Source organism: Pseudomonas sp. 22085 (assembly GCF_052045815.1).
Lineage (GTDB): Bacteria > Pseudomonadota > Gammaproteobacteria > Pseudomonadales > Pseudomonadaceae > Aquipseudomonas > Aquipseudomonas glycinae.
The window spans coordinates 1-56,320 of record NZ_JBQEQA010000025.1; the positions used below are offsets into that span (position 1 = coordinate 1).

A 56,320-nucleotide genomic window follows, 5' to 3' on the forward strand; every position below is an offset into this window, starting at 1 on the left:
TCAGACGACATCAACGTATCTGACATGCCGCTTTCGCGAGCAAGCCCGCTCCCACAGGGTATGACGTGGTCTCAGACCAACTCACCACACAAATCGAGCTCGACCAGGCGTCGTACTTCAGCTGTCTCAAGGCCTGCACCGAGCAATCCGTTCAACTTGCCGAACGCTGCTTCGCGGGTCATGCCGCCCCCGGACAACACGCCGACACCGCGCAAGCGGCTGCCCGCTTCGTAGACATCCAGCTCCACACCGCCTTCATGGCATTGCGTCACGGCAACCACGACCACGCCGCTGTCCCGCGCCCGGCCGAGGCTGGCGAGGAACTCCGGATTGTCGCTCGGCCCGGTGCCGCTGCCGTAGCACTCCAGCACCAGACCCTGAATGCCGCTGTCGAGCAGGCCGTCGATGATCTCGGCGCCGATGCCCGGGAACAGCGGCAACACGGCAACTTTGGCCAGTTGCTTTGGTTGGTTGTAGTTCAGCGTGGCTGGCAGCGAGGTGGCTTTCACGCCGCCGCCCTGACGCTCCAGGCGTTTGAACGGATGACGGCCGAAGCTGCGCACTTTCGCGCAGCGGGTCGGGGTCAGCAGTTCGCCGTGGAAATACAGATGCACGCCCGGCGCCAGGCCGTGGCCGAGGGCGACCAGTGCGCCGCTGAGGTTTTCCCAGGCGTCACTGTCGGTGACGCCGGCCGGCAGCATCGAGCCGGTGAAGCACACGCGGGCATGCAGGCCGAGCAACTGGAAGCTCATGGCGGCGGCGCTGTAGGCCAGGGTGTCGGTGCCGTGCAGGATCAACACGCTGTCGCAGCCTCGCACATCGACGGCGTCGACCACCGCTTCACGCAATTGCTGCCAGTAGGCCGGGGTCATGTTGGCGCTGTCGATCAGCGGCGACATCTCGCGAAAGCGCCACTGCGGCATCACCAGCTCCGGCTGGCTGTGCAGGTAATCGCGCATCCGCGCTTCGAAACCGGAAGCGGGAGCCAGGCCATTGGCGCTGGCCTGCATGCCGATGGTGCCACCGGTGTACAGCACCATCACGTGCTGGGCGGCAGGGTAGGTCGAGGAATTCATGGGGAGTTCTCCTGAACGAGGACAGCATGCGGTCGAGCATGACGCCGACCGCTGCTTGTGTCACGCCGGGCGCAGGATCTGCGCCCGGTTTTTACCCGATCAGCGTTGCGCTGCCGGGATGCCTTGCGGCTGAGCGTTGGCCTGAGTGTCGGCCGACGGATTGGCAGGCCAGGCCTTCAGGTCCAGATCCAGGTCGCTGAACTTGCTGGAGTCGAACACCGGCTGGTCGACGCCGGCGCGGCGCTGCGCATCGTAGTCGCGCATCACGCGCATGCCGACCTTGAACAGCAGGGCCAGGGCCATCAGGTTGACGAAGGCCAGGCAGGTCATGGTGATGTCGGCGAAGGCGAATACGGTCGACAGGTCTTGCATCGAACCCCAGACCACCAGCGCCAGTACCAGGGCGCGGAAGGTCATCAGCGCAGCACGGTTGCGAGTGAGGAACTGCAGGCTGTTTTCGCCCAGGTAGTAGTTGTAGAGGATGCAAGTGAAGACGAACAGCGACAGCGCGACGCTGACGAACATGCGGCCCCAGTCACCCACCACGGCGGCCAGCGAGTTCTGGGTCAGGACGATGCCGTCACCTTCGAAGCCCGGGGTGTAGAAGCCCGACAGCAGGATCAGCAGCGCGGTGCAGGTGCAGATCACGAAGGTGTCGAGGAACACGCTGAACGCCTGAACCACGCCTTGAGCGCCCGGGTGCTTCACGGCGGCCACGGCGGCGACGTTCGGCGCACTGCCCAGGCCCGCTTCGTTGGCAAACACGCCACGCTTCACGCCCATGACAATCGCGCTGCCGAGCAGACCGCCGAAGGCCGGGTCGAGACCGAAGGCGCTTTTGAAGATGGTGACCAGCATGGCGGGCACGTGTTCGATCTGGGTGCCGATCACGTACAGGGTCACGCCGATGTAGGCCAGGGTCTTGATCGGCACCAGCAGGTCGGACACCGAAGCGATGCGCTTGATGCCGCCGATGAAGGTAATGGCCAGCAGCACTGCCAGGACGATACCGGTGTGTTGCGGATCAAAGGCAAAGGCGTTTTGCAGCGAGTGGGTCACGGTGTAGGACTGCAGGCCGATGAAGGCGAAGCCGTAGGTGACCAGCAGCAGGATCGAGAACACCACCGCCATGCCTTTGAGCTTCAGGCCGTGCTGGATGTAGTAAGCCGGACCGCCACGGTACAGGCCGTCGCCATCGGCGCGCTTGTAGACCTGGGCCAGCGTACATTCGAAGAAGCTGCTGGACATGCCGACCAGAGCGGTCACCCACATCCAGAACACCGCGCCCGGACCACCCAGGGTCACGGCGATGCCGACACCGGCGATGTTGCCTGCACCGACGCGGCCGGCGAGGCTGAGCATCAGGGCCTGGAACGAGCTGAGTTGCCCGGCGCTGCCTTTGAGGCTGTCGCGGAACACCGCGAACATGTGGAAGAAGTGGCGCAATTGAACGAAACGCGAGCGAATCGTGAAGTAGCTACCGAGCCCGACAATGAGCACGATCAGTACTTTCCCTGAGAGGAAGTCGTTGATGACTTCGAGCATGGATTTTTCCTCGCTGTTTATTGTTTAAGCAAATGCTGGATGGTCAGAAACATCGCGTTACACCGGTGTGCGTGCGGCACAACGGGCGAGGCGAGGGTTTCGTCCCGGATCCATATCGCGGGTTTGTTATTAGTTCGGGTTTCGCATGGGTTATGGCCTCGTTACCGACGACCGCTCACGCGAAGAGGGGCGGCACTATACCGATCAGTGCGGCGCCCGTCTGCACGGTTGTGGTGCAAGCGACGAAACGAAGCTTTGAAACACCCGACGTTACCGGCGTCGGGCTTGTCTGGGAGCCGGTTTGCAGCCAGCTTCCATACATACGGTTCTCAGGTTCAAACAGTTAAAAAAAAGGGCTCGGGGAATGCTCCCCAAGCCCTCAAAAGGTGAGAGGTGTCTAGTCCCTCGACCTGGTGAGCGGTGCTACACGTCACGCGTCGGCTCAGGCTTTGAGCGGAACCAGACGCGGAGCAATCATGTTTTCCGGGCGCAGGATGTCGGCGAGCATGGCTTCGTCGAGCAGACCTTCTTCGCGCACCAGTTCCAGCACGCCGCGGCCGCTTTCAAGGGCGATACGGGCGATGCGGGTGGCGTTTTTGTAGCCGATGTACGGGTTCAGTGCGGTGACCAGACCGATCGAGTGTTCGACCAGTTCGCGGCAGCGCGCTTCGTTGGCGGTGATGCCGACGATGCAGTGCTCGCGCAGCATGTCCATGGCGCGTTGCAGCAGGCGGATCGAGTCGAGGATCTTGAAGGCGATCAGCGGCTCCATCACGTTCAGTTGCAGTTGGCCGCCTTCGGCTGCCATGGTCAGCGCCAGATCGTTACCGATGACCTGGAATGCCACCTGGTTCACGGCTTCCGGGATTACCGGGTTGACCTTGCCTGGCATGATCGAGCTGCCTGGCTGACGCGCCGGCAGGTTGATTTCGTTGATGCCGGTGCGCGGGCCGCTGGACAGCAGGCGCAGGTCGTTGCAGATCTTCGACAGTTTGACCGCGGTGCGCTTGAGCATGCCGGAGAACAGCACGAAGGCGCCCATGTCGGAAGTGGCTTCAATCAGGTCGGCGGCTGGAACCAGCGGTTGACCGCTGATCAGCGCCAGACGCTGTACGGCCAGGGCCTGGTAGCGCGGGTCGGCGTTGATGCCGGTGCCGATCGCGGTACCGCCCAGGTTCACTTCGGTCAGCAGTTCCGGGGCCAGCGTCTTCAGACGGGCCAGGTCTTCGCCCATGGTGGTGGCGAAAGCACGGAATTCCTGACCCAGGGTCATCGGTACGGCGTCTTGCAGCTGAGTACGGCCCATCTTCAGGACGTGATTGAATTCTTCACCCTTGGCCGCGAACGCCTGAATCAGGCTGTCGAGGCTGGCCAGCAGCGCGTCGTGACCCAGAAGCAGACCCAGACGGATCGCGGTCGGATAGGCGTCGTTGGTCGACTGCGCCATGTTCACGTCGTCGTTCGGGTGCAGGTACTGGTATTCGCCTTTCTGGTGACCCATCGCTTCCAGCGCGATGTTGGCGATCACTTCGTTGGCGTTCATGTTGGTGGAGGTACCGGCGCCACCTTGAATCATGTCGACCACGAACTCTTCGTGGAAATCGCCGCGGATCAGACGGGCACAGGCTTCGCTGATGGCAGCGTGCTTGGCTTCGCTCAGGTGACCCAGCTCGCGGTTGGCGTCAGCGGCAGCCTGTTTGACCATCGCCAGACCGACAACCAGCTTCGGGTAGTGCGAAATCGGAACGCCCGAGAGACGGAAGTTGTTCACCGCTCGCAGGGTCTGGATGCCGTAATACGCTTGAGCAGGGACTTCGAGGGTGCCAAGCAGGTCGTTTTCTGTGCGGAATGATGCAGCGGAGGACATGATAGAAATCATCTCGATATGGACCCGGTCTGTGCCGGAACGCTGCGAATGCTAGGCTTGTGGGAATTTTTGGGCCAATGCTGTTAAACACTGCCCTATGCACATTCGGCATAATGCCCGTGTGACGCCGCGTGCGCGGCAGACGTGTGACCTGTTTTGGTGCGTGTCCGGGAGGACGTGATGAATCTGGAAAGCAAATGGCTCGAGGACTTCAGTGCTCTGGCTGCCACCCGCAGCTTCTCGCAGGCGGCCGAACGGCGCTTCGTGACCCAGCCGGCGTTCAGTCGGCGGATCCGCAGCCTGGAAGCGGCTCTCGGACTGACGCTGGTCAACCGCTCGCGTACGCCGATCGAGCTGACGGCGGCGGGACAACTGTTCCTGGTGACCGCGCGCACCGTGGTCGAACAGCTCGGTGAGGTGTTGCGCCATTTGCATCACCTCGAAGGTGGGCAAGGCGAAGTGATCCAGGTCGCAGCGGCGCATTCGTTGGCGCTCGGATTCTTCCCGCGCTGGATCGCTCAACTGCGCAACGAAGGCCTGAACATTGCCACGCGGCTGGTAGCGACCAACGTCGGTGACGCGGTTCACGCGCTGCGGGAAGGTGGTTGCGATCTGATGCTGGCGTTCTATGACCCGGACGCCGCCATGCAGATGGACCCGGAAATCTTCCCGTCGCTGCACCTGGGCCAGACCGAAATGCTCCCGGTGTGCGCGGCGGATGCCGACGGCAAACCGATGTTCGATCTGGAAGGCGAGGGCAGTGTGCCGCTGCTGGCGTACAGCGCCGGGGCCTTCCTCGGGCGTTCGGTGAATGGCTTGCTGCGCCAGCGTCAGCTGCGTTTCACCACGATCTATGAAACCGCCATGGCCGACAGTCTGAAAAGCATGGCGCTGGAGGGCCTCGGTATCGCCTGGGTTCCGCAACTGAGCGTACGAGCCGAACTGGCCCGTGGCGAACTGGTGGTCTGCGGCGGCGCGCAATGGCATGTGCCGCTGGAGATCCGCCTGTACCGCTGCGCGCTGGTGCGCAAGGCCAATGTGCGGTTGTTGTGGCGCAAGCTGGAAGGCGGTGCAGCGAGTGGCAATAACTGAATGAAAGCAGAGGCGAATGTTGTTTTTCGCCTCTGCCAAGCCGGGTGAGCTTTATTAAAATACGAGAGCTCGTGGGATGCGGCAGGTTTGCATCAGTTCAATCGTCGTCCCAGTCGTCTTGGGGGCGCGGCACGGCCCGCTGTGCAATCGGTTTGTCCAGGTAATTGCGAATGTTCTCTCTGTTTTTATCACTGAAGCGGTTGGCATTGCTTCGAAGTGGTGAGAAATCATCATCACTCATGATTGTTTCGCTCCACCAGCCGTTGTACAGGGTTTCGCTGTCTTCATGAGTCGCGCCGAACATGTGGCCTGCTTCGTGAGCAGGAACCATGTCGCTTCTTATCGAGGATATACCCGCGTAACCCTTGCTTTGTGCAATTCCCATTGTGCTCGGGTTTATATTGTCGCGGGTCAGTAATAGATACTTGTTGAATCTTGTGTGCGAGTCTTGCAGGAGCACGGAGCCGAAATGGCTTCTTAGTTTTTCTGCCCAAGCGTCCAAAGAACTGGCGGCAGATATTTTTTTATAATCAAAACCACTCAAGGTTTCTGCTTCTGACGGGGTGAACATATTGACTGATAGCTTGCGGCCAGAAAGTTTCTGGATTTCGTCGGTAAACCAGGAAAAATGAGTGTTGTACAAGTCTCGTCTGCTGTCGTCCGATAAGTCCTCATGGATGAAGACATTCAGTGTTAAGGGCTGTTTGGCCATGTTCCGTTCCTTGGATGATTGCAATTTACTTGATAGTGACGGGCAGGCCTGATGGTGCCGACTGTCCTGCCGTTGTGATTTTGGAAGTGCTTTTAATATGGATTTGTTGCTGTGCAATATAAGTTTTTGTTTTTGGTGGGCTCTCTGTTTTTTTGTTTCATGCTTGGTTGTATATCATTTAAATTTTATTGTGGCTCTTGGGAATATTTTGATTTTTATTACATGAACTCATGCGGAAATTTGAGTGCGCTCTCCATTCGACCTGTTGATCATGTTTCCCGTGGGAAAAAACGAAGCAGTATTCTTGAACCTCGAGTCAGCAAAATGTGTGGTTAGGTTCAGATGACAGATGGTCGCGACGGGGGCTGTTTATTGCTTTCTTTGCGGTATACTGCGCGGCCTTCGGCCGGTTCGTCCGGCCATTTTTCCTACAACAAGCCACGCATTCTGCGTGGCTTGTTGTTTTTGACGCGCCTGCGGGCGCCCAGAGAGAAGAGGCGCGACGATGAGTGCACTGGTTGGCGTGATCATGGGCTCCAAGTCCGATTGGTCCACCCTTAGCCACACCGCCGATATGCTGGAAAAGCTCGGCATCCCGTACGAGGTCAAGGTGGTTTCCGCCCACCGCACCCCGGATCTGCTGTTCCAGTACGCCGAAGAGGCTGAGGGCCGTGGCATCGAGGTGATCATCGCCGGTGCCGGTGGCGCAGCCCACCTGCCAGGCATGTGTGCGGCCAAGACCCACCTGCCGGTGCTGGGCGTTCCGGTGCAGTCGGCGATGCTCTCGGGCGTCGACTCGCTGCTGTCGATCGTGCAGATGCCGGCCGGTATTCCGGTCGCCACTCTGGCCATCGGCAAGGCCGGCGCGATCAACGCAGCCCTGCTGTCGGCGAGCATCCTGGGCGCCAAGCATCCACAATTCCACGCGGTACTGAAAACCTTCCGTGCCGAGCAGACAGACAGCGTCCTGGACAATCCAGACCCACGTATTGCCTGAGGTTGTTGAGATGAAGATCGGTGTAATCGGTGGCGGCCAGTTGGGTCGCATGTTGGCTCTGGCGGGCACTCCGCTGGGCATGAACTTCGCTTTCCTCGACCCTGCGCCGGACGCGTGCGCCGCTGCGCTGGGCGAACACCTGCGGGCCGATTACGGCGATCAGGATCATCTGCGCCAGTTGGCCGATGAAGTCGACCTGGTGACCTTCGAGTTCGAAAGCGTTCCGGCTGAAACCGTGGCGTTCCTTTCGCAATTCGTGCCGGTCTACCCGAGCGCCGAAGCCCTGCGCATCGCTCGCGACCGCTGGTTCGAAAAGAGCATGTTCAAGGACCTGGGGATTCCGACCCCGGCGTTCGCCGACATCCAGTCGCAAGCCGACCTGGACGCCGCCGTCGCGTCGATCGGCCTGCCGGCCGTGCTGAAAACCCGCACTCTGGGTTACGACGGCAAGGGTCAGAAAGTCCTGCGCAAGCCGGAAGACGTGGTCGGTACCTTCGCCGAACTGGGCAGCGTGCCTTGCCTGCTGGAAGGCTTCGTGCCATTCACCGGCGAAGTGTCGCTGATCGCCGTGCGCGCCCGCGATGGCGAGACGAAATTCTATCCACTGGTGCACAACACCCACGACAGCGGCATCCTCAAGCTGTCGGTCGCCAGCTCCGATCACCCGCTCCAGGCCCTGGCCGAAGATTATTCCAGCCGCGTGCTCAAGCAGCTGGATTATGTCGGTGTGATGGCGTTCGAGTTCTTTGAAGTCGACGGCGGCCTCAAGGCCAACGAAATCGCACCGCGCGTGCACAACTCCGGGCACTGGACCACCGAAGGCGCCGAGTGCAGCCAGTTCGAAAACCACCTGCGGGCCGTCGCCGGTCTGCCGCTGGGTTCGACCGCCAAGGTCGGCGAGAGCGCGATGCTCAACTTCATCGGCGTTGTTCCGCCGGTTGAAAAAGTCATCGCCATCGACGATTGCCACCTGCATCACTACGGCAAGGCCTTCAAGGCCGGGCGCAAGGTCGGTCACGCCAACCTGCGCTGCAAGGACAAGGCAACTCTCGAGCAACAGATCCTCAAGGTCGAAGCGCTGATCGCCGAGTAACGACAGTTTCATCTGGCAGCGGCGGAACCATTAAGGGGCCGCCGTTCTCTGATGGCAGGATGCGAAAGTCTGGCTAGGCTTCATCGCATATCTACCATTCAGAGGGAAATGCCATGGGAATTATCGGAACCATCTTTATCGGCCTCATCGTCGGCCTGCTGGCGCGGTTCCTGAAACCGGGCGATGACAGCATGGGCTGGATCATGACCATCCTGCTCGGTATCGGCGGTTCGCTGGCAGCCACCTACGGCGGCCAGGCCCTGGGCATCTATCAGGCCGGTCAGGGCGCAGGTTTCATCGGCGCACTGGTCGGCGCGATCGTGCTGCTGGTGATCTACGGCCTGATCAAAAAGAACTGATCCAAAGCGACAAAGCCCTCTCTGCCAATCCGGCGGGGAGGGCTAGAATGCTCGGCGATTCAGCGTTCCCTCCCTATTCGAGCATCCTTTACCGAGCACTTTCATGCGCCGTCTTCTGTTGACTCTCCTTTTGCTGGGCAGTGGTCTGGCCCACGCCGGCGAACTGCCGGAAACCGACTGGCTGGAACTGATGCCCAAGTCGGACCAGAAAGCCCTTGAGGCCATGCCTGAAATCGACCACAACTCTCCGGAAGCCACCGGCACCTTCACCCAGAAAGGTGGGATGAAGCAGGCCAAAGGTTTGCCGGCGGTGATGTATTCGACCAAGACCGTGGCGTCGATGAACGACAAACACATCCGCATCGGTGGTTATCCGGTGCCGCTGGAATCCGACGCCAAGGGTCGCAGCACGCTGTTCTTCCTCGTGCCGTATCCGGGCGCGTGCATCCACGTGCCGCCACCGCCACCGAATCAACTGGTGCTGGTGCGCTATCCAAAGGGCTTGAAGCTGGATGACATCTACACACCGCTGTGGGTGACCGGCACGCTGAAGATCGAAAAGGTCAGCAATGATCTGGCCGATGCGGCGTACGCGCTGGAAGCGGACAAGGTGCGGGTGGTGCAGGAATCTGATCTGTAATACACAGCCGCAAACGAAAATCGCAGCCCCGGGGCTGCGATTTTTGTTTTCAGAGTGGCTGGCTGCCGATGCGGACACCCATCGTGTGACTAGCGCCCGGTGCCAGTGTCACGACATCGTCTATCACGTTCGCCGTCTCGATGCACAGCATGCGCTGCCAGCCGTCGTTGTCCATGTCGCTGAGCGCCGCTGCGCGGTCGATCCACGGGTTCCAGATCACCGCTGTGCGCGAGCCGGTAGCCGTCAGCACAATGCGCCGCTCCCAGGCCGGGTCGACGATGCTCAGTTGCGGCGGGGCGTCGAGATAGATGCGGTCGGTTTCGCCGGCAAAGTGCAGGTCGCCTTGCTGGGTGCAGGTCTTCCAGTCGTCGAGGGTCTCGATGTAGTTCAAGCCATCGACGCCGGCGACGCGCACGTTGCGCACGTCGCTGACGGAAAAATACGTGTGCAACGCCTGACTGAGGCTGACGGTGTCGTTGCCACGGTTGTGGCTGGTCAGGCTGAACTGCAATTGCTCGGACAAGTGCAGGGTCAGGGTCAGATCGACCTGATGCGGCCAGCCCGGCAGTCCGCCTTCGGGACGGGGCAGCCTGAATTCGACCTTGACGCCGTCAGCCTCTGATTCGATGCCGCCCAGCTCCCAATCCATTGCCCGCACCAGGCCGTGCGCGGGGGCTGGTTGCGCACCTGTGTACATGGCCTGCACGCTCTGCGGGTTGCGTTCGAACTTGCCGAACCACGGCCAGCACACCGGCACACCGGCGCGGATGCTTTTGCCGGTCTGGAACACGGCCTTGTCGTTGAGCCAGATGATCGGCGGCTGGCCATCGATCTGATAACTGAGAATGTGCGCACCTTGCTGGGCCACCAGCACTTCGGCCTGACCGTGGCGGATGCGCCAGCAGTTCAGTTCATCCAGTTTCACGGCTTCAACGTTGGGCGTGTTCATGGGGCAACTCTCGATCAGCAACTTGGACGACTATCGACCGTGAAACGGTCGCGAGGTTTAACGTGCGCGTGGCGGAACCGAGCGGGTGCGACCGCTGCCATCGATGGCGACGAACACAAACACCGCTTCAGTCACCTTGCGCCACTCGCTGGACAGCGGGTCGTCGCTCCACACCTCGACCATCATCTGGATCGAGCTGCGGCCGATTTCCAGGGTCTGGGTATAAAAGGACAATTGCGCGCCGACGGCCACCGGGACCAGAAACGCCATGCGATCAATGGCAACGGTCGCGACACGGCCACCGGCAACACGGCTGGCCATGGCCGTGCCGGCCAGGTCCATCTGTGCCACCAGCCATCCGCCGAAAATATCGCCGAAGCCGTTGGTTTCGCGGGGAAGCGCGGTGATTTGCAAAGCCAGGTCGCCTTGCGGGATCGGATCTTCTTGTTCTAGCTCTATCATGCCGGGGGGGCCTCTGACCCGTGACTCTTCGTGGGTGCTGCTGGTGGTAGCCGTCTTCGGGAAAAACGATTCAGCACCGAACATACTACGTTCGTCACGTTTTCCATCAGGCGCCTAAGGAGAAACTCTGCGAAACCGGCTAATCCCGAGCAAAGGTCGGGCCAACGACGTTTTCGCACAGCAACCCCCTACAAACCGGAGCAAGGTTGCGAGTATATCGGTCGGTAGACTCCGCGACGACCGTCCGGTTCTCATTTCGACCGGCAAATACGCGCCTCTATGTGCTTTTTCGAACAATTTGCTATGGTGCCGAACCTGCCCGAGCCACAGCCAGCGTTGTTGTGGCGGCAGATCCGACTATAAGAGAAGACCTTGCCATGACCACAGCGCCCTCGAGCCTCGCGCAGCCCGACCAACCCGCACGACCGTTGACCCGCAATGACTACAAGACTCTGTCGCTATCGGCCCTGGGGGGCGCGCTGGAGTTCTACGATTTCATCATTTTCGTGTTCTTTGCCACCGTGGTCGGCAAATTGTTCTTCCCGGCCGACATGCCTGAGTGGCTGCGCCTGATGCAGACCTTCGGCATCTTTGCCGCCGGTTACCTGGCGCGGCCGCTGGGCGGAATCGTGATGGCGCACTTCGGCGACCTGCTGGGGCGCAAGAAGATGTTCACCCTGAGCATTTTCATGATGGCGGTGCCGACCCTGATCATGGGCCTGCTGCCGACCTACGCGCAGATCGGCATGTGGGCGCCGATTCTGCTGCTGTTGATGCGCGTCATTCAGGGCGCGGCGATTGGCGGCGAAGTGCCGGGGGCGTGGGTCTTCGTTTCCGAACACGTGCCCGGCAAGCACATCGGCTACGCCTGCGGCACCCTGACCAGCGGCCTGACGGCGGGCATCCTGCTCGGCTCGCTGGTCGCTACTGCGATCAACAGTATCTATACGCCTGTGGAAGTTGCGGATTACGCCTGGCGGATCCCGTTCCTGCTCGGCGGCGTGTTCGGTCTGTTCTCGGTCTACCTGCGTCGCTGGCTGCACGAGACCCCGGTGTTCGCCGAGCTGCAACTGCGTAAGGCGCTGGCCGAGGAGGTGCCGCTGCGCGCGGTGCTGCGTGACCACCGCGGGGCGATCGCGGTGTCGATGCTGCTGACCTGGTTGCTGTCCGCCGGCATCGTCGTGGTGATCCTGATGACCCCGACCGTGCTGCAGACGGTCTATCACTTCTCGCCGACCACCGCGCTGCAATCCAACAGCCTGGCAATCGTGTTCCTGAGCTTTGGTTGCATCATTTCCGGCGCGCTGGCGGATCGCTTTGGTGCCGGTCGCGTGTTTGTATTCGGTTGCCTGGGCTTGCTGGCCAGTTCCTGGACGTTCTATCACAGCCTCGCTGATCACCCGAACTGGCTGTTCCCGCTGTACGCGCTGACCGGTTTCCTGGTCGGCACCATTGGCGCGGTGCCATATGTGATGGTCAAGGCGTTTCCGCCGGTGGTGCGCTTCAGCGGTCTGTCCTTCTCTTATAACGTCGCTTACGCGATCTTCGGCGGCCTGACCCCGATGGTGGTCAGCCTGCTGCTGAAAGAAAGCGCGATGGGGCCTGCCTACTATGTGGCGGTGCTGTGCGGGATGGGGATCCTGGTCGGTGCGTGGTTGTGGAGCAAAGGTCGCTGATTCAGTTTCAGAACTCAGGGCTTTCGCCAGCGCGAAAGCCTTGTTTCACACTCGCCAACCGGCAGGCGAGCACCGTGTTCGAGCATGTGAGCCAAAGCATTTGCGGCTTCTGTTTCGTCGATGACTTGGTGCTCTACCATTAAATCGAGCAGCCATAGCGCGCCGTGTACCTGTAGCCCATCTCTTTGGGCCTGACGGCGCAACCTGCCATCTCCAGTGAGTAAAGGACGGCCCGTTTCCTGCGCAAGCAGGTAGCAGGAGACGTCGGCTAAAGAGCTGTTGTTGTGCTCGATCCTCAACCCCGACAATCGTATTACACCTGCCTCATCGAACGACTCGACAATCAACCCTCTATCGAGCAGTTCGTCGTGTGAAAAGTCGTCGAGTTCGTACATTACAAAGTCAGTGCAACACAGCGTAAACGGCAAGCTGAACATCTGCTCCAGTAATCCGGCATTTCTGAAGTCGATCCAGATATTCGTATCACTGATATAGATCAGATTCATGCACTCTCCAGTGAGCCCAAGAAATTGGGATCAAGTGCGCTCACTGGTTTGCGCAGGAGTTCAGCAGCCCGCGACTTGGTGATCAATCCTTCCGCCAATCCCCAGAACACCAGTGAATCAAAGCGCTGGGGTGGTTTGCACGGCATAGGTTCAGGCTCAGCTTTGCGCCAGCCGTTGGCACTGAATTGAATAGTGAGGGATTTGTAGCCACTTTCGCTAAGTAGCTTCAAATCCTTCAGTCGTCTCAACGCAGCGTGCATTGATATTCCGTATTGGCGTTTGGCGATGAGTAGCTCTCGTGGGTGCACTCTGGAACGGGGATGGCTGCCGAAATCGCCGGTTACGCTTTTGGCGGGATAGAGAAATGCACCGGCAAAACGGTGACAACAGTTTTCTTTGTCTTTCTCCGGCATGTCTTCAGGTAACGCCATAACCCAATGGCCGAGCTCATGAGCAGCCGTAAATCGGATTCGCTCACCTGGACGGTCAGAATTCAAAGCAATCAATACATGGTCGCCGTCACCGGTAGCCGCGCAAGCTCCGTCAAAATCATCTGGGCCGTTGAGCATCGCAACCTTGATGCTGTGCTCTTCCAGTTGCTCAGTCAGATTGGCAATGGGATCGCTACCGATTCCCCAAAATTGGCGCAGCTTCTCGGCTGCGAGCTCAGCCTCTTCCAGGGTCGACACCGGGAGCATCTGCGCGGGGGTGGCAGGGGTGTGGATATCCGCAGGATCGAAGCATTGCTCAAGTGAAATGTAGCGTTCGAGATGTTCCCGAATTTTTTCTTCAACCTGAGCTTGGCGATACTTGGGCATTTTGGCCAGCTTTCGAAACTCAAGAGGTGCCAGCGGAATAACCTCCGCGCGGAAAAAATATTCGGGACTGACCTGAAGTGCCTTGGCCAGTTGCAGCAGGCGAGAAGAGTTTGGAGTGCTCAACCCCTTCTCATATTTGCTTAACGCTTGTTTAGTGATGTCGCCAAGCTGGGCCGCCAGACCCTCTAGGGTGAGGCCTCGTTGCAGGCGGGCGCGGCGAATTCGGTCGTTTATCATGAGTTCCTCTCGTGGTTGACAAGGCTATCTTTTGCATTTGATTTGTCAACCTGCTGCGGAATTCATTTTTTGTGACGCCTCGGATGCTGGCCTTTCATCCAATTGTCATATTTCAGCCATAGAGTGTTCACACGGCCTGCTGATACTTGGCCCCGACTTAACACACCCTATCTGCTAGGAGTAAGGCATGAAACTGAAGCGTTTGATGGCGGCAATGACTTTTGTCGCTGCTGGCGTTGCGACTGCCAACGCGGTTGCCGCTGTTGACCCTGCTATCCCGAGCTACACCAAGACCACTGGTGTGTCGGGCAACCTGTCCAGCGTCGGTTCCGATACCCTGGCCAACCTCATGACCCTCTGGGCTGAGAACTACAAAAAAGAATACCCGAACGTAAACATTCAGATTCAGGCTGCCGGCTCCGCCACTGCGCCACCTGCGCTGACTGAAGGCACCTCCAACTTAGGTCCCATGAGCCGCAAGATGAAGGACACCGAACTGGCGGCCTTCGAACAGAAATACGGCTACAAGCCAACTGCTATCCCGGTTGCCGTGGACGCCCTGGCTGTTTTCGTACACAAGGACAACCCGATCCAGCACCTGACCATGGAACAGGTTGACGCGATCTTCTCGTCCACCCGTCTGTGCGGCGCCAAGACCGACGTTAAAACCTGGGGTGACCTGGGCGTGACCGGCGACCTGGCCAACAAGCCGGTTCAACTGTTCGGCCGTAACTCGGTATCCGGCACCTACGGCTACTTCAAGGAAGAAGCCCTGTGCAAAGGCGACTACAAGCCTAACGTCAACGAACAACCAGGCTCGGCTTCGGTCGTGCAGTCGATCAGCTCCTCGCTGAACGGCATCGGTTACTCGGGCATCGGCTACAAGACCGCCAGCGTGAAAACCGTTGCTCTGTCGAAGAAGGGCAGCACTGACTTCATCGAAGACACCGAAGAAAACGCCCTGAACGGCAAATACCCGCTGTCGCGTTTCCTGTACGTGTACGTCAACAAGGCCCCGAACAAGCCTCTGGCCCCGCTGGAAGCCGAGTTCGTGAAACTGGTTCTGTCGAAACAGGGCCAGGAAGTGGTCGTGAAAGACGGCTACATCCCGCTGCCAGCCAAGGTTGCTGCAAAAGCACTGGCTGACCTGGGTCTGCAGGAAGGCGGCGCTGAAGTCGCAAAAAAGTAACAAACTGAGTCAGGGGTGAACCCCGCCTGACTCCCGTGTGGGGCCCGGCCCGCAAGCGGCCCGGCCCCCACACTCCCCGAATTCTTCTATCCACTGCCAGTGCCCTGCTGGCGGCGGATTTGGTGCGTCACTGCATTGTCATCTTTCTGTCATACAGGATCGCTAGGGTGTGCGCATGAATGATCTGGCCAATTCCAAAATGACTACGAACCCTCCCAAGCGCATTGACTTCAATACGCCTGAGTTGCAACGCAAGCGCCGCATTCGCGCGCTCAAGGATCGCTTCACCCGCTGGTACGTCCTCGTCGGCGGTCTGGCGGTACTGGCAGCCATCACCCTGATCTTCTTCTTCCTCGCCTACGTGGTCGCGCCGCTGTTCAAAGGTGCTGACCTGACTGCGAAAGATGCAATCACCCCGGCCTGGATGCAGGACGCCGGCAAGCCGCTGATGATTTCGCTCGAAGAGCAGAATCAGGTGGCCATGCGCGTTTCCGACAAGGGTCAGGCGCTGTTCTTCGACATCGACAGTGGCGCTGAATTGAAGCGCGTCGATCTGCCCCTGCCGGCAGGCGCCAGTGTGACCTCCATCGGCGAAGACCAGCCGGGCCATCCGCTGGTGGCCGTGGGCCTGTCCAACGGCCAGGCGCTGGTGTTCCGTCACACTTATAAAGTCAGCTACCCGGACGGCAAGAAAACCATCACCCCGGCCATTGAGTACCCGTACGGCGAGACACCGATCGCGCTGAACGAAAGCGGCGGTGCGCTGGAGCATGTCAGCCTCAATGCCACCGATTCGACCCTGATGCTGGTCGGCTCCACCGGTTCGCAACTCAATGTGCTGTCGCTGACCAGCGAAGAAAACATGATGACCGGCGAAGTCACCAACGAGCAGAAGCGTATCGATCTGCCGCAGATGACTGAACCTGTGAAAAACATCTTCGTCGACCCGCGCCAGCAGTGGCTGTACGTGGTCAACGGGCGTGCCCAGGCCGACGTGTTCAGCCTGCGCGACAAGAGCCTCAACGGACGCTACAAGCTGCTGGAAAACGCCGACGCCGAAGTCACCGCCGCCACGCAACTGGTGGGTGGCATCTCGCTGATCGTCGGTGACTCCAAGGGTGGCCTGGCCCAGTGGTTCATGGCCCGCGACACCGACGGCGAACTGCGCCTGAAGCAGATCCGCACCTTCCAGATGGGCACCACGCCGATCGTGGAAATCTCCGCCGAAGAACGTCGCAAGGGCTTCCTGGCCCTGGATGCCAGCGGCAAGCTCGGCGTGTTCCACAGCACCGCGCACCGCACCTTACTGGTCGATCAAGTCGTCGAAGGCCAGGGCCTGTTCGGCCTGTCGCCGCGCGCCAACCGCGTGATCGTCGAAGCCGGCGGCAAGCTGCAACCGCTGCTGCTCGACAACCCGCACCCGGAAGTTTCGTGGAGCGCGCTGTGGAGCAAGGTCTGGTACGAGAACTACGACGAGCCTAAATACGTCTGGCAATCGACTGCGGCCAACACCGATTTCGAACCGAAACTGAGCCTGTCGCCACTGACCTTCGGCACCCTGAAAGCCGCGTTCTACGCGATGCTGCTGGCTGCACCGCTGGCCGTCGCCGCGGCGATTTACACCGCGTACTTCATGGCCCCGGGCATGCGCCGCAAGGTCAAGCCGGTGATCGAGCTGATGGAAGCGATGCCGACGGTGATCCTCGGTTTCTTCGCCGGCCTGTTCCTTGCGCCGTATGTGGAAGGGCACCTGCCGGGCATCTTCAGCCTGCTGATGCTGCTGCCGATCGGCATTCTGATCGCCGGTTTCACTTTCAGTCGTCTGCCTGAGTCGATCCGCCTGAAAGTCCCGGACGGCTGGGAAAGTGCGCTGCTGATCCCGGTGATCCTGTTCGTGGGCTGGCTGTCGCTGTACATGAGCCCGTTTATGGAGAACTGGTTCTTCGGCGGTGACATGCGCATGTGGATCTCCCACGACTTGGGCATCACCTACGACCAGCGCAACGCCCTGGTGGTCGGTCTGGCCATGGGCTTTGCGGTGATTCCGAACATCTACTCGATCGCCGAAGACGCCGTGTTCAGCGTGCCGCGCGGCCTGACCCTGGGCTCGCTGGCCCTCGGTGCCACACCGTGGCAGACCATGACTCGCGTGGTCATCCTGACCGCCAGCCCGGGCATTTTCTCGGCGCTGATGATCGGCATGGGCCGTGCGGTCGGCGAAACCATGATCGTGCTGATGGCCACCGGCAACACCCCGGTCATGGAAATGAACCTGTTCGAAGGCCTGCGCACCCTGGCCGCCAACGTCGCGGTGGAAATGCCGGAGTCGGAAGTCGGCGGCAGCCACTACCGCGTGCTGTTCCTCTCGGCGCTGGTGCTGCTGTTGTTCACCTTCGTCATGAACACCCTCGCGGAACTGATTCGTCAGCGTCTGCGCAAGAAATACTCGTCGCTTTAAGCAAAGGTAGAAGTCTGTGAAACAGAACTCCCTGAAAGGATGGTTCAAGAGCGGCGCCCCCGGCGTCTGGATCAGCGGCGGCGCGGTGTCCATCGCGGTCATCATGACCATTGGCCTGCTGGCGGTGATCGCCGTGCGCGGTATGGGTCACTTCTGGCCGGCGGATCTGATCCACGCCAGCTATGACGTACCGGGCCAGGGCCAGCATCTGGTCGTGGGCGAGGTGGTGCAGAAAGAAGAAGTGCCGCGCGCCCGTCTGAAGAGCGCCGGCCTGCCGGTGCCGGACGAAGGTCCGGAATTCATGACCCGCGAGCTGATCAAGGTCGGTAACCGTGACCTGAACGGCAACGACTTCACCTGGATCGTCGGCGAGTGGCTGACCGACCAGAAGAATCCGCCGGAGCTGATGGCGCTGGAGCGTCGTGAGTGGGGCAACTTCTACGGCTACCTGGTCAACGTCAAACAGGACGGCAAGGTGATCGCCGAAGGCGAAGCGGCCTGGCCTGAGCTGCAAGCGCGGATCGATCGCGTGAACAAACTTGCCGCCCAGCTCAAGACTCTGGAAAAAGTCGATATCGGTGCGATCAACGCCGGCCTCGAGCGCATCCGTCTGCACGGTCGCAAGCTGGAGCTGGAAGGCAAGCTCGACGCCACCGCGCAAGCGGACATGGAATCCGAGCGCGCCGAGCTGAACGCCCGCTATCAGGACATCGAAGCCCGTCTGGCCGACCTGCACGCGCAGTTCAACCGTGACGCCTTGACCGCTCGTGATGCGAACGGCAAGGAAATCGAAATCGGCCTGGGCAAAGTGGTTCACGCCTACCAGCCGAACGCGATGGGTACGTTCACCAAGATCGGTTTCTACTTCAGCAAGGTCTGGGAATTCCTGTCCGACGACCCGCGTGAAGCGAACACCGAAGGCGGGATTTTCCCGGCGATCTTCGGCACCGTGATGATGACTCTGATCATGGCGATGATCGTGACCCCGTTCGGTGTGCTGGCGGCGGTGTACCTGCGTGAATACGCCAAGCAGAACACCCTGACCCGGGTGATCCGGATCGCGGTGAACAACCTGGCGGGTGTTCCGGCGATTGTTTACGGCGTGTTCGGTCTGGGCTTCTTCGTCTACGTGCTGGGTGGTTCGCTCGACCGTCTGTTCTTCCCTGAAGCGCTGCCGGCACCGACCTTCGGTACACCGGGTCTGCTCTGGGCTTCGTTGACCCTGGCACTGCTGGCGGTGCCGGTGGTGATCGTGGCCACCGAAGAAGGTCTGGCGCGTATCCCGCGCACCGTGCGTGAGGGCTCGCTGGCCCTCGGCGCGACCAAGGCTGAAACCCTGTGGAAGATCGTTCTGCCGATGGCCAGTCCGGCCATGATGACCGGCATGATCCTCGCCGTGGCTCGCGCCGCCGGCGAAGTGGCGCCGCTGATGCTGGTGGGTGTGGTGAAACTGGCGCCGTCGCTGCCGGTGGACGGCAACTACCCGTACCTGCACCTGGATCAGAAGATCATGCACCTGGGCTTCCACATCTATGACGTTGGCTTTCAGAGCCCGAACGTCGAGGCCGCGCGGCCGCTGGTGTACGCCACGGCGCTGTTGCTGGTGCTGGTGATCGCCACCCTGAACCTGTCGGCGGTGTACATCCGTAACCACCTGCGCGAGAAGTACAAAGCTCTAGACAGTTAAAACAAATCCTGTGGGAGCTGGCTTGCCAGCGATGCAGGCGACGTGGTGTTTCAGTTACACCGCAGTGATGCCATCGCTGGCAAGCCAGCTCCCACAGGGATCGCGACAAAAACTGAATTTGCGTTACCCGCTGGTTTGGCCAGTGGTTCAACGAACCGAATTTGTTAGCACAGGGGATCTCCCATGCAGCACGAAACACATACCCACGGCATCAACATGTCTGCCCTGGGCCGCGACAAGCAGAGCCTGAACCTCGAGCAGGAAACCGTAGCCATCGAAGTGCCGGGCCTGAGCCTGTACTACGGCGAGAAACAGGCGCTGTTCGATGTCAGCATGAACATCCCGAAACAGCGCGTGACCGCCTTCATCGGCCCGTCCGGCTGCGGCAAGTCCACGCTGCTGCGTACCTTCAACCGCATGAACGATCTGGTGGACGGCTGCCGCGTCGAAGGCGCGATCAACCTGTACGGCAACAACATCTACCGCAAGGGCGAAGACGTGGCCGAGCTGCGTCGCCGGGTCGGCATGGTGTTCCAGAAGCCGAACCCGTTCCCGAAGACCATCTACGAAAACGTGGTCTACGGTCTGCGCATCCAGGGCATCAACAAGAAGCGCATCCTCGACGAAGCCGTCGAGTGGGCGTTGAAAGGCGCGGCCCTGTGGGACGAAGTCAAAGACCGTCTGCATGACTCGGCCCTCGGCCTGTCCGGCGGCCAGCAACAGCGTCTGGTGATCGCCCGTACCATCGCCGTGGAACCGGAAGTGCTGCTGCTCGACGAACCGTGCTCGGCCCTCGACCCGATCTCGACCCTGAAAGTCGAAGAGCTGATCTACGAGCTCAAATCCAAGTTCACCATCGTCATCGTGACCCACAACATGCAGCAGGCGGCGCGGGTGTCCGACTACACGGCGTTCATGTACATGGGCAAACTGGTGGAATTCGGCGACACCGATACCCTGTTCACCAATCCGGCCAAGAAGCAGACCGAAGACTACATCACCGGTCGTTACGGCTGACAGTTGCGGGTTATTCACAGATTTGACGCTGCGGCCCGCCGCACCTTACCGGACGCTCCAAGGACGCCAACATGATTAGTAAAGAAGGCCTTACCCATCACATTTCCGCGCAGTTCAACGCCGAACTGGAAGAAGTGCGCAGCCACCTGCTGGCCATGGGCGGGCTGGTCGAGAAGCAGGTCAACGACGCGGTCACCGCGCTGATCGAGGCCGACTCGGGCCTGGCCCAGCAAGTGCGCGAGATCGACGACCAGATCAACCAGATGGAACGCAACATCGACGAAGAATGCCTGCGCATTCTGGCCCGTCGTCAGCCTGCGGCCTCCGACCTGCGTCTGATCATCAGCATCTCCAAGTCGGTGATCGACCTTGAGCGCATCGGCGACGAAGCGACCAAGATCGCCCGCCGCGCGATTCAGCTGTGCGAAGAAGGCGAAGCGCCGCGCGGTTACGTCGAAGTGCGCCACATCGGTGACCAGGTGCGCAACATGGTGCGCGATGCGCTGGACGCGTTTGCCCGCTTCGACGCCGATCTGGCGTTGTCGGTGGCGCAGTACGACAAGATCATCGACCGCGAATACAAAACCGCTCTGCGCGAACTGGCGACCTACATGATGGAAGACCCGCGCTCTATCTCGCGGGTCTTGAGCATTATCTGGGTGCTGCGTTCGCTGGAGCGGATCGGCGACCACGCCCGCAACATCTCTGAGCTGGTGATCTATCTGGTGCGCGGCACCGATGTGCGCCACATGGGCCTCAAGCGCATGAAGGAAGAAGTTGAAGGGACAAGTGGTGAAACCGCTAATGTTCCGGGCGATGCTGACGATAAGTAAGATTGCCTGAGAAAAGCGCCCGGCCCTTTGGCCGGGCGTTTTTGTTTCTGCTTTTCATAGGCAGAACCGAATTAAAAAGCAGCACCCGCGAACGAAAAGTCCCGGCGTGACTGAAGAGTTTTGGCAATGTGCCATCAGCCAGCGTTATGCTTGCCGGGATTTTAATAGGGGTGTTGGATGAGCAAGATCAGTGTGTTGGTCGTGGACGATGCATCGTTCATTCGTGACCTGGTGAAAAAGTGCCTGCGTAATTACTTCCCGGGGATTCGCACCGAGGACGCCATCAACGGCAAGAAGGCCCAGGCCATGCTGGCCAAGGAAGCCTTCGACCTGGTGCTGTGCGACTGGGAAATGCCGGAAATGTCCGGCCTCGAACTGCTGACCTGGTGCCGTGAGCAGGACAATCTCAAAACCATGCCGTTCATCATGGTTACCAGCCGTGGCGACAAGGAAAACGTCGTGCAGGCGATCCAGGCCGGCGTCACCGGTTACGTCAGCAAACCGTTCACCAACGAGCAACTGCTGACCAAGGTCAAGCAGGCTCTGAACAAGGTCGGCAAGCTCGACACCCTGATGAACAGCGCCCCGACCAAGATGAACTCGGCGTTCGGCAACGACTCCTTGAGCGCGTTGACCGGTGGCAAGGCTGCCGTGGTCGGTTCCGCACCCGCTGCTGCTGCGGCCAACCCGTTTGCCAAGCCTGCCGCTGCGGCCCCGGCACCTGCCGCCGCGCCACAGCGTGGCCTGCTCAACAGCCCGCCGGTGAAAGCCCCGGCAGCCTCCAGCGCTCCGGCCGGTGGTCGCGGTCAGGGCCAACTGCGCTTGCCGAGCGGCACCCAGCAATGCGTGATCAAGGCCCTGAGCATCAAGGAAGCGCTGCTGGTGGTGAAACGCACCGACACCCTGCCGCAGATCCTCGACAGCGCCGTGCTCGATCTGGAGCAGGGCGACAACGCCGAAATCGCCCGCCTCAACGGCTACCTGCACGCCGTCGTCGCCCACGAGCCGAAACCCGACAGCGACTGGCTGCAACTGACCTTCCGCTTCGTCGACCAGGACGCGCAGAAGCTCGACTACATCTCCCGCCTGATCGCCCGCGGCACGGCGCAGAAGCACTTCGTTCCGGGCGCGTAAGCGCAGTTTTACGCTGATCGTTCCCACGCTCCGCGTGGGAGTGCCTCAAGGGACGCTCTGCGTCCTCACGCATGGGACGCAGAGCGTCCCGGGCTGCATCTCCACGCAGAGCGTGGGGACGATCATTCGCGCATTTTTGAAACATCTGTCGACTAGCCTGGTCTGCTTCAGCTGCTAGGCTGATTCCCAGGCCTTACTCGACAGAATTTTTGCCCATGCCCCTGCGCCTGCTGTTTTTCTGTGGTCTGTTCATGGCCTCCACCTCGACTGTGGCCATGACGATCTACAAATCCACCGATGCCAACGGAGTGGTTTCGTACAGCGACCGTCCGAGCAAAGGCTCCCAGGTGTTCGTGTTTCAGGACCGGATGGTCGAGCGCCTCGAGCGCCAGGTCTATCTCGACATCAAGAAGCAGAAGGGCGCGGACGTGGTATTCGTGCGCAACGATCTGTATGCGCCGGTCGAGATTGCCCTGGCGTTTACCGGAATGAGCAATGTACGCGGCGCACCGACGCAAACGATCCGCCGGGTGTTGCCGGCGCGCAGCAATACGCGGCTGGCGCTGCTGACGGCGGTGTCCGGTGGCAAGCCGCTGGTGTACACGCCGCAGTTCCATTATTCCCTCGGTGACCCGGCTGGCGCGGCTCAGGGCTATCGCTATCCGTTTCCGTGGCGTGGCGGGCCGTTTCGCCTCAGCCAGGGCGCCAACGGCGACTACAGCCACTTCGGGCCGAAGAACAAGTACGCGATGGACATCGCCATGCCGGTCGGCACGCCGATCATTGCGGCGCGGGCCGGGGTGGTGGTGAAGACCGAGAATTCCCAGAACGGGCGCGGCACTGATCCGTCCGGCAACTTCGTGCGGATACTGCACGACGACGGCACGATGGGTGTGTACCTGCATCTCAAGCAAGGATCGGTGAGTGTCCGGGAGGGGCAACGGGTTACGGTGGGCAGCCCGCTGGCGCTGTCAGGCAATACCGGCAACAGCAGCGGCCCGCACCTGCACTTCGTGGTGCAGCGCAATACCGGGATGGGGCTGGTGTCGATTCCGTATCAATTCAACCGGCCGCTGGGGGCGTTGCCCAACTTTGCGTTGGGCAAGCAGTAAACCCGTCAGTCGAGCATCAGCACCTTGGCCAGAATGATCTTCGGACCTTTCATCTTCTTGATGATGATCCGCAGACCTTCGACTTCCAGCACTTCTTCCTCTTCCGGCACCCGTTTCAGGGTTTCGTAGATCAGCCCGGCGAGGGTTTCGGCTTCGATGTGATCCAGGTCGATCCCCAGCAGGCGCTCGACCTTGAACAGCGGTGTATCGCCCCGCACCAGCAACTTGCCCGGCTGGTAGGCGAGGATCCCGCGTTCGGCCTTGCGGTGTTCGTCCTGGATATCGCCGACCAGCACTTCCAGCACGTCTTCCATGGTCAGGTAGCCGATGATGTTGCCGTCGGCCTCTTCGACCACCGCGAAGTGCGAGCCGCCCTTGCGGAACTGTTCCAGCAGCTGCGACAACGGCATGTGCCGGGAGACGCGCTCCAGCGGGCGGGTCAGTTCGGCGAGGTTGAACGACTCGGGAATGTGATCCAGCGCTGCCAGTTCCAGCAGCAGGTCCTTGATGTGCAGCAGGCCGACGAACTCCTTGCGCTCGCTGTCGTACACCGGATAACGGCTGAACTTGTGGCGGCGGAACATCGCCAGGATTTCTTTCAGCGGGGCGTTGAACTCGAGGGTGATCAGGTCTTCCCGGGAGTTGGCCCAGTCGACCACTTCCAGTTCGCCCATTTCCACCGCCGAGGCCAGTACGCGCATGCCCTGGTCGCTCGGGTCCTGGCCACGGCTGGAGTGCAGGATCAGTTTCAGTTCTTCGCGGCTGTAATGGTGCTCGTGATGCGGGCCGGGTTCACCTTGCCCCGCGATGCGCAGGATGGTGTTGGCACTGGCATTGAGCAGGTAGATCGCCGGGTACATGGCCCAGTAGAACAGGTACAGCGGCACCGCCGTCCACAGCGACAGCAGCTCGGGTTTGCGGATCGCCCAGGATTTGGGTGCGAGTTCGCCGACCACGATGTGCAGGTACGAAATGATGAAGAACGCGGTGAAGAACGAGATGCCTTTGACGACTTCGGCCGACTGCACGCCGACCGCGCTCAGCAGCGGCTCGAGAATGTGCGCGAACGCCGGCTCGCCGACCCAGCCCAGGCCGAGGGAGGCGAGAGTGATACCGAGCTGGCACGCCGAGAGGTAAGCATCGAGCTGGCTGTGCACCGTGCGCAGGATGTGCCCGCGCCAGCCGTGCTGCTCAGCGATGGCTTCGACCCGGGTCGAGCGCAGTTTGACCATGGCGAACTCCGCCGCAACGAAGAAGCCGTTGAGCAGAACCAGGATCAGAGCGAAAAGAATCATGCCGAAATCGGCGAATATTGTTGCGAGGGACAAGCCAGGGGAAGGGTCCATGATGGAGTTTTGCGGGTTCCGTGTGATTCGAAAGAAAGAAAAATCCGCACCTGAAAGGCAGGCGCAAGTCAGCCAATGTAGCGGCTGACCTGGCGATTGCCTAGTCCGGCATTACTCAGCGGCGCTGATGACCCGTGCCTGAGCGACCTGCGCCGGGGCGAAATGGCAGGTGAACGTGCTGCCATGACCGGGCACGCTGCTGATCTCCATCCGCGCGCGATGGCGCAACAACACGTGTTTGACGATGGCCAGGCCCAGACCCGTGCCGCCGGTGTTGGAGTTGCGGCTGGAGTCGACGCGGTAGAAGCGTTCGGTCAGGCGCGGCAGGTGTTTGCTGTCGATGCCGATTCCGGAATCCTGCACGCTCAGGTGCGCGCCCTGATCGTCGCCCCACCAGCGGATGCGGATATTGCCTTCGGCCGGGGTGTATTTGACGGCGTTGAACACCAGGTTGGAAAACGCACTGCGCAGTTCTGCCTCGCTGCCCTTGAGCAGAATGCTGGTGTCGGCTTCCAGGGTGATTTTCTGATTCTTCGAACCTGACAGCTGCTGGGCGTCGCTCTTGATCGACTGCAGCAGGGTGTCGATGTGCACCGGCTGATTGTCCGACGGGTAATCGGTGGCTTCCAGCTTGGCCAGCAACAGCAAGTCGTTGAGCAGGGTCTGCATGCGCCCACCCTGTTGCTGCATCTGCTGCAGGGCGCGGCTCCAGCGCGGGTTCACTTCCTCGACGTTGTCGAGCAGGGTTTCCAGGTAGCCGCAGATCACCGTCAGCGGGGTGCGCAGCTCATGGGAGACGTTGGCGATGAAGTCTTTGCGCATCTGTTCAAGCTGATGGATGCGGGTGACGTCGCGCACCAGCATCAGGTGTTCGTTGTTGCCGTAGCGCGTGAGGTACAGCTGAATGCGTACGCGATCGTTGGTCGGCGAGGGGATTTCCAGCGGTTCGGCGTAGCTTTCCTGCTCGAAGTATTCCTTGAAACGCGGATGGCGGACCAGGTTGGTCACCGGTTGACCGCTGTCCTGCGGGGTCTTGAGGCCGAGCAGGGTTTCGGCGGCGCGGTTCCACCATTCCAGGTTGCCGTCGCTGTCGAGCATGATCACCGCGTCTTTCAGCGCGGCGGTGGACTCCTGAACGCGGTCGATCACCGCTTGCAGGCGCCCGCGTACGCGTTGGTCGCGGCGTTGCAGGTGGTAGATGCTGTCGAACACCTCGCCCCACAGGCCGTAACCGTCGGGCGGTGCTTCATCGGGTTGGTGCAGGCGCAGCCATTCGTGCAGGCGCAGCAGTTGCTTGAGCGTCCAGGCCAGGTACAGGCCCAGGCCTGCCGCCAGACTCCAGCCGTAATAACCGGTGATCAAACCGATCACCAGGCAGCCGGTGACCAGCAACAGCATGTGGCGAATCAGGGTGCCATGCCAGTTTTGGTTCACGGAAAATGCGGTCCTTGTCTACGGGGGCTGGCGCTCGGCTCAGGCTTTGGTGGAGAACCGGTAGCCGGTGCCGCGCACGGTTTGTACCAGATTTTCGTAGGCGTCGCCGAGGGCCTTGCGCAGGCGCCGGATGTGCACGTCGACGGTGCGCTCTTCAACATAGACGTTGCCGCCCCAGACCTGGTCCAGCAACTGGCCACGGGTGTAGGCGCGCTCCTGGTGGGTCATGAAGAATTGCAGCAGACGGTATTCGGTCGGGCCCATCTCGGCCGGGCGGCCGTCGATGGTCACGCGGTGGCTGATGGGGTCGAGCAGCAGGCCGCCGACTTCGATCGGTGCTTCGCCATCGGTCGGGCCGGCGCGACGCAGCACGGCCTTGAGGCGTGCCACCAGTTCGCGGGGGGAAAACGGTTTGGTGATGTAGTCGTCGGCGCCGACTTCCAGACCCTGGATCTTGTTGTCCTCTTCGCCCTTGGCGGTGAGCATGATGATCGGGATGTCCCCGGTCAGTTCGTCACGCTTGAGACGGCGGGCCAGCTCGATGCCGGAGGTGCCGGGCAGCATCCAGTCGAGCAGGATCAGGTCCGGCTTGCGGTCGACGATGATGGCGTGGGCCTGCTGCGAATTCTCTGCCTCGAGGCAGTCATAGCCGGCCATTTCCAACGCAACGGCGATCATTTCGCGAATGGGCGCTTCGTCGTCGACGATCAGAATGCTCCTGCCAACCATGCCTTAATCCTCTTGTCATTTAACTGTCTTGCGCCGCATTAGATAACGGAATTATTGCAGTCGTGTGACAGTATTTTAGTCCGGCGGCGATTGTGCGAATCCTGAACTAAGCTCTAAGTCCGAATCCTGACAACCACAAGAGAAGGTTTCCATGACTCAAATGACTGCTTCCTTTAAGGCTTTGCTGATGGCTGCCGCCCTGACTCTGCCTGGACTGGCGATGGCGGCCGAGCCGGCCATGATGAAAGACGGCATGATGGTCGACCACAACGGCATGACGCTTTACACGTTCGACAAGGACAGTGGCGGCAAGTCGATGTGCAACGGCGACTGCGCCAAGAACTGGCCGCCGCTGATGGCTCCCGCAGGCGCCAAGGTCGAAGGCAAATGGACGGTGATCAAGCGCGATGACGGCATGATGCAGTACGCCTACGACGGCAAACCGCTGTATACCTTTGTGAAAGATGCCAAGCCGGGCGATATGACCGGCGACAAGATGAAGGACGTGTGGCACGTGATGCGCGAGCACAAATAAACGCAAATGCCCTGTGGGAGCGAGCAAACTCGCTCCCACAGGTTCTGTGGATCAACGCAACGCATAATCCAGCACGATCCCGACGAAAATCGCCAGCCCGGCCCAGTGGTTGTGCAGGAACGCCTTGAAGCAACGCATCCGGTCCCGGTCGCGGGTGTACCAGAACTCCCAGACGTAGCACCCGGCCGCCACCAGCAGGCCGAGGTGGAACCATATCCCCAGCTCGAATTTCGACCCCGCCAGCACCAGGCAGCCCAGTGACAGAGCCTGCAAGGTCAGGATGATCACCCGGTCCGCGTCGCCGAACAGGATCGCCGTGGACTTCACGCCGATCTTCAGGTCATCGTCGCGGTCGGTCATCGCGTAATAAGTGTCGTAGCCCACCGTCCACAGCAAATTGGCGATCCACAGCAACCAGGCGGTCGCCGGCAACTCACCGGTTTCGGCGGTGAACGCCATCGGCATCCCCCAGGAAAACGCCGCCCCCAGCACCACCTGCGGGTAATAGGTGTAGCGCTTCATGAACGGATAGGTGAACGCCAGCGCCAGACCACCCAGCGACAGCCAGATGGTGGCGGCGTTGGTGCACAGCACCAGCAGGAAACTCACGCCCATCAGCAGGGCGAAGAACACCAGCGCCTCTTTCGAACTGATCTTGCCGGCAGCAATAGGTCGCTGCGCAGTGCGTTTGACGTGGCCGTCGACCTTGCGGTCGGCCCAGTCGTTGATCACGCAGCCGCCGGCACGGGTCAGTACCACGCCGAGGACGAAAATCACGATGTTGGCCAGCGATGGCGAGCCTTTGCCGGCAATCCACAGGGCCCAGAGCGTTGGCCACAGCAGCAGGTAAATGCCGATCGGCTTGTCCATCCGGGTCAGCTGGATGAAGTCCCAGGCGCGCGGGTTCAAGCGATTCAGGGATTTGAGCAGGCTTTGATACATCAGCAGTTCTCCGGACGGGCGCGGACGGCTTCCCACAGCGCAGGCAGGAAAATCTCCGCCACCAGTACGCTCAAGGCACCACGGTCGAAACGCGAACGACGGCCCCACAGACCGGTGGCCCGGGAACCCTCGGGCAGCCAGTGTTCCGGGTAATGACAGACCTCGATGGCGCGACGCTGGAAGGCGTGATCGCAGAACAGCAGTTCGCCCAGCGAGCGGCTGCCCAGTTCATCCATGTGCAATCCGTCGCCCTGCAAGGCACTGCGCGACGCCACGCTGCGGGCGAACACCCACGCCTGGCCATGGCCGCGCAGATACACCTCGCGCACCCAGCCCTCGCTGCCTTCGGCCAGGTCCAGCGCGGCGCATTCGTCGTCGCGCAGGGTCTGCCAGCCTTCGAACAGCGGTGTGATGCTGAAGCCGTCATCGGACAGACGGGTCAGGCGGCGGGTCAGGGAGCCTTCGTCGAACAGCCAGTCGAGCGTGGATGTGTCGGGGAGGGGTGTCAGGTGGCTTTGCGGGCACCACAGCGGGGCATTTTTGAGTTGCACAATGAGTCAGTATTGGCAGCAAATGAGGCGGCGAGCTTACCATGGTGAGCCGCGAGTTTGATTGATCCGGGTCGCCGCTGCGCCGAACAGGCTTGCATCTGCCCGGTACGATCAGTACAAAACGCCCTGAGCCGGACGGCAGCGCTGCACCATCGACCGTCCGCGCCGGCTAAAGCCTGAACCCTGAGGAAGTACCTGAATGAAAAAGTGGCAATGTGTGGTCTGCGGCCTGATCTACAACGAAGCCGACGGCTGGCCGGATGACGGCATTGCGCCGGGCACCCTGTGGCAGGACGTGCCGGAAGACTGGCTGTGCCCGGACTGCGGCGTCGGCAAGATGGACTTCGAAATGATCGAAATCAACTGAGAAAACACTGAGGAGTAGGGCATGAGCGCACCTGTCGTAATCGTTGGCACCGGGCTTGCGGGTTACAACCTGGCCCGCGAGTTTCGCAAACTCGATGGCGAAACTCCGCTGCTGCTGATTACCGCCGATGACGGTCGCTCCTACTCCAAGCCGATGCTGTCCACCGGCTTCGGCAAGAACAAGGACGCCGACGGCCTGAGCATGGCCGAGCCGGGCGCGATGGCCGAGCAGTTGAAGGCCGAGATCCGCACCCATACCCGCATCAGCGGCATCGATCCCGGCCACAAGCGTTTGTGGATCGGCGAGGAAGCAGTGAGCTATCGCGACCTGATCCTGGCCTGGGGCGCCGAAACCGTGCGCGTGCCGATCGAAGGCGATGGCGCGGACCTGGTGTTCCCGATCAACGATCTCGAAGACTACGCGCGCTTTCGCGCCGCAGCGGCCGGCAAGCGTCGGGTGTTGCTGCTCGGTGCCGGTCTGATCGGCTGCGAGTTCGCCAATGACCTGATTCTGGGCGGCTACGAGGTGCAACTGGTTGCACCGTGCGAACAGGTGATGCCGACCCTGCTGCATCCCGCGGCGGCGGCTGCGGTGCAGGCCGGGCTGGAAAGCCTCGGCGCACGTTTTCATCTCGGCCCGGTGCTGACCCGCCTGCAAAAAGTCGCGGATGGGCTGGAAGCGCACCTGTCCGATGGCCAGGTTGTCCCGTGCGATGTGGTGGTCTCGGCCATCGGCCTGCGCCCGCGGATCGATCTGGCAGCGGCAGCCGGCATCCAGACCAATCGCGGCGTGGTGGTCGACCGTCACCTGCAAACCTCTCACGCCAACATTTACGCCCTGGGCGACTGCGCCGAGGTCGACGGGCTGAATCTCCTGTACGTCATGCCCCTCATGAGTTGTGCGCGAGCGCTGGCACAAACCCTGGCCGGCAACCCGACCGTGGTGAACTACGGACCGATGCCGATCACCGTGAAAACCCCGGTCTGCCCACTGGTGGTTTCCCCGCCGCCACGGGGCCGCGAGGGCGTCTGGACGGTCGAAGGGCAGGGCGCCGACGTCAAGGTGCTGTGCCACGACGCAGAAGGGCAATTGCTCGGTTACGCCCTGACCGGCGCGGCGGTGATGGAAAAACTCGCACTGAACAAACAGCTTCCGGCCTTACTGGCGTAAATACCGGTCGTTCTGTCGGAATCACCCCGCTTTTGCCCCCACAAACGTCGCGGGGAGACTGGCGCCGCCCTTAACCGCGTGCCATCCTCACTTCCGTCTGCCGCAGAGTAGAGCCTGCGGCGCCTTGGGCGCTGTTCCAACGAGAACAGCACGGACATAACAACAAAAAACCGTCAAAGGGGCTTCACTAATGCGTAAACCAGAACTCGCCGCTGCAATCGCTGAAAAAGCGGATCTGACCAAAGAGCAGGCCAACCGCGTTCTCAACGCCGTTCTCGAAGAAATCACCGGCGCCCTGCACCGCAAGGACAGCGTCACGCTGGTGGGCTTCGGCACCTTCCTGCAACGCCACCGCGGTGCCCGCACCGGCAAAAACCCGCAAACCGGTGAACCGGTGAAGATCAAGGCCAGCAACACCGTTGCGTTCAAGCCAGGCAAATCGTTGAAAGACAGCGTCAATCCGTAATCGCGGCGAATGCCCGGTCAGCCGGGCGCGCTGCATGAAAAATGGGCATACCGATTGCGGTCGGATGCCCATTTTTTGTGGCTGATGGCGAGCCGAGCTGGTCTTGGTGGATCGTTATGGGATTCGTCTAGCCGGTTACCCGTAGGTGGCCAGCACCATTCTGGCGAACTCGTTCTTGCTTGGCTGGTGTCCATAAGATTTCAGGTATTTACGCCACTCGGACTCGAGTATGGGACTTTCGTATTCGCCCTCCGTCGCCAGATGTGTAGCTGCATCATCTATCAGGGCTTGGGTGTAATGTTTCGAGGATTTGTTTGCACTGGCTTCCGAAGTTGAAATGAACGATCCCGCCACTGTGAAAAGCAAGCCGATACCCGTCAGCATTGAGAACTCCAGGGGACCACCGTTCACCAGGCATCCAATACCGACGCAGCCTTCCGCTCGAACAGAGGTGCTGGTTGTGAGCGTCAGCATGACAACCAGAGCGCATCCAAATCCCGATATTGATTGTTTATTGTGTCTACCGCTCATGATGCTTTTAACGCTCCCTATATTGATTACGGAATCCTTTGTACAGCGATTGCACATGACAAGTGACTGGAGGGTGTTTGTGATGCCTTACCAGCTCCCGAAGGGGATGCCGTATTTTTCGATGTAGGTTTTGGACTCCGGTGAAAGAGGTAGCGCGTAGCGTCCTCCATTTTTCCCTTGATACGGCCCCTGCTTGACGATGCTCCCTTCAACCCGAGCAATCTCGACAGGCTTGAGACAAGGCCCACGCTGCCAAACCTTGGCAATGCCGCCGGGCGCCAATCCAATAGTTACGCGATCGCGGTAATCCGTGATCCATTTGCCATCCAGTCTGCAGTAGGCCTTTTCCGGTTTGTGCATGATTTCCCGCGCAGATTCGGGAATCACAATGTAGGCCTCATAGGTTTGAGGCTCAGCCAGTGATTGCCATCGCACATAGATCAAGCGGGGAAGATCGGCACCAGTGACGTCACGTCCGCCGCCACTACCGGGGCTGTCAGGCCAGCCTGCGGGCTTGCCCTTGTTGTCGGCGGGTGTGTTCACCGAGGCAATCCCGGCTCCGGCGCGTTTGAACACACGTTCACGGATATCCACCACGTCGGCCGTTTCAATCCAGACCTCCATGTAGGCGGGTGCTCCGAAGCCGAGATACCAAGGCCGTTTGGTGATCGGTTGTGCATGACTTTGAGTGCAAAGCACCAACAGCAATCCGAAGACGAACCCCGTGTGTTTTTTGACGGGCCGAGTGAATTTATTCATGGGGGTGCACCACTCGTTGTTTGTTCTTTGTTGGGCGGTTGATAAAAACAACGCTCCAGTCGCTGTTGTTGAAATCTTTGGCTGCGTTCCAGTGCGCAGATAGGTGGATATAGCGACTGCGTAACAAAGCCCGTTCTTTGATAGTCAGCCCTTCAACAGATGACTCACCCAAGGCGTAAGCCTGAAGTTTTTTGTGAATGGGTACTAACTCTGCGGGCAAATTTAGCGCTGACCTGTCGGGAATCAGCTTGAGCGGCACCCCGGCTCTTACCGCCAGCTCACGCATGATGCGTAAATACACCAGCGACAACTCACCGTGTACCGGGCGTTCAATCATGGCCGCAGCATAAACCCGCTTCTGGGGCTCCGGTGTGGATCTGCCCCTTTCCAATCGTTGAATGACAGGGGCTTCCCAGAGTGCAACCCGCAGTTGATTGCCTGGAGCGTCATCTTCGATGACGCCTTTCGTATACCAGGCAAACGCCTCCTTTTCGGCAGAGACATAGGCTGCGCTACGGGTCGCCTCCTTGCTTTGGCTGATGGTGCTGGTGATCGGACTGCTCAACAGAAGTTTCTCCCTGGCTCTGGGCAGATAGCCACCTCCCAGATCCGAGTGGGCGCCGGGTAATACCAGATCAATCTCACCCAGGCTGTTAAGGGCAAAGTTCTCGCGATGTTCATCACGCGCCACCAGGTGCACCACTTTGATGGCGCAACCCTCCGGCAGCTTCAAGTTCAGTCCCGGATTTCTGCTGTTGGCGCCAGTGAAGTCGAGCAACCATGGATTGGCGATTGCCGCGACGGTATCAAACAGACCAATGAAATTGATGCTGATATTGGATTGTGAAACCCAGTCAAAGCTACTGACCAAGAACGGAGAGCCTGCTGGCAACGCCTTTGCGAGAATGCTGCGCTTGCCTTTTAGCACCTCGTTTGCGAAGTGCCGTGCAGCGGCGGCGCCTCGACTGAAACCGAAAATATCGAATTCGATTCTTTCTATTAGCGTGTTGGGGTTGCTATCAATCAGTGACCGAATTTGCTCCATGATTTTTTCAGGGCTCTGCTCCACACGAGCCAGAACACCCGTTTCGCCTCGGCCGGTTGCCTGTGCGTAAAGTGAGTCGTCTCCGTCAGCGGTTGTACCGATGCCTTCGATGTATACGCGCAAAGAAGCCTGTTTCGTGTTCTCTGGTAATACGTCAAAGGCATGGTCTGTATACAGCTCATGCAACCGCACGATATTGCTTACATCATTGCCGTAGCTGTTATCCGGCGAGTTGCCATTTCCGTCATAGCCATAAGCGGCGCAGTGCTTCTGAATCTCTTCGGCTGCCTCCGCCAGATTGGCATCTGGCGCATAGCAAGCCGCGACCGTTTCGCTGTTGGCCTTGTTGTTCCCCGTCCCATCGAAAAACACGCCGATCCGCAAGGCGATGCCAGCAGGTAACTCGTCTTCCAGTTCGACCTCTTCCTCCTCTTCTTCGAGTTCGGCGTCTTCCGGGTCTTGAGTGGATGAGGCCGTCAGTCCGGCCGCCAAGGCTCCCGCCATTGCGGCTTCTGGATGATCAGCGGATCCGCTGGCGGACGTCTTTCCTCCCGCCACGATCTCGGTACTGCTGAAGATCCCGCCCCTGTCGATCACGATATGGTGACCGCCCGCCTTCAGCGTGATGCTGGCGCCGGCATCCAGCACCACGCTGGCGCCGGCCTTGATCTGCACCTGCTGGCCCGCCTCGACGGTGATGATTTTTCCGGCCGTCGTCTGGCTGCTGCCCTGGATGCTTTCCCAACGATCACGCCCGACCGCCAGCCGGCTGTCATGGAGAACCTGCCGCTCCATGTCGCGCTGGGCACGCAGGTAGACCAGTTCCAGTCCGGCGCGGTCTTCAATCGTCAATTCGCTGTAGCCGCCGGTGTCAGGCGAGCTGCGACTGCGCAGCACGGTTCGGGTCTTATGCTCGGGCAGTTTGTAAGGCGCGGGCGTGACCTTGTTGATCACGCAGCCGGTAATCAGCGGCTTGTCGGGATCACCTTCCACGAAGGTCACCACCACTTCCGTCCCGATGCGGGGGAGGGTGACGACACCGAAACCGTTCCCGGCCCAGCTCGACGAGACCCGCACCCAGCAACTGCTGCGCTCACTGTTTAATTCGGCCCGGTCCCAGTGGAATTCGACTTTTACGCGACCGAACTCATCGCAGTAGATCTCTTCGCCTTTGGGGCCGGTCACTCGGGCGGTCTGGCTGACCAGCGGTGGCCTGCGTGCGTGAAGCAGCGGACGGAAAACTACCTCGGCCGGAATGGCGTGGAAGGTGTTGCGATAGCCTTGGGTAAAACCGTCCGCCGATTGAGTTTCGCTGCTAACCGACTCTTCGAGCACTTGCGGCTGCCGCCCGGTGTGGGTGATCCCGAGCAGCAGCCACAGACCGTTGTATTTCTGGCGAGGGTGTTCGGTCAGTTCAAGCAGATGGCCGCAGCGCAAGGTAGGTTGGTTGCTTTGACCCTCTGCCATTTCATAGTCTGCGCGATGGCGCTCCAGGGCCTGACGGGCCAGTTGCTTGCCACGCTTTTCGTTGTCCAGCGGCAACGGGTATTGGTAGTCCTCAAGCGTCGGGGTGAATTCGGCGCTGAAGCGGCTTTCGATTAAAAGCGTCGGTCGCCTCAGGTCATAGTCGCGTCGCGTGACCCGGCTTGTCCGGGTGGCGGCGCGCAAGGAAAACCTGCTGACTACTGGATATTCCGGGACCATCCCGCTATCCCGGCGATAGGGTGTGGCGCGCAATGTCGGGAGGAACACCGCGTCATCGGTGAACACCAGCAAATGGCCTCGCGCGGAGTGCTGGTGATGCCAGGCGATTCCGTCCTCGGCACACAGGCGCTGAATGAACTCGAAATCGCTTTCGCCGTATTGGGTGCAGTAATCCCGTGCCACTAGGGGCTGGACATGGAAGGTGAACGCATCGGCGAGGATGCCGTGTCGCTTGAGCGTTTGCGTGATGATCTGCGGGACAGTCTGCTCCTGGTAAATCCGTTGATCGTGACTGAACTGCAAATAGTGCAGGCTCGGCACCAGAGTCAGACGATAACGGGTCAGGCGTTTGTCGGATTCACCCGCCAACACATCGTCGATGCGCCCGTGAATGCCTTCACCGTTCAGGCCGAACTGCAGGAAGGCAGGCTGACTGAGCAGGCCTTCCATATCGAAGTCGGGTTCTTCACTGACCAGTTCGACGTGGATGGCGTAAAGGGTGCTGATGGTCTCGGTGCCTTCGAAGGCCAGCACCTTGAAGTCGTTGCGAACAGCGGGAATCTGCAGCGTAAAGCGCGCAGAACTGACAGCTCCAGACATACGCTTGTCCTTAAGCAGAGAGGGGAAGACGGCGTGATGTCGAAACCCTCCCTGGTCAGCGCACGCGAACATTGGCCGGCACGCTAACAAGGCGTTAAACAGATTTATGTAAGAAGGATCGCTTGTTTAAGTCGGAGCTTTCCGGGTTGTAAAACAACGTGGAAATTGTGGGAAACGGCTGCGGGAAAGTGACGGCGGGTGATTGGAATCCTGCGTAATAGTCTTATGCAGGCAAGGATCCAGGACTATTAAACATATAAATGCCATCAAATTGATGGCACTTTTAATGTTGTCTGTTGTCGCCAGTCATTTGTTAATAAATGGTGGTGTATTTTCGGAAGCGTCCTACTTCAAATTTTTTCGGGGTTTGTCATGCTTTCTCCGCTTACTTGTGGAACGAGCGTGCAGATGCTCTCGACGCCGCGCGCCGGCCGCTCTGGCCCAATGCTTTCGGAAGGGATAGGCTTAAAAGTGAAATATAAAGGGACATCAGGGAATCCCCTGTCACATATAGGGCGATCTCCTACAGAGCCCAATGAACAGTTCGTCTTGTTGTTTAATCAGATGCTTGCTAGTGGCCATCATTGTGATTACGATGCGCGCACTTGAAAGAGCAAACACTCAATTGGATGAGTCTTCCGACTGCTCTTCGATACTGTCCCGCGCCGCTGCAACTCCAATAGGCGCACGACCGTAATCCTTATAAAGGCCATGGATGTCCTACTCAAGCAAACTTTCCGCCCATTACCTCGAACTCGCTAAAGTCTCTGTTTCCAAAGAGAATTTTGCGGGCGAAGACGTTCGCTTCTCGAGCGAATTCGAGGCCCTGGAAAGCGAGTTGGCCAAAGCCTCGTCGATGCACGAAAGCGGGCAGATCGACTGGCTGAAAATTCGCGAAAACAGCGAAAACCTCCTGCGTACCCAATCCAAGGACTTGCGTGTCGGCGCCTGGCTGACCTGGTCGCTTTACCAGCGTGAATCCTTCCCCGGCCTGCTGGCCGGCCTCGGTTTTCTGCACCATTTGTCGGAAAACAACTGGGCCGAGATTCACCCGCTCAAACCCCGCACCCGGGCCGCCGCCATCGGCTGGCTGGTGCCGCGTCTTGAGCAGGTGATCACCGAGAACATCGCGATCAAGGAACAGCTGCCGATGTTCCGGCAGTTGTCCGAGCATCTGTCCGGTCTCGACGCGGTGTGCACCGAGCATCTGGGCGATGATGCGCCGCTGCTGCTGCCGCTCTCCCGTCGTCTGAAAACCATGATCCAGCGCGCCGCCGACAACCAGCCGGCGCCCGGCGTGGTGGGCGCGGCGGTGGCCCAGGTCAAGCAGGCGGCGACTCAGTTGCTGGCACCCGGTGCGCCGATCGACAACGAAAAAGAAGCCCACAAGGCCCTGCGCGCCCAGCAGGAAAGCGCCCGCCCGTTGTGCGCCTGGTGGCTCAAGCAGAAAGCCACCGACCTGCGCGCGCTGCGCCTCAACCGCACCTTGCTGTGGATGACGATCGACGCGGTGCCCGAGCGCAACGCCGAGCAGATCACCGTGCTGCGCGGGTTGCCGGTCGACAAGCTCAAGCAGTATCAGGACCGCTTCGATCAGGGCAAATACGCCGACCTGCTGGTGGAACTGGAGGCGAGCCTGGCGAAGGCACCGTTCTGGTTCGATGGCCAGAGGATGGTCTGGGAATGTCTCCAGAACCTCAACGCCGAGCTGGCCATGCGCGAAGTGGAAATCCACTTCGCGCTTTTGATTCAACGCCTGCCCGGCATCATCGAGCTGCGTTTCCATGACGGCGCGCCGTTCGCCGATCCGTCCACCCGGGCGTGGATCGCCGCCAACGTCATGCCGCACCTGCAAAGCGCCAGCGCGCCGCGCAAGGTCGAAACCGAAAACGCCGAAACCCAGCCGGCCTGGGAAAAGGCCCTCGAAGAAGTCCAGCCGATCCTGCGCAAGGAAGGCCTCAAACCCGCAGTGCAGATCCTCAAGCAGGGGCTGCAATCGGCGCACGGCGGGCGCGAACGCTTCTTCTGGCAGTTCGCCCTCGCGCGGCTGTGTTTCCTGGCCAAGAAATACGAACTGGCCAAGAACCAGCTCGAAACCCTCGATCAGACATTACAGGACTCAGGCCTGCACGCCTGGGAGCCCGATCTTGCATTGGAAGTGCTGCACCTGCTGCACAGTTGCTGCGAGTTGTTACCGCAGAACCATGCCGTACGTGAACGCAAGGAAGAGATTTATCGCAGGCTGTGCCACCTCGACCTCGAAGTGGTACTCGAATAGGCCCCAGGGCCACAACCGCAAGGAGAAAAGCCATGGCCAAAGAAGGCTCGGTAGCCCCCAAGGAACGCATCAACGTCACCTTCAAACCCGCCACCGGCGGTGCTCAGGAAGAGATTGAACTGCCGCTGAAGCTGCTGGCAATCGGTGACTACACCCACCGCAAGGACGATCGCAAGATCGAGGATCGCAAGCCGATCAGCATCGACAAGATGACCTTCGACGAAGTGCTGGCCAAGCAAGAGCTGGGTCTGACGCTGAGCGTGCCGAACCGTCTGCAGGAAGATGGCGAGGCCGACGAGCTGGCTGTGCAACTGCGCGTCAACTCCATGAAGGACTTCAACCCGGCCAGCCTGGTCGAGCAAGTGCCTGAGCTGAAAAAACTGATGGAACTGCGCGACGCGCTGGTGGCCCTCAAAGGCCCGCTGGGTAACGCACCTGCGTTCCGTAAAGCCATCGAAGGCGTGCTCGCCGACGATGAATCCCGCGGTCGCGTACTCGGTGAGCTGGGCCTGAACGCCGCAGCCCCGGACGCTTGAGACTCCAGCAGCCAAGGAAGCCAACACAATGAGCACTAGCGCAGCACAACAGAACGCCGCAGAAAACGGCGAGTACAGCATTCTCGACAGCATCATCGCCGAAACCCGCCTGACGCCGGACGACGAAGCCTACGACATCGCCAAGCGCGGTGTGTCGGCGTTCATCGAAGAGCTGCTCAAGCCGCAGAACAACGGTGAGCCGGTCAAGAAAGCCATGGTTGACCGCATGATCGCCGAGATCGATGCCAAGCTCAGCCGTCAGATGGACGAAATCCTGCACCACCCGGACTTCCAGGCCCTGGAATCGTCGTGGCGTGGCCTGCAACTGCTGGTCGACCGCACCAACTTCCGCGAAAACATCAAGATCGAAATCCTCAACGTCTCCAAAGAAGACCTGCTGGACGATTTCGAAGACTCGCCGGAAGTCATGCAGTCGGGCCTGTACAAGCACATCTACACCGCTGAATACGGCCAGTTCGGTGGTCAGCCGGTTGGCGCGATCATTGCCAACTACTACATGTCCCCAAGCTCGCCGGACGTGAAGCTGATGCAGTACGTGTCCAGCGTAGCCTGCATGTCCCACGCGCCGTTCATCGCCGCCGCCGGTCCGAAATTCTTCGGCCTGGAAAGCTTCACCGGTCTGCCGGACCTGAAGGATCTGAAAGATCACTTCGAAGGCCCGCAATTCGCCAAATGGCAGAGCTTCCGTACTTCGGAAGACTCTCGCTACGTTGGCCTGACCGTGCCGCGTTTCCTGCTGCGTAACCCGTACGACCCGGAAGAGAACCCGGTCAAATCGTTCGTGTACAAGGAAAACGTTGCCAACAGCCACGAGCACTACCTGTGGGGCAACACCGCTTACGCGTTCGGCACCAAGCTGACCGACAGCTTCGCCAAATTCCGCTGGTGCCCGAACATCATCGGCCCACAGAGCGGCGGCGCGGTTGAAGACCTGCCTCTGCACCACTTCGAAAGCATGGGCGAAATCGAAACCAAGATTCCTACCGAGGTTCTGGTTTCCGACCGTCGTGAATACGAACTGGCCGAGGAAGGCTTCATCTCCCTGACCATGCGCAAAGGCTCCGACAACGCGGCGTTCTTCTCCGCAAGCTCGGTGCAGAAGCCGAAGTTCTTCGGCATCAGCGCAGAAGGCAAGGCTGCAGAGCTGAACTACAAGCTCGGCACCCAACTGCCGTACATGATGATCGTCAACCGCCTGGCTCACTACCTGAAAGTGCTGCAGCGCGAGCAACTCGGTTCGTGGAAAGAACGTACCGACCTCGAGCTGGAACTGAACAAGTGGATCCGCCAGTACGTGGCCGACCAGGAAAACCCGAGCGCCGAAGTGCGTGGCCGTCGTCCGCTGCGCGCTGCGCAAGTGATCGTCAGCGACGTTGAAGGCGAGCCGGGCTGGTACCGCGTCAGCCTGAACGTGCGTCCGCACTTCAAGTACATGGGTGCCGATTTCACCCTGTCGCTGGTTGGCAAGCTGGACAAAGAGTAAGAGCGACTCATGGACGGATACGGCAGCCTTTTCGAACGCCTCAACGGCGACGCGGAACAGCGCAAGGGCAAGAGCCTCGAGGCTTCGGCCATGGCGTCGGTGGCTGCCCATCTGGCCAAAATGCTCAGCACCCGGGCCGGCAGCGTGCAAACGCTGTCCGACTACGGGTTGCCCGATCTCAATGACATGCGCCTGAGCCTGCACGACTCCCTGAGTCAGGCCCGCCTGGCCATCGAAAGCTTCATCGAAGCCTACGAACCGCGCCTGAGCAACGTGCGTGTCATTTCCCTGCCGCGTGACCACGACCAGCTTCGCCTGGCCTTCAGCATCGAAGGCCTGCTGGAAGTCGAGGGTTTCAAGCGTCAGGTCAGTTTCGCCGCGCGCCTGGATGGCAGCGGTCAAGTGAAGGTCACCTAAGGAGAACCCCGATGTCTGGCAAACCTGCAGCACGCGTATCCGACCCCACCGCTTGCCCGCTCCCCGGCCACGGCACCAACCCGATCGCCGCCGGTTCCGGCGACGTGTTCTTCGACGGCCTGCCGGCCGCTCGCCAGGGCGATGCCTCGGCGTGTGGTGGTGCGTTGGTCGGCGATCTGGCGACCACGGTTCTGATCAATGGCAAGCCGGCCGCCACCGTAGGTTCAGTCGGGGCCCATGGCAACAAGGTCACTGCCGGCTCCGGGACGGTAATCATCGGGAATTCGCATACGCCTGCACCGTTTGTGCCGCCGGTGCCATTAATGCTTTTCTCCCACACGCAACATGTAGTGATGGAAGATCAGGATGGAAATCCTCTTCAAGATATTCCCTATCAAATTACGACAGCTAAAGGGAAAGTTATTACTGGGCAGAGCGACGCAATGGGTAGAACCCAGTTGGTGGGAGGAGAGGCAGGAGAAACCTTCGATTTTCATGCGGCTACTGATGGGGCAGTGGTATGAGTGCTGAAGTGTTGTCGACGTTAATGGCTCGTTCAGTTGCATTAACGCCTAAGGCGGATAAAACTCCAAAAAAAGTGACATACAAGGTTTTTTGGAAAACAACAGCTTTCTGGACGGAAGCGCATATTGCGGATTACCACAAAGAAGCCCCTGAAATTGCAGAGCGCTTAATCGTCGAGAAGTACTGGACGAAGGATGGAGATATTAAGGGGAACAAATTCACCTGCGAGGACTTTGCTCTAAGGTTGCTCTGTGAGTTTGCTTCTAAGCGAGGGTTGCCGGTTAAGCTTAAAACTGGTGTAAGAACATACCGGAATATGGAGAACTATGCCGCTGCGGAGCATGATCGCTACGTTTCGCATATGTATGGTTTTTGCGAGATGGTTATGTTGACTTATGGTGCACCAGATATGCAGCGTGTCGGTGTTAACACAACATCGATCGAAACGGCTGAAGCCTTGCTGCCTGGAGACATCCTCGCACAAGCCTTAGATCGCCCAAAAGATATAGCGCACCATATTCAAATTGCCATAGCTGTCAGCGATTCGAAAATCGAAATCAGACAGGGGAACACCGGTGGCATAAGCGTTCGTCCTTTCACCACGGTTCAAAAGTGGTTGGGGTCGAATATGGCTGACCCTCAAAACTCTGGTTACGCAGGTATGCCTATCGAAAAGGGTAACTATACAAAGTCAGGTATAGGGTGGACGTACCGAAATGAGAGTACAGGCTCAATGGCGGAAGATTTCTTGAAAAAGTTCCTGTTCTATCGCTGGAATTTTTTGGAGTTTAATAAATGACCATCCAAGACTATTTTGCAAGTGTCGCTGATAGTGATCTGTTTGGTCTTCTAGCAATTGTTTGCTTGTTGGTTGCCTTCCTTGGTTGCTTTTCAAGGTTTCGGCGGTCACGTTTTCATAAACTCATGATGTATGTTTGTGTGTTGATAGTACCTGTTATGCATTTGCTGGGTACTTATTTTTTGAATCAAGCGCCGGCATGAGCAAGCTTGGCTTTGGCTTTGGCTTTGGCTTTGGCTTTGGCTTTGGCTTTGGCTTTGGCTTTGGCTTTGGCTTTGGTCGAAATTGCGGCGTTGGAAGTTTCGCGCGCTTGGCTATTGGTCAGTTGATCATCAGTCGTAGTTGTTCACGCACTGCGGCAAATACACTTTAAATTCATGATCAGGCAGTTAGTCCATGTCCTTTAACCACTACTACCAAAGCGAACTCACCGCACTGCGCCAGCTGGGCCGCCGTTTCGCCGAGCGTAGTCCGGCGCTGGCGCCGTTTCTGGGGCAGGCCGGGCGGGATCCGGATGTGGAGCGGTTGCTGGAAGGCTTTGCGTTTCTGACCGGGCGGCTGCGTCAGAAGCTCGATGACGAGTTGCCGGAGCTCAGCCATTCCCTGATGCAGTTGTTGTGGCCGAACTACATGCGCCCGCTGCCGGCGTTCAGCATTCTGCAGTTCGACCCGCTCAAGCGTTCCGGGCCGGCGCTGAAGGTCGAGCGTGACACGCCGATCGAGAGCGTGCCGATCGAAGACGTGCGTTGCCGCTTCCGCACCTGCTACCCGACCGAAGTCATGGCGCTGGATCTGGCCGCGCTGAACTACTCGGTGAAGGGCGACGGTTCGCTGCTCAGCCTGCGCCTGGAGATGAGTGCCGACGGCCACCTCGGCGAGCTTGAGCTGAGCAAGCTGCGCCTGCACTTTGCCGGCGAGCGCTACATCAGCCAGATGCTCTACCTGAGCCTGCTGCGCAACCTCGACGGCATCGAACTGATCCCGCTCGACGGCGCCGGCAAGCCGATCGATGGCGTGAGCGGCAAGCCGATGGCGTTCAAGATTCCGGGTGACCGGGTCAAACCGGTGGGCTTTGCCGAAGAAGAAGCGTTGATCCCGTATCCGCTGAACACCTTCCGCGGCTATCGCTACCTGCAGGAATACTTCGCCTTCCAGGACAAGTTCCTGTTCGTTGATGTCCACGGCCTGGACATTCTCAAGGCGCTGCCGGAAGACACGCTCAAGCAGATGCGCGGCCTGGAATTGCGCTTCGATATCCGCAAGAGCGGCATCATGCGCATGCGTCCGACCCTGGATAACGTGAAGCTGTTCTGCACGCCGATCGTCAACCTGTTCAAGCACGACGCGCTGCCGATCCGCCTCGACGGCAAACAGGACGAATACCTGCTGCTGCCAGCCGAATACGATCTGGAAAACTGCGGCGTGTTCTCGGTGGAGACCGTGACCGGCTGGAAACCCGGCGGCCTCGGTTATCAGGAGTACGTGCCGTTCGAATCCTTCGAGCACGACCCAAGTTTCGACGTGCCCAACAGCCGTCCGCATTACAGCATCCGCCAGCGTTCGTCGCTGCTGCACGACGGCCTCGACACCTACCTGAGCTTCGGCATCCGCCACACCGAAGCCCATGAAACCCTGTCGATCGAGCTGGTCTGCACCAACCAGAACCTGCCGCGCAAACTCAAGCTCGGGCAGATCTGCATGGCCTGCGAAGAGACCCCGGAGTTCCTGAGTTTCCGCAACATCACCCCGGCCACTTCCAGTTTTGCGCCGCCGCTGAACCGTGACTTCCTGTGGAAGCTGATCAGCAACATGTCGCTTAACTATCTGTCGCTGGCCGACGTCAATGCACTGAAGGTGATTCTCGAAACCTACGACCTGCCGCGCTACTACGACCAGCACGCGGAGAAGGTCAGCAAACGCCTGCTCGGCGGTCTCAAGCACATCAAGCATCACCACGTGGACCGCTTGCACCGTGGTTTGCCGGTGCGCGGTCTGCGCACCGAACTGACCATCGACCCGGAAGGGTATATCGGCGAAGGCGACCTGTTCGTCTTCGCCTCGGTTCTCAACGAGTTTTTCGCGCTTTACGCCAGTCTCAATTCATTCCATGAGCTGCGGGTAAAAAGCACACAGGGAGAGGTGTACCAATGGACACCACGTATGGGCCTGCAGCCCCTGCTTTAAGCGGGCTGACGAAGGTAATACGCGAGTACTCGCTGTTTCAGGCCGTGCTGCTGGTAATCGACCGGCTGCGCGATGCGCACCCGTACCTGAGCGAAGACGACCTGTACGACCAACTGGAATTCCAGGCCAACCCGAGCCTCGGATTTCCGCGCAGCGATGTCGATCGTGTGGAGTTTTTCGAAGAGCACGGGCAGATGCGCGCGCGCCTGCGATTCAACCTGATCGGCCTGGTCGGTTCCGGTTCGCCGCTGCCGGCGTTCTACGGCGAGCAAGCCCTGGGCGACAGCGAAGACGGCAACCCGACGCGCAACTTCCTCGACTTGTTCCACCATCGCCTGCAACGGCTGATGCTGCCGATCTGGCGCAAGTACCGCTATCGCGCGAGCTTCCAGAGCGGCGCGGTCGACCCGTTTTCGTCGCAGCTGTTCGCCCTGATCGGCCTCGGTGGCGACGAGATCCGCAAGGCCAAGGAACTGAACTGGAAACGCCTGTTGCCGTACCTCGGCCTGCTCAGTCTGCGGGCGCACTCGGCGGCGCTGATCGAAGCGGTGCTGCGTTACTACTTCAAGCACGAAGACCTGGTCATCGAGCAGTGCATCGAGCGCCGCGTGGAAATCCTCGAAGAACAGCGCAACCGCCTCGGCTTCGCCAACAGCGTACTGGGTGAAGACCTGGTGCTGGGCGAACGCGTGCGCGATCGCAGCGGCAAATTCCGCATTCACATCACCGAACTCGACTGGGAGCGATTCCACGAATTCCTGCCGATCGGTTTCGGTTACCAGCCGCTCTGCGCGCTGGTGCGGTTCACCTTGCGTGACCCGCTCGATTACGACATTCGCCTGGTGCTGCGCCCGGAAGAAATCCGCGAACTGCGCATTGGCGAGAAGAACGACTGTCGCCTGGGTTGGACCAGTTGGCTGGGCTGCGAGAAAGCAGACGGCGTGGTGACCCTGGGCAGCAAAATTCATTAAGGACGTGAGCCATGATCAACGTAGACCTGCAACAACTCATCCAGGCGCTGGACGCCGAAACCCGTCGCGATCTGGAGCGTTCGGCCGAGCGCTGCGTGGCCCGTGGCGGCAGCAAGATTCTGGTCGAAGACTTGCTGCTCGGCCTGCTGGAGCGCCCGAACGGTTTGCTCTCCCGCGCACTGCAGGATGCCGACGTTGATGCCGGCGAACTGAGCGCCGCCCTGCAATCGCGGGTCGAGCACAGCGCTTCGCGCAACCCGGTGTTCGCTCCGGAACTGGTGCAGTGGCTGCAAGACGCGCTGCTGGTGGCCAACCTTGAACTGGGCCAGACCTCGGTCGAAGACGCGGCGCTGATCCTGGCGCTGTTGCGCAACCCGATGCGCTACGCCGGCAGCCGCTACCAGCCGTTGCTGGCCAAACTGAACATCGATCGCCTGAAGGAATTTGCCCTGTCGCAACAACCTCAGGCAGCCGCCAACGGCAAACCGGCCGCCCAGGGCGAATCGCTGCTGGAGCGCTTCACCCACAACCTGACCCAACAGGCCCGCGACGGCAAACTCGACCCGGTGCTGTGCCGCGATGGCGCGATCCGCCAGATGGTCGACATCCTCGCCCGTCGCCGCAAGAACAACCCGATCGTGGTCGGTGAAGCCGGTGTCGGTAAAACCGCCATCGTCGAAGGACTGGCCTCGCGGATCGCTGCCGGTGAAGTGCCGCAGGTGCTCAAGGGCGTCGAGCTGCTGTCGCTGGACATGGGCCTGTTGCAGGCCGGCGCCAGCGTCAAAGGTGAATTCGAGCGTCGTCTGAAAGGCGTGATCGACGAGGTCAAAGCCTCGCCGAAGCCGATCATCCTGTTCATCGACGAAGCCCACACCCTGATCGGCGCGGGCGGCAATGCCGGCGGTTCCGATGCGGCCAACCTGCTGAAGCCGGCACTGGCGCGCGGCGAACTGCGCACCATCGCCGCGACCACCTGGGCCGAGTACAAGAAATACTTCGAGAAAGACCCGGCGCTGGCCCGTCGTTTCCAGCCGGTTCAACTGCACGAACCGACCGTGAGCGAAGCCGTCACCATCCTGCGTGGTCTGGCTCAGGTCTACGAAAAGAGCCACGGCATCTACCTGCGTGACGACGCGGTGGTTTCCGCGGCGGAACTGTCTGCCCGTTACCTGGCCGGTCGGCAACTGCCGGACAAGGCTGTTGATGTGCTCGACACTGCGTGCGCACGCGTTCGCATCAGCCTCGCTGCTGCCCCGGAAAGCCTGGAACGCCTGCGTGGCGAACTGGCTGAAGGCGGTCGTCAGCGTCAGGCCCTGCGCCGCGATGCCGAAGCCGGTCTGCTGATCGACCACGAAGCGCTGGAGGCACTGGAAGCGCGCCTGGACGAAGCCGAAGCCGAAAGGGTCGCACTGGAAACCCAGTGGACCGAGCAAAAACAACTGGCCGAGCGCCTGCTGGAACTGCGCCAGCAACTGGCCAAGGCCCGTGAAGCCGCTGCGGTCGAGCCGGTGGTGACCGTTGAAGAAGACGCCGAAGGCACCGTGATCGAAACCCACGCCGCCGAAGTTGACGAAGCTCTTAGCGTCGAAGCGCTGGAAGCACAACTCAACGAAACCCACAGCGCCCTGACCGCCGCTCAGGTCAAGGAGCGTCTGGTCAGCTTCGAAGTCTGCCCGCGTCTGGTGGCCGAAGTGATCAGCGCCTGGACCGGCGTGCCGCTGGCGCAACTGGCCCGCGAGCACAACGCCAAGGTCGCCAGCTTCGCCACCGACCTGCGCACCCGCATCCGGGGTCAGGAACAAGCCGTGCACGCCCTGGATCGCTCGATGCGCGCCACCGCAGCCGGCCTGAACAAGCCTGACGCACCGGTCGGCGTGTTCCTGCTGGTCGGCCCGAGCGGCGTCGGCAAGACCGAAACCGCACTGGCACTTGCCGACCTGCTGTACGGCGGCGACCGTTTCATCACCACCATCAACATGTCCGAGTTTCAGGAGAAGCACACCGTTTCCCGCCTGATCGGTGCTCCACCAGGCTACGTCGGTTACGGCGAGGGCGGCATGCTCACCGAAGCCGTGCGCCAGAAGCCGTACTCGGTGGTGCTGCTCGATGAAGTCGAGAAGGCCGACCCGGACGTGCTCAACCTGTTCTACCAAATCTTCGACAAAGGCGTGGCCAACGACGGCGAAGGGCGCGAGATCGACTTCCGCAATACGTTGATTCTGATGACATCGAACCTGGGCAGCGACAAGATCAGCGACCTCTGCGAAGACGGCGCGCGTCCGACCGCCGAAGTGCTGGAAGAAACCATTCGCCCGGTGCTCAGCAAACACTTCAAACCGGCGCTGCTGGCGCGGATGAAAGTGGTGCCGTACTACCCGGTCGGCGGCCCGGTGCTGCGCGAGCTGATCGAGATCAAGCTCGGTCGTCTGGGCGAGCGTCTGAACCGTCGCCAGCTGGATTTCACCTGGTGCCAGAACCTCGTCGATCACCTGTCCGAGCGCTGCACCCAAAGCGAAAGCGGTGCGCGCCTGATCGACCATTTGCTCGACCTGCACGTGCTGCCGCTGGTGGCCGACCGTTTGCTCGACGCCATGGCCACCGGTGAAAGCCTCAAGCGCGTGCATGCGACGCTCGACGGTGAAGCCAGCGTGACCTGCGAGTTCGCCTGAGGTGAGTGTGATGTTCACTCAAGTGCCGCAGCCACTGCTCTATGCCGAAGCCTTGCTGGCGCAGTTCGCCAGCCTGTCGCGCGCGGCGGACGGTGCTGCGCTGCTGGGTGACTTCGTGCGCGGCCTGGCCGGGCTGAGCGGTTGCGAACTGACGCAGCTGTACTTGCTGGACGCCACGCACACGTCGCTCGGGATGAACGCCGAATGCCTCGACGGCGTGCTGCAACCGCGCAGCGCGGCGAGCCTGCCGGCGGATTACAACGGCGAGCAACTGTTGCAGTTCGCCCTGTGCCAGAACCGCGTGGTGAGCTTCGACGACCTGGGCGGCAGCCTGCACGAAACCAGTTTTCTGCCGGCGTCGTCCACGCCGTGGCAGTCGCTGCTGTGCGTGCCGCTGGTCAATCAGCAGAAGGCTGTCGAAGGCCTGTTGCTGTGTGCCAGCCGTCGTCACATCAACCTGCAAGGGTTTGCCGATTCTCTCGGCCAGCTCGGCTCGTTCGTGCTTGGTCAACTGCATCTGCTGCAGCGTCTGCGCCAGCCAGTGGATGCGGCCGCACCGGTCGTGCGCAATCTGCCGAGTGCCAGCGGCTACGGCTTGATCGGCAAGAGCGCGGCGATGCGCCAGACCTACTCGCTGATCAGCAAAGTCCTGCACAGCCCGTACACCGTGCTGTTGCGTGGCGAGACCGGCACCGGCAAGGAAGTGGTCGCGCGGGCGATCCACGATTGCGGCCCGCGTCGGTCGCAAGCGTTCATCGTGCAGAACTGCGCGGCGTTCCCGGAAAACCTGCTGGAAAGTGAGCTGTTCGGCTATCGCAAAGGTGCGTTCACCGGCGCCGATCGCGACCGCGCCGGGCTGTTCGACGCGGCCAACGGCGGCACTCTGTTGCTCGATGAAATCGGCGACATGCCGCTGTCGCTGCAAGCCAAGTTGCTGCGCGTGTTGCAGGAAGGCGAGATCCGTCCGCTGGGTTCCAACGACACCCACAAGATCGACGTGCGCATCATCGCTGCGACGCACCGCGATTTGTCGGTGTTGGTCAGCGAAGGCAAATTCCGTGAGGACCTGTACTACCGCCTCGCGCAATTCCCGATCGAATTGCCAGCCCTGCGCCAGCGTGAAGGCGACATCCTCGACCTGGCCAAGCACTTCGCCGACAAGGCCTGCACCTTCCTGCAACGTGATCCGGTGCGCTGGTCGGATGCAGCGCTGGAACACCTGTCCGGTTACACCTTCCCCGGCAATGTGCGTGAACTCAAAGGCCTGGTCGAGCGGGCGGTGCTGTTGTGCGAGGGCGGCGAGTTGCTGGCCGAACATTTCTCGCTGCGCCTGGAATCGGCGCCGGTGCCGGAAGACCACTGCGGCCTCAATCTGCGTGAACGACTGGAAGCGGTCGAACGCAATCTGTTGCTCGATTGCCTGCGCAAGAACGACGGCAACCAGACGCTCGCCGCCCGCGAACTGGGCCTGCCGCGCCGCACGCTGCTGTACCGGCTCGGTCGTTTGAACATCAATCTGGGAGATTTCGATGGGTAGGCGAAAGTCCGTCGGATTCACCTCGAACACCTATTTCAGCGCCGCCCGCAAGGGTCGGCGCTTTGTGCTTTGTCTACACCTGGAGACCCTCTGATGTCTGTTCGTCACTGGCACGCTGTCCTGCTGACCCTCGTCGTTCTATGCGGCCTCGGCGGCTGCAGCGGCAATTACAAATTCAACGATAACGATTACCGCCCGCTGGGTGATCCGCAGGCGGTCAATCGCGGCAAGTGACCGCAAGGAGCATCAAACATGGAATTGGTTTTCGAAATGCTGAACACCAAGCAGTTCGTGCCCACCGAGCTGTGCCAGCGGACCTTCAAACAGGCCGGCGGCGTGATCGGGCGGGGCGAGGACTGCGACTGGATCATCCCTGACCGCAAGCGGCACTTGTCCAACCACCACGCCATCGTCAGCTATCGCGAGGGTTCGTTCTTCCTGACCGACACCAGCAGCAACGGTGTGCAGGACGGCGACAGCGGCGCACGCCTGCACAAGGGCGAACCGGTGCGCATCGAGCACGGCAGCACCTACGTGCTGGGCGACTTCGAGATTCGCGCACGACTGGTGCGCGATCCGGCGACGTTCGACGGTGAAGTCGGCCTGCCACGTGCCGCCGGCAGCATCATCCCGGACGACGCGTTTCTCGACCTCGACCCGTTGAAGTCGCTGGAGCAGCAAGAGCGCGTGTACTCGGAATTCGAGGAAATGCTCGCGCCGGTGACCGACCCTGAAGACTCCCGTCAGCGCGCCGACTACGCACGCATCGACATGGAAAGCCTGATGGTGCCGGAGCTGATCGTCGAGCCCAAGCCTGAGCCTGCACCGGCACCGAAAGCGGTCGAGCGCCAGAGCGAAACCTTCTGGGACAAATTCGGCGCGGCCCTCGGCGTGAACGTGAAGAACCTCAGCCACGACGAGCGTGAAGCCCTCGCGCTGAACGCCGCACGTCTGCTGCGCCAGAGCATCGGCGGTCTGCAACAGAGCCTGCGCACTCGTTCCGAGCTGAAGAACGAACTGCGTCTGGCCCAGACCACCGTGCAAGGCACCAACAAGAATCCGCTGAAATTCGCCGTCGATCCGAGCGAAGCGCTGGACATCCTGTTGCAACCGCACAAGCCGGGCCATTTGCCGGCCGAGCAGGCGATCTCCCGGGCGTTCCGCGACTTGCAGGCGCATCAGGTGGCGCTGCTGACCGCCAGCCGCGCGGCGGTACGCGGCACTCTGGAACACTTCTCGCCGGAGCAACTGACCCTGCGTTTCGAGCGCGACAACAAGCCGTTGCTCGCCACCGCTGGCGGGCGCTGGAGAGCGTTCAACCGTTACCACCATGCGCTGCGTCAGGACGACGACTGGAGCGAGCGCCTGCTGGCCCGCGACTTCGCCCAGGCCTACGAAGAACAGATTCGCCTGATCTCCACCCTCCACACCGACCACCAAGGATGATGCGCATGTCTCGCCGCTCGACCGCTTTTTTCAAGACGCTGACCGCGCTCACCCTGTTGGTGCTGCTTGCCGGTTGCTCGTCGCTGTCGCCGTATTCGAAAGTGACCAAGATCAACCTGAAGCTGACCGGCAGCGATCAATTGAACCCGGACCTCAACGGTCGTCCGTCGCCGATCGTGGTGCGCCTGTTCGAACTCAAGCACCCGGTGACGTTCGAGAACGCCGATTTCTTCAGCCTCTACGAGCGCGCCAAGGAATCCCTCAACCCGGATCTGGTGGCCAGCGAAGAACTCGAACTGCGCCCGGGTGAAACCGTGGAGCTGAAACTCAGCGTGGAGGAGGGCAGCCGCTTCATCGGCATCCTCGCCGCGTACCGCGACCTGCCGGAAACCAAGTGGCGCCACACCTTTCCGATCACACCGCTGGAAGTCACCGAAGCCGATCTGACCCTGGATCAGGCCGGTATCCGCAAGACCAACGAAGTGCTCGCCAAGGCGGATGACTGACCATGAATACCCATAAAGTCATCTGGCAGGAAGGCATGCTGCTGCGTCCGCAGCACTTCCAGCACAACGACCGCTACTACGATCACCAGATGAAGACCCGCACCCAGTTGCTGGGCGGCTACACCTGGGGTTTCCTGAATCTGGAGATCGACCTGCAGTTCCTCAACATGGGCAAACTGGTGATCAGTGAAGCCTCGGGGATCCTGCCGGACGGCAGCCTGTTCGAACTCGGTGGCAACACCGAGCCGCTGGCGCTGGACGTACCGCCGAACACCGGCAACATGCCGATCTACCTGGCGCTGCCGCTGGTCACCGGTAACCACATCGAGGCCCGGCGCCCGGAGCAGTCCGACGTACTCGCACGTTATACCGCGTATGACGCCGAAGTCGCCGACTCCAACGCCGGTGATGATTCCGCCAGCCAGGTCAGTTGCGGCCGCCCGGACTTCAAGCTGTTGCTCGGTGAGCAGCAGAGCGATCAGGCCTACGTGAAGCTGAAGATCTGCGACGTGCTCGACACCACGCCCGACGGCGTGATCAGCCTCGACCCGGATTTCGTGCCGACCTACATTCAGGCCCACGCCTCCAGCTACCTGCTGTCGTGCCTGAAAGAAGTGATCAGCATGCTCGGCCACCGGGGCGACACCATTGCCGAGCGTATTCGTTCGAACGGCAAGGTCGGCGGCGCGGAAATCGGCGACTTCATGATGCTGCAACTGATCAACCGCACCGAACTGCTGCTGCGCCACTACCTGGGCCTGGAGCAGGTTCACCCGGAAGAGTTGTACCGTACGCTGCTGACCATGCTCGGCGATCTGGCGACGTTCTCCAGCGACAGCAAACGCCCGCGTCTGGACAGCCGCTACTCCCACGCCGACCAGGGCGCGAGCTTCCGCAAACTGATGGAGTCGATCCGTCAGGTGCTGTCGATGGTGCTGGAACAGCACGCCATCGAACTGATCCTGCAAGCGCGTCAGTACGGGATCATCGTATCGCCGCTGCACGACCACAAACTGCTGGGCTCGGCGTCGTTCGTGCTGGCAGCCAGTGCCAACTGCGACTCCGAAGAACTGCGCAACCGCTTGCCTGCGCACCTCAAGGTCGGCCCGGTGGAGCGCATCCGCCAACTGGTCAACCTGCACCTGCCGGGGATCAAGGTCAAACCGTTGCCGGTGGCCCCGCGGCAGATCGCGTTCCACTCCAACAAAACCTATTTCATCCTCGAACTCAGTTCCGAAGACCTGGCACAACTCGAGCGCTCCGGCGGCTTCGCGTTCCATGTGTCCGGCGAATTCGCCGAGCTTGAACTGAAATTCTGGGCCATCAGGAACTGACCGACATGATCAAGGACATGGAACACAACCAGGACGACAAAACCGTCCTGCTCGACCGTCAGGGCCATGGCCCGGCGGCGAGTCCGCTGACCGACTTCGCCGCGCCGCCGCGCTTCGAACAACTGGAAGAACGGATGATCTACGCCGCGCGCCTGCGCCCGGCGGAGGCCTTCAACATCAGCCTCAATTCGCTGGTGGCCGCGTCGTCCGAACTGCTGTCGGAAGTGGTGCGCCTCAAACACAGCGAAACCCGCGAAGACCTCTACGCGCTCAACGAGCGCCTGACCGCCGGGCTCAAGCTGTTCGAAGTGCGCGCCCTGCACAACGGCGCCGAAAGCAGCCAGGTGATGGCCGCCCGTTACGTGCTCTGCACCGTGGTCGACGAAGCCGTCGTGACCACGCCGTGGGGCAACGAAAGCGAGTGGTCGCAGATGAGCCTGCTCAGCAGCTTCCACAACGAAACCTTCGGTGGCGAGAAGTTCTTCCAGCTGCTCGATCGGCTGTCGAAAAACCCGGTCAAGCACCTGCCGATGCTGGAGCTGATGTACCTGTGCCTGTCCCTCGGTTTCGAGGGCAAGTACCGCGTGCAGGCGCGCGGCATGCTGGAACTCGAAGGCATCCGCGACGCCCTGTACCGGCAGATCCGTCAGTTGCGTGGCGATGTGCCGCGTGAATTGTCGCCGCAGTGGGAAGGCCTCAACGATCAGCGCCGCAATCTGGTGCGCATCGTGCCGGCGTGGATGGTGGTGCTGTTCACCTTCGTCTGTCTGGTGATGATGTATTCGGGCTTCGCCTGGGTCTTGGGCGAGCAGCGCGACACCGTTCTGCAACCTTATCAGCCGCTTGATCCGGCCGCGGTTCAGCCGCAGTCGCAGCCGTAAACAGGGACGTGTGATGAAAAAGTTTTTCAAGAAAGTCGGCGCCTTCCTGCGCCAGACCTGGGTCTGGACCTTGCTGCTGGTGCTGTTCGTGGCGCTGCTGGTGTGGTTCGTCGGCCCGTTGTTGGCAGTGGATGACTACAAGTTCTGGGAAAGCGCGACCTCGCGTCTGCTGACCATCAGCGTGCTGTTCCTGATCTGGGGCCTGACCATGGTCTTCGTCAGCTGGCGCGCCGGGATCCGCAAGAAAGCCGTCGAAGAAACCGAAGACGGCCAGGACCGTATCCGCCGCGAAGAGTTGATCGACGAAGAGCAGAAAGAGTTGAAGGAGCGTTTCAAGGACGCCCTGAAAACCCTCAAGACTTCGAGCCTGTATCGAGGCCGCAGCGAGCGCTGGCGCAATGACTTGCCGTGGTACTTGCTGATCGGCCCGCAGGCCAGCGGCAAGACCAGCCTGCTGGACTTCTCCGGGCTGGAATTCCCGATCAACAAGATTGACCGCAAGCTGACCCGTGACACCCACGGCACCCGTCATTGCGACTGGTACTTCGCCGATCACGGTGTACTGATCGACACCGCCGGCCGCTACCTGACCCAGCCGGATGCGGAAGTCGACGGCAGCGCCTGGACCACCCTGCTGGAGCTGCTGCGCAAGCGTCGTCGCGGTCGTCCGCTGAACGGCGTGCTGGTGACCATTCCGGTGGAAACCCTGACCGGTGGCAGCGAACAGGACATCGAAACCCTGGCCCGCCAGGTGCGTGCGCGTCTGCAAGACGTCTATCAGAAGCTGCACGTCGATGTGCCGGTGTATCTGGTGCTGAGCAAGGCCGACAAGCTGCTGGGCTTCGACGAGTTCTTCGATCAACTGACCCGCGAAGAAAGCGATCAGGTGCTGGGTACCAGTTTCCGCAAGGATCAGGTCGGCACCGACGTGACGGTACTGCGCAACGAGTTCGAAGAGCTGCTGCGTCGCCTCAACAGCCAGGTGATCATGCGCATGCACTCCGAGCGCGACACCCAGCGCCGTGGCCGCATCCTCGACTTCCCGCACCAGATGGGCCAGATCGGCGAGCGTCTGTGCCTGCTGGTCGACATGGCGTTCACCGGCAACCGCTACCAGCGTGCGACGCAACTGCGTGGTTTCTACCTGACCAGCGCACCGCACCTGACCCAGGAAATGGATTCGACCACCGCCGGCATCGGCGCGAGTCTGGGCATGAGCGCCGGCGTGCTGCCGACATTGCGCAGCGGTCGTTCGCGTTTCATCCATCACTTGCTCAGCCGGGTGATTTTCCCCGAGGCCGATCTGGCCGGTCTGGACAAGCGCGAACGCAGCCGCATCCACTGGGGCCAGCGTGCGTTGTACGTCGGCGCACTGGGCGCGCTGGTGCTGTTCGGCATGCTCTGGGCCGGTGGTTTCTCGGCCAACTACGAGCGCCTGGAAAACCTGCGCAATCTGGCGCAGAACTGGACTCAGCAGCGTACGGCACTGTCGCCGCGCGATGACGCCATGGGCGCACTGAAAACCCTCGACACCAGCTACGCTGCCACCCAGGTGTTCCCGAAAAAAGGCGACGCGGCGTACCACGAACGGATGGGGCTGTATCAGGGCCAGGACGTCAATCCGGTGGTCAAGGAGGCTTACGAGCGCGAGCTTGAAAAGCAACTGCTGCCACGCGTCGCGACGATGCTTGAAGGCCAGATCCGCGCCAACATGAAGGACCGCGAAAAGCTGATCAACAGCCTGCGCGCGTACCTGATGCTGAACATGAAGGATCGTCGTGACGCGGCATGGCTCAAGGACTGGGTCGCGGCTGACTGGTCGCAGCGCTATACCGGCAACACCGCGGTGCAGAACGGTCTGAACACGCACCTCGAGCGTCTGTTGCAGCAGCCGTTTATCTATCCGCTCAACGAGCAACTGGTGACTCAGGCGCGTCAGGTGCTGCGCAGCGAATCGCTGGCGACCGTGGTTTACCGCATGCTCCGCGAGCAGGCGCGCAACCTGCCGGATTACCGTTTCAGCCAGCACCTCGGGCCGCAGGGCTCGCTGTTCATCGGCACTGAATACGTGATTCCGGGCTTCTACACCCAGACCGGTTATCAGCAGTATTTCTCGGTCCAAGGCGCATCGCTGGTGACCGACATCCTGCGCGACAACTGGGTGCTGGGCGAAGGCGCGGGCATCAGCGACATGGACTTGCGTCGCCTGATGGTCGAGCTGGAGCAACTGTACTTCCGCGACTACGCCAACTACTGGAGCGAGGCCGTTGGCCAGGTGGCGCTGCCGCCGATCAGCGATGCCGGTGAAGGCGCCGAGCAACTGGCGGGCCTGACCTCGGCCAACTCGCCGGTGCTGGCGCTGCTGACCGAAGTGCGTGAAAACACCCGTTTCCCGGCCGCTGCCGATCCGGTGGACGAGGCAGGTGACGCGGCTGATGCGCTGGCCGGACAGAAAGGCAAACTGGGCAAGGTCGGCAAACTCGCCGCGGCGGCAGCGGACAAGGCCTCGGCCTTGAACGTGGCGAAGAACCTGCCGGACACCGCCAAAAAGTCGCTGCAACGTCGCTTCGAGCCGCTGCACAAGTTGCTCGACGACAACAACGGCCCGGCTGCTGACCTGACCCCGGCCTTCACCGCGCTCAACGACTTGCAACTGCAACTGGCGGGCCTCGCCCGTTCCAGCACGCCGGAGCAGGCGGCGTTCGAACTGGCCAAGACCCGCATGAGCGGCCAGCGTGATGCGCTGACCAACCTGCGCAATGCTTCCGGTCGTCTGCCGCGCCCGCTGAGCGTGTGGTTCAACGTGCTGGCCGAAGACTCGTGGCGCCTGGTGCTCAACGATGCCTACCAGTACCTGAACGGCCGTTATCAGAACGAGCTGTACAGCGTGTATGGCAAAACCATCAACAAGCGTTACCCGTTCAGCGCCTCGAGCACCAGCGATGTGGCGATCAGCGATTTCCGCGAGTTCTTCCGCGCTCAAGGCACCATCGACCGCTTCTTCGACAGCTACATGCGTCCGTTCGTCAGCGGTGATCCGGGCAACTACCGGATGCGCAGCGTCGACGGCCGCAGCCTGCCGGTGTCGAAGGTCT

Annotated in this window: 50 protein-coding genes (1 of these 50 cut by a window edge); 34 read left to right on the top strand and 16 right to left on the bottom strand. The window is 60.6% G+C overall.

Annotation, left to right across the window (positions count from 1 at the left end):
* Window positions 1–71 precede the first annotated feature (71 nt).
* The 3 genes from ACTJK7_RS25085 to aspA all read right to left on the bottom strand — a co-directional run bounded on the left by ACTJK7_RS25085 (window position 72) and on the right by aspA (window position 4,488).
* Complete coding sequence (locus ACTJK7_RS25085) at window positions 72–1,076, bottom strand: asparaginase (RefSeq protein ID WP_108563587.1); 1,005 nt, start codon at window positions 1,074–1,076, stop codon at window positions 72–74.
* A gap of 99 nt (window positions 1,077–1,175) precedes the next feature.
* Entirely contained in the window at window positions 1,176–2,621 is a 1,446-nt protein-coding gene (locus ACTJK7_RS25090; protein WP_440779399.1) for an alanine/glycine:cation symporter family protein, read from the bottom strand.
* 442 nt (window positions 2,622–3,063) lie between these two features.
* Window positions 3,064–4,488, bottom strand: coding sequence for an aspartate ammonia-lyase (aspA, locus tag ACTJK7_RS25095; RefSeq protein ID WP_039765095.1), 1,425 nt, complete (start codon window positions 4,486–4,488; stop codon window positions 3,064–3,066).
* A 180-nt stretch (window positions 4,489–4,668) separates the two neighbouring features.
* Here aspA and ACTJK7_RS25100 point away from each other — a divergent pair, with 180 nt between their 5' ends.
* Entirely contained in the window at window positions 4,669–5,580 is a 912-nt protein-coding gene (locus ACTJK7_RS25100; RefSeq protein WP_064379769.1) for a LysR substrate-binding domain-containing protein, read from the top strand.
* Window positions 5,581–5,677: 97 nt separating this feature from the next.
* Here ACTJK7_RS25100 and ACTJK7_RS25105 read toward each other — a convergent pair whose 3' ends face one another.
* A complete protein-coding gene (locus tag ACTJK7_RS25105; protein WP_440779401.1) occupies window positions 5,678–6,292 on the bottom strand; it encodes a hypothetical protein in 615 nt (204 codons plus the stop codon).
* Between the two features lie 505 nt (window positions 6,293–6,797).
* Between ACTJK7_RS25105 and purE the strand changes: the two genes are divergently transcribed.
* From purE to ACTJK7_RS25125, 4 genes are all read left to right on the top strand, one after another.
* Window positions 6,798–7,289 (top strand): 5-(carboxyamino)imidazole ribonucleotide mutase, encoded by a 492-nt coding sequence (gene purE / locus ACTJK7_RS25110; protein ID WP_007954291.1) that lies wholly within the window; start codon window positions 6,798–6,800, stop codon window positions 7,287–7,289.
* Between the two features lie 10 nt (window positions 7,290–7,299).
* Window positions 7,300–8,382 (top strand): 5-(carboxyamino)imidazole ribonucleotide synthase, encoded by a 1,083-nt coding sequence (locus tag ACTJK7_RS25115; RefSeq protein WP_011336621.1) that lies wholly within the window; start codon window positions 7,300–7,302, stop codon window positions 8,380–8,382.
* Between the two features lie 113 nt (window positions 8,383–8,495).
* A complete protein-coding gene (locus ACTJK7_RS25120; protein WP_003229635.1) occupies window positions 8,496–8,741 on the top strand; it encodes a GlsB/YeaQ/YmgE family stress response membrane protein in 246 nt (81 codons plus the stop codon).
* A gap of 103 nt (window positions 8,742–8,844) precedes the next feature.
* The gene (locus ACTJK7_RS25125; RefSeq protein WP_064379774.1) at window positions 8,845–9,381 is read left to right on the top strand and encodes a DUF3299 domain-containing protein; all 537 of its coding nucleotides are present in this window, start codon (window positions 8,845–8,847) and stop codon (window positions 9,379–9,381) included.
* Window positions 9,382–9,430: 49 nt separating this feature from the next.
* Here ACTJK7_RS25125 and ACTJK7_RS25130 read toward each other — a convergent pair whose 3' ends face one another.
* Entirely contained in the window at window positions 9,431–10,330 is a 900-nt protein-coding gene (locus ACTJK7_RS25130; RefSeq protein WP_064379776.1) for a D-hexose-6-phosphate mutarotase, read from the bottom strand.
* Window positions 10,331–10,387: 57 nt separating this feature from the next.
* On the bottom strand, window positions 10,388–10,792 hold the full coding sequence (locus ACTJK7_RS25135; RefSeq protein WP_003229628.1) for an acyl-CoA thioesterase: 405 nt from the start codon (window positions 10,790–10,792) through the stop codon (window positions 10,388–10,390).
* Between the two features lie 377 nt (window positions 10,793–11,169).
* Here ACTJK7_RS25135 and ACTJK7_RS25140 point away from each other — a divergent pair, with 377 nt between their 5' ends.
* On the top strand, window positions 11,170–12,468 hold the full coding sequence (locus tag ACTJK7_RS25140) for an MFS transporter (RefSeq protein WP_085653931.1): 1,299 nt from the start codon (window positions 11,170–11,172) through the stop codon (window positions 12,466–12,468).
* Between the two features lie 14 nt (window positions 12,469–12,482).
* Here the strand turns inward: ACTJK7_RS25140 and ACTJK7_RS25145 are convergent, their stop codons facing one another.
* On the bottom strand, window positions 12,483–12,974 hold the full coding sequence (locus ACTJK7_RS25145; RefSeq protein ID WP_085653932.1) for a nucleotide-binding protein: 492 nt from the start codon (window positions 12,972–12,974) through the stop codon (window positions 12,483–12,485).
* A complete protein-coding gene (locus ACTJK7_RS25150; RefSeq protein WP_064379779.1) occupies window positions 12,971–14,029 on the bottom strand; it encodes a helix-turn-helix domain-containing protein in 1,059 nt (352 codons plus the stop codon). Before ACTJK7_RS25150 ends, ACTJK7_RS25145 begins: the two co-directional genes overlap by 4 nt.
* Before the next feature lie 187 nt (window positions 14,030–14,216).
* Between ACTJK7_RS25150 and ACTJK7_RS25155 the strand changes: the two genes are divergently transcribed.
* The 7 genes from ACTJK7_RS25155 to ACTJK7_RS25185 all read left to right on the top strand — a co-directional run bounded on the left by ACTJK7_RS25155 (window position 14,217) and on the right by ACTJK7_RS25185 (window position 23,459).
* A complete protein-coding gene (locus ACTJK7_RS25155; protein WP_007954316.1) occupies window positions 14,217–15,218 on the top strand; it encodes a phosphate ABC transporter substrate-binding protein PstS in 1,002 nt (333 codons plus the stop codon).
* A 424-nt stretch (window positions 15,219–15,642) separates the two neighbouring features.
* Complete coding sequence (locus ACTJK7_RS25160) at window positions 15,643–17,676, top strand: ABC transporter permease subunit (protein ID WP_170928910.1); 2,034 nt, start codon at window positions 15,643–15,645, stop codon at window positions 17,674–17,676.
* A gap of 16 nt (window positions 17,677–17,692) precedes the next feature.
* Window positions 17,693–19,363 carry a phosphate ABC transporter permease PstA gene (pstA, locus tag ACTJK7_RS25165; RefSeq protein ID WP_085653933.1) on the top strand — a complete coding sequence of 557 codons (1,671 nt, stop codon included), beginning with the start codon at window positions 17,693–17,695 and terminating at the stop codon, window positions 19,361–19,363.
* 183 nt (window positions 19,364–19,546) lie between these two features.
* Entirely contained in the window at window positions 19,547–20,380 is an 834-nt protein-coding gene (gene pstB / locus ACTJK7_RS25170; protein ID WP_007954333.1) for a phosphate ABC transporter ATP-binding protein PstB, read from the top strand.
* Window positions 20,381–20,451: 71 nt separating this feature from the next.
* Complete coding sequence (gene phoU / locus ACTJK7_RS25175; RefSeq protein ID WP_007954334.1) at window positions 20,452–21,213, top strand: phosphate signaling complex protein PhoU; 762 nt, start codon at window positions 20,452–20,454, stop codon at window positions 21,211–21,213.
* 177 nt (window positions 21,214–21,390) lie between these two features.
* Window positions 21,391–22,347, top strand: a complete 957-nt coding sequence (locus ACTJK7_RS25180) for a response regulator (RefSeq protein ID WP_011336612.1) — start codon at window positions 21,391–21,393, stop codon at window positions 22,345–22,347.
* Between the two features lie 215 nt (window positions 22,348–22,562).
* Window positions 22,563–23,459: a peptidoglycan DD-metalloendopeptidase family protein gene (locus tag ACTJK7_RS25185; RefSeq protein WP_064379787.1), complete on the top strand. Its 897-nt coding sequence runs from the start codon at window positions 22,563–22,565 to the stop codon at window positions 23,457–23,459.
* 5 nt (window positions 23,460–23,464) lie between these two features.
* Here ACTJK7_RS25185 and ACTJK7_RS25190 read toward each other — a convergent pair whose 3' ends face one another.
* The 3 genes from ACTJK7_RS25190 to phoB all read right to left on the bottom strand — a co-directional run bounded on the left by ACTJK7_RS25190 (window position 23,465) and on the right by phoB (window position 26,968).
* A complete protein-coding gene (locus ACTJK7_RS25190; protein ID WP_007954342.1) occupies window positions 23,465–24,805 on the bottom strand; it encodes a hemolysin family protein in 1,341 nt (446 codons plus the stop codon).
* A 111-nt stretch (window positions 24,806–24,916) separates the two neighbouring features.
* Window positions 24,917–26,203 carry a phosphate regulon sensor histidine kinase PhoR gene (phoR, locus tag ACTJK7_RS25195; protein WP_232253752.1) on the bottom strand — a complete coding sequence of 429 codons (1,287 nt, stop codon included), beginning with the start codon at window positions 26,201–26,203 and terminating at the stop codon, window positions 24,917–24,919.
* A gap of 75 nt (window positions 26,204–26,278) precedes the next feature.
* On the bottom strand, window positions 26,279–26,968 hold the full coding sequence (phoB, locus tag ACTJK7_RS25200) for a phosphate regulon transcriptional regulator PhoB (protein ID WP_003229608.1): 690 nt from the start codon (window positions 26,966–26,968) through the stop codon (window positions 26,279–26,281).
* A gap of 151 nt (window positions 26,969–27,119) precedes the next feature.
* On the opposite strand from phoB, the gene ACTJK7_RS25205 reads away from it, so the two are divergent.
* Complete coding sequence (locus ACTJK7_RS25205; protein ID WP_108563583.1) at window positions 27,120–27,503, top strand: COG4315 family predicted lipoprotein; 384 nt, start codon at window positions 27,120–27,122, stop codon at window positions 27,501–27,503.
* Between the two features lie 51 nt (window positions 27,504–27,554).
* Here ACTJK7_RS25205 and ubiA read toward each other — a convergent pair whose 3' ends face one another.
* Together ubiA and ACTJK7_RS25215 are read right to left on the bottom strand one after the other, a co-directional pair.
* Window positions 27,555–28,445 carry a 4-hydroxybenzoate octaprenyltransferase gene (ubiA, locus tag ACTJK7_RS25210; protein WP_064379790.1) on the bottom strand — a complete coding sequence of 297 codons (891 nt, stop codon included), beginning with the start codon at window positions 28,443–28,445 and terminating at the stop codon, window positions 27,555–27,557.
* Complete coding sequence (locus ACTJK7_RS25215) at window positions 28,445–28,996, bottom strand: chorismate--pyruvate lyase family protein (RefSeq protein WP_197868904.1); 552 nt, start codon at window positions 28,994–28,996, stop codon at window positions 28,445–28,447. Before ACTJK7_RS25215 ends, ubiA begins: the two co-directional genes overlap by 1 nt.
* Before the next feature lie 199 nt (window positions 28,997–29,195).
* On the opposite strand from ACTJK7_RS25215, the gene ACTJK7_RS25220 reads away from it, so the two are divergent.
* From ACTJK7_RS25220 to ACTJK7_RS25230, 3 genes are all read left to right on the top strand, one after another.
* Window positions 29,196–29,363: a rubredoxin gene (locus ACTJK7_RS25220; protein ID WP_007954349.1), complete on the top strand. Its 168-nt coding sequence runs from the start codon at window positions 29,196–29,198 to the stop codon at window positions 29,361–29,363.
* 21 nt (window positions 29,364–29,384) lie between these two features.
* The gene (locus tag ACTJK7_RS25225) at window positions 29,385–30,533 is read left to right on the top strand and encodes an NAD(P)/FAD-dependent oxidoreductase (RefSeq protein ID WP_108563581.1); all 1,149 of its coding nucleotides are present in this window, start codon (window positions 29,385–29,387) and stop codon (window positions 30,531–30,533) included.
* Window positions 30,534–30,723: 190 nt separating this feature from the next.
* Window positions 30,724–30,999, top strand: coding sequence for an HU family DNA-binding protein (locus ACTJK7_RS25230; RefSeq protein ID WP_003213368.1), 276 nt, complete (start codon window positions 30,724–30,726; stop codon window positions 30,997–30,999).
* Between the two features lie 135 nt (window positions 31,000–31,134).
* Here ACTJK7_RS25230 and ACTJK7_RS25235 read toward each other — a convergent pair whose 3' ends face one another.
* The 3 genes from ACTJK7_RS25235 to tssI all read right to left on the bottom strand — a co-directional run bounded on the left by ACTJK7_RS25235 (window position 31,135) and on the right by tssI (window position 35,638).
* Window positions 31,135–31,383, bottom strand: a complete 249-nt coding sequence (locus ACTJK7_RS25235; RefSeq protein ID WP_323150502.1) for a hypothetical protein — start codon at window positions 31,381–31,383, stop codon at window positions 31,135–31,137.
* A 234-nt stretch (window positions 31,384–31,617) separates the two neighbouring features.
* On the bottom strand, window positions 31,618–32,289 hold the full coding sequence (locus ACTJK7_RS25240; protein ID WP_011336603.1) for a DUF2931 family protein: 672 nt from the start codon (window positions 32,287–32,289) through the stop codon (window positions 31,618–31,620).
* A complete protein-coding gene (gene tssI, locus ACTJK7_RS25245) occupies window positions 32,282–35,638 on the bottom strand; it encodes a type VI secretion system tip protein TssI/VgrG (RefSeq protein ID WP_440779406.1) in 3,357 nt (1,118 codons plus the stop codon). The genes ACTJK7_RS25240 and tssI overlap by 8 nt, the downstream gene beginning before the upstream one ends.
* 715 nt (window positions 35,639–36,353) lie before the next feature.
* On the opposite strand from tssI, the gene tssA reads away from it, so the two are divergent.
* The 17 genes from tssA to tssM form a co-directional block, all read left to right on the top strand.
* Window positions 36,354–37,916, top strand: coding sequence for a type VI secretion system protein TssA (gene tssA / locus ACTJK7_RS25250; protein ID WP_064379799.1), 1,563 nt, complete (start codon window positions 36,354–36,356; stop codon window positions 37,914–37,916).
* A 32-nt stretch (window positions 37,917–37,948) separates the two neighbouring features.
* Entirely contained in the window at window positions 37,949–38,452 is a 504-nt protein-coding gene (gene tssB / locus ACTJK7_RS25255) for a type VI secretion system contractile sheath small subunit (protein ID WP_003229587.1), read from the top strand.
* A gap of 28 nt (window positions 38,453–38,480) precedes the next feature.
* Window positions 38,481–39,956 carry a type VI secretion system contractile sheath large subunit gene (gene tssC / locus ACTJK7_RS25260; RefSeq protein ID WP_011336600.1) on the top strand — a complete coding sequence of 492 codons (1,476 nt, stop codon included), beginning with the start codon at window positions 38,481–38,483 and terminating at the stop codon, window positions 39,954–39,956.
* 9 nt (window positions 39,957–39,965) lie between these two features.
* On the top strand, window positions 39,966–40,373 hold the full coding sequence (gene tssE / locus ACTJK7_RS25265; RefSeq protein ID WP_085685965.1) for a type VI secretion system baseplate subunit TssE: 408 nt from the start codon (window positions 39,966–39,968) through the stop codon (window positions 40,371–40,373).
* A gap of 11 nt (window positions 40,374–40,384) precedes the next feature.
* On the top strand, window positions 40,385–40,897 hold the full coding sequence (locus tag ACTJK7_RS25270) for a PAAR domain-containing protein (RefSeq protein WP_108563579.1): 513 nt from the start codon (window positions 40,385–40,387) through the stop codon (window positions 40,895–40,897).
* The gene (locus ACTJK7_RS25275) at window positions 40,894–41,697 is read left to right on the top strand and encodes a hypothetical protein (RefSeq protein ID WP_108563578.1); all 804 of its coding nucleotides are present in this window, start codon (window positions 40,894–40,896) and stop codon (window positions 41,695–41,697) included. Before ACTJK7_RS25270 ends, ACTJK7_RS25275 begins: the two co-directional genes overlap by 4 nt.
* A 199-nt stretch (window positions 41,698–41,896) precedes the next feature.
* Window positions 41,897–42,070 (top strand): hypothetical protein, encoded by a 174-nt coding sequence (locus ACTJK7_RS25280; RefSeq protein ID WP_440779410.1) that lies wholly within the window; start codon window positions 41,897–41,899, stop codon window positions 42,068–42,070.
* Window positions 42,071–42,093: 23 nt separating this feature from the next.
* Window positions 42,094–43,881: a type VI secretion system baseplate subunit TssF gene (tssF, locus tag ACTJK7_RS25285; RefSeq protein ID WP_011336593.1), complete on the top strand. Its 1,788-nt coding sequence runs from the start codon at window positions 42,094–42,096 to the stop codon at window positions 43,879–43,881.
* Window positions 43,845–44,852 carry a type VI secretion system baseplate subunit TssG gene (gene tssG / locus ACTJK7_RS25290; RefSeq protein ID WP_039765146.1) on the top strand — a complete coding sequence of 336 codons (1,008 nt, stop codon included), beginning with the start codon at window positions 43,845–43,847 and terminating at the stop codon, window positions 44,850–44,852. The genes tssF and tssG overlap by 37 nt, the downstream gene beginning before the upstream one ends.
* Window positions 44,853–44,863: 11 nt before the next feature.
* On the top strand, window positions 44,864–47,521 hold the full coding sequence (tssH, locus tag ACTJK7_RS25295; RefSeq protein ID WP_440779412.1) for a type VI secretion system ATPase TssH: 2,658 nt from the start codon (window positions 44,864–44,866) through the stop codon (window positions 47,519–47,521).
* A gap of 10 nt (window positions 47,522–47,531) precedes the next feature.
* Complete coding sequence (locus ACTJK7_RS25300) at window positions 47,532–49,058, top strand: sigma-54 interaction domain-containing protein (protein WP_108563575.1); 1,527 nt, start codon at window positions 47,532–47,534, stop codon at window positions 49,056–49,058.
* Window positions 49,059–49,151: 93 nt separating this feature from the next.
* The gene (locus tag ACTJK7_RS25305) at window positions 49,152–49,292 is read left to right on the top strand and encodes a hypothetical protein (RefSeq protein WP_003229566.1); all 141 of its coding nucleotides are present in this window, start codon (window positions 49,152–49,154) and stop codon (window positions 49,290–49,292) included.
* A gap of 18 nt (window positions 49,293–49,310) precedes the next feature.
* The gene (gene tagH, locus ACTJK7_RS25310) at window positions 49,311–50,504 is read left to right on the top strand and encodes a type VI secretion system-associated FHA domain protein TagH (protein WP_064379813.1); all 1,194 of its coding nucleotides are present in this window, start codon (window positions 49,311–49,313) and stop codon (window positions 50,502–50,504) included.
* Between the two features lie 5 nt (window positions 50,505–50,509).
* A complete protein-coding gene (gene tssJ / locus ACTJK7_RS25315; RefSeq protein WP_011336587.1) occupies window positions 50,510–51,010 on the top strand; it encodes a type VI secretion system lipoprotein TssJ in 501 nt (166 codons plus the stop codon).
* Window positions 51,011–51,012: 2 nt separating this feature from the next.
* Window positions 51,013–52,344: a type VI secretion system baseplate subunit TssK gene (gene tssK, locus ACTJK7_RS25320; protein WP_011336586.1), complete on the top strand. Its 1,332-nt coding sequence runs from the start codon at window positions 51,013–51,015 to the stop codon at window positions 52,342–52,344.
* A gap of 5 nt (window positions 52,345–52,349) precedes the next feature.
* Window positions 52,350–53,225, top strand: a complete 876-nt coding sequence (icmH, locus tag ACTJK7_RS25325) for a type IVB secretion system protein IcmH/DotU (RefSeq protein WP_007954389.1) — start codon at window positions 52,350–52,352, stop codon at window positions 53,223–53,225.
* Between the two features lie 13 nt (window positions 53,226–53,238).
* Window positions 53,239–56,320 carry the 5' portion of a type VI secretion system membrane subunit TssM gene (gene tssM, locus ACTJK7_RS25330; RefSeq protein WP_108563574.1) on the top strand. It continues 458 nt past the right edge of the window, so the window shows 3,082 of its 3,540 coding nt (coding positions 1–3,082); the start codon lies at window positions 53,239–53,241; its stop codon lies beyond the right edge, outside the window.

What these genes read in the sequence shown, in the direction of transcription:
- ACTJK7_RS25085 (WP_108563587.1), bottom strand. Translation starts at nt 1,076, where the DNA reads ATGAATTCCTCGACCTACCCTGCCGCCCAGCACGTGATGGTGCTGTAC.
- ACTJK7_RS25090 (WP_440779399.1), bottom strand. Translation starts at nt 2,621, where the DNA reads ATGCTCGAAGTCATCAACGACTTCCTCTCAGGGAAAGTACTGATCGTG.
- aspA (WP_039765095.1), bottom strand. Translation starts at nt 4,488, where the DNA reads ATGTCCTCCGCTGCATCATTCCGCACAGAAAACGACCTGCTTGGCACC.
- ACTJK7_RS25100 (WP_064379769.1), top strand. Translation starts at nt 4,669, where the DNA reads ATGAATCTGGAAAGCAAATGGCTCGAGGACTTCAGTGCTCTGGCTGCC.
- ACTJK7_RS25105 (WP_440779401.1), bottom strand. Translation starts at nt 6,292, where the DNA reads ATGGCCAAACAGCCCTTAACACTGAATGTCTTCATCCATGAGGACTTA.
- purE (WP_007954291.1), top strand. Translation starts at nt 6,798, where the DNA reads ATGAGTGCACTGGTTGGCGTGATCATGGGCTCCAAGTCCGATTGGTCC.
- ACTJK7_RS25115 (WP_011336621.1), top strand. Translation starts at nt 7,300, where the DNA reads ATGAAGATCGGTGTAATCGGTGGCGGCCAGTTGGGTCGCATGTTGGCT.
- ACTJK7_RS25120 (WP_003229635.1), top strand. Translation starts at nt 8,496, where the DNA reads ATGGGAATTATCGGAACCATCTTTATCGGCCTCATCGTCGGCCTGCTG.
- ACTJK7_RS25125 (WP_064379774.1), top strand. Translation starts at nt 8,845, where the DNA reads ATGCGCCGTCTTCTGTTGACTCTCCTTTTGCTGGGCAGTGGTCTGGCC.
- ACTJK7_RS25130 (WP_064379776.1), bottom strand. Translation starts at nt 10,330, where the DNA reads ATGAACACGCCCAACGTTGAAGCCGTGAAACTGGATGAACTGAACTGC.
- ACTJK7_RS25135 (WP_003229628.1), bottom strand. Translation starts at nt 10,792, where the DNA reads ATGATAGAGCTAGAACAAGAAGATCCGATCCCGCAAGGCGACCTGGCT.
- ACTJK7_RS25140 (WP_085653931.1), top strand. Translation starts at nt 11,170, where the DNA reads ATGACCACAGCGCCCTCGAGCCTCGCGCAGCCCGACCAACCCGCACGA.
- ACTJK7_RS25145 (WP_085653932.1), bottom strand. Translation starts at nt 12,974, where the DNA reads ATGAATCTGATCTATATCAGTGATACGAATATCTGGATCGACTTCAGA.
- ACTJK7_RS25150 (WP_064379779.1), bottom strand. Translation starts at nt 14,029, where the DNA reads ATGATAAACGACCGAATTCGCCGCGCCCGCCTGCAACGAGGCCTCACC.
- ACTJK7_RS25155 (WP_007954316.1), top strand. Translation starts at nt 14,217, where the DNA reads ATGAAACTGAAGCGTTTGATGGCGGCAATGACTTTTGTCGCTGCTGGC.
- ACTJK7_RS25160 (WP_170928910.1), top strand. Translation starts at nt 15,643, where the DNA reads ATGCAGGACGCCGGCAAGCCGCTGATGATTTCGCTCGAAGAGCAGAAT.
- pstB (WP_007954333.1), top strand. Translation starts at nt 19,547, where the DNA reads ATGCAGCACGAAACACATACCCACGGCATCAACATGTCTGCCCTGGGC.
- phoU (WP_007954334.1), top strand. Translation starts at nt 20,452, where the DNA reads ATGATTAGTAAAGAAGGCCTTACCCATCACATTTCCGCGCAGTTCAAC.
- ACTJK7_RS25180 (WP_011336612.1), top strand. Translation starts at nt 21,391, where the DNA reads ATGAGCAAGATCAGTGTGTTGGTCGTGGACGATGCATCGTTCATTCGT.
- ACTJK7_RS25185 (WP_064379787.1), top strand. Translation starts at nt 22,563, where the DNA reads ATGCCCCTGCGCCTGCTGTTTTTCTGTGGTCTGTTCATGGCCTCCACC.
- ACTJK7_RS25190 (WP_007954342.1), bottom strand. Translation starts at nt 24,805, where the DNA reads ATGGACCCTTCCCCTGGCTTGTCCCTCGCAACAATATTCGCCGATTTC.
- phoR (WP_232253752.1), bottom strand. Translation starts at nt 26,203, where the DNA reads ATGCTGTTGCTGGTCACCGGCTGCCTGGTGATCGGTTTGATCACCGGT.
- phoB (WP_003229608.1), bottom strand. Translation starts at nt 26,968, where the DNA reads ATGGTTGGCAGGAGCATTCTGATCGTCGACGACGAAGCGCCCATTCGC.
- ACTJK7_RS25205 (WP_108563583.1), top strand. Translation starts at nt 27,120, where the DNA reads ATGACTCAAATGACTGCTTCCTTTAAGGCTTTGCTGATGGCTGCCGCC.
- ubiA (WP_064379790.1), bottom strand. Translation starts at nt 28,445, where the DNA reads ATGTATCAAAGCCTGCTCAAATCCCTGAATCGCTTGAACCCGCGCGCC.
- ACTJK7_RS25220 (WP_007954349.1), top strand. Translation starts at nt 29,196, where the DNA reads ATGAAAAAGTGGCAATGTGTGGTCTGCGGCCTGATCTACAACGAAGCC.
- ACTJK7_RS25225 (WP_108563581.1), top strand. Translation starts at nt 29,385, where the DNA reads ATGAGCGCACCTGTCGTAATCGTTGGCACCGGGCTTGCGGGTTACAAC.
- ACTJK7_RS25230 (WP_003213368.1), top strand. Translation starts at nt 30,724, where the DNA reads ATGCGTAAACCAGAACTCGCCGCTGCAATCGCTGAAAAAGCGGATCTG.
- ACTJK7_RS25235 (WP_323150502.1), bottom strand. Translation starts at nt 31,383, where the DNA reads ATGCTGACGGGTATCGGCTTGCTTTTCACAGTGGCGGGATCGTTCATT.
- ACTJK7_RS25240 (WP_011336603.1), bottom strand. Translation starts at nt 32,289, where the DNA reads ATGAATAAATTCACTCGGCCCGTCAAAAAACACACGGGGTTCGTCTTC.
- tssI (WP_440779406.1), bottom strand. Translation starts at nt 35,638, where the DNA reads ATGTCTGGAGCTGTCAGTTCTGCGCGCTTTACGCTGCAGATTCCCGCT.
- tssA (WP_064379799.1), top strand. Translation starts at nt 36,354, where the DNA reads ATGTCCTACTCAAGCAAACTTTCCGCCCATTACCTCGAACTCGCTAAA.
- tssB (WP_003229587.1), top strand. Translation starts at nt 37,949, where the DNA reads ATGGCCAAAGAAGGCTCGGTAGCCCCCAAGGAACGCATCAACGTCACC.
- tssC (WP_011336600.1), top strand. Translation starts at nt 38,481, where the DNA reads ATGAGCACTAGCGCAGCACAACAGAACGCCGCAGAAAACGGCGAGTAC.
- tssE (WP_085685965.1), top strand. Translation starts at nt 39,966, where the DNA reads ATGGACGGATACGGCAGCCTTTTCGAACGCCTCAACGGCGACGCGGAA.
- ACTJK7_RS25270 (WP_108563579.1), top strand. Translation starts at nt 40,385, where the DNA reads ATGTCTGGCAAACCTGCAGCACGCGTATCCGACCCCACCGCTTGCCCG.
- ACTJK7_RS25275 (WP_108563578.1), top strand. Translation starts at nt 40,894, where the DNA reads ATGAGTGCTGAAGTGTTGTCGACGTTAATGGCTCGTTCAGTTGCATTA.
- ACTJK7_RS25280 (WP_440779410.1), top strand. Translation starts at nt 41,897, where the DNA reads ATGAGCAAGCTTGGCTTTGGCTTTGGCTTTGGCTTTGGCTTTGGCTTT.
- tssF (WP_011336593.1), top strand. Translation starts at nt 42,094, where the DNA reads ATGTCCTTTAACCACTACTACCAAAGCGAACTCACCGCACTGCGCCAG.
- tssG (WP_039765146.1), top strand. Translation starts at nt 43,845, where the DNA reads ATGGACACCACGTATGGGCCTGCAGCCCCTGCTTTAAGCGGGCTGACG.
- tssH (WP_440779412.1), top strand. Translation starts at nt 44,864, where the DNA reads ATGATCAACGTAGACCTGCAACAACTCATCCAGGCGCTGGACGCCGAA.
- ACTJK7_RS25300 (WP_108563575.1), top strand. Translation starts at nt 47,532, where the DNA reads ATGTTCACTCAAGTGCCGCAGCCACTGCTCTATGCCGAAGCCTTGCTG.
- ACTJK7_RS25305 (WP_003229566.1), top strand. Translation starts at nt 49,152, where the DNA reads ATGTCTGTTCGTCACTGGCACGCTGTCCTGCTGACCCTCGTCGTTCTA.
- tagH (WP_064379813.1), top strand. Translation starts at nt 49,311, where the DNA reads ATGGAATTGGTTTTCGAAATGCTGAACACCAAGCAGTTCGTGCCCACC.
- tssJ (WP_011336587.1), top strand. Translation starts at nt 50,510, where the DNA reads ATGTCTCGCCGCTCGACCGCTTTTTTCAAGACGCTGACCGCGCTCACC.
- tssK (WP_011336586.1), top strand. Translation starts at nt 51,013, where the DNA reads ATGAATACCCATAAAGTCATCTGGCAGGAAGGCATGCTGCTGCGTCCG.
- icmH (WP_007954389.1), top strand. Translation starts at nt 52,350, where the DNA reads ATGATCAAGGACATGGAACACAACCAGGACGACAAAACCGTCCTGCTC.